Origin of the sequence: Nocardioides sp. (assembly GCF_041913365.1) — a bacterium.
Classification (GTDB): Bacteria; Actinomycetota; Actinomycetes; order Propionibacteriales; family Nocardioidaceae; genus Nocardioides.
On the sequence record NZ_JAYSFM010000001.1, the window covers coordinates 278744 to 332676 of the forward strand.

A 53933-nucleotide genomic window follows, 5' to 3' on the forward strand; every position below is an offset into this window, starting at 1 on the left:
AGGTCCGCTTCGGCATCCACCCCGTCGCCGGCCGCCTGCCCGGCCACATGAACGTGCTGCTGGCCGAGGCGAAGGTGCCCTACGACATCGTGCTCGAGATGGACGAGATCAACGACGACCTCCCGGACACCGACGTCGTCCTCGTGATCGGCGCCAACGACACCGTCAACCCGGCGGCGCTCGAGGAGCCCGGCTCACCGATCGCCGGCATGCCGGTGCTCGAGGTCTGGAGGGCGAAGGAGGTCATCGTCTTCAAGCGCTCGATGGCCACCGGCTACGCCGGCGTGCAGAACCCGCTGTTCTTCAAGGACAACACCCAGATGCTCTTCGGTGACGCCAAGGACAAGGTCAACGAGATCGTCGCTGCCCTGGGCTGACCGCGTCGGTCGAGGGCGTCGGAGCACTCGCCGTCGAGCCGCGCACCACCAGCTCGGGCCGGTAGAGCACCTCGCCGACGTGGGGGGCGGTGCCGGCGATCTGCTCGGCGATCTCCTGGCTGGCCGCCTGCGCCAGCGCCTCGGCGGGCTGGCGCACGGTGGTCAGCGGGGGGTCGGCGAACTCCATCATCTGGCTGTCGTCGCTGCCGACCACCGACAGGTCCTCGGGGACCCGCAGGCCGCGCCCACGTGCGGCGCGGATGACGCCCAGCGCCATCACGTCGGACCCGCAGACGATGCCCGTGACGCCGCGGTCGATGAGCCGCTCGGCCGCCTGCTGCCCGCCCGGCACGCTGTACGTCGTCGTCTCGACGAGGTCGGCCGCGTCGAGGTCGTCGGGGACGAGCCCGCGCGCGGTGACGGCCTCGATGAAGGCCTGCCGCTTGCGCTGCGCGGGCAGGTAGCGCATCTGGCCGAGGGCGGCGCCGATGCGCCGGTGGCCCATGTGCTCGAGGTGCTGCACGGCGAGCTCGACCGCGGCGACGTCGTCGGTGGACACGCTCGGTGCGTCGAGGCCGGCCAGCGCGCCGTTGACCAGCACGATCGGCAGGCCGAGGTCCATCAGCCGCTGGTAGCGGGCCGGGTCGCTGTCGACGAGGGCGTGGACGCCGGAGACGAAGATGATCCCGGTGACCGAGTGCTCGAGCAGGATCGCGACGTAGTCGTCCTCGTGGACGCCGCCGAGGGTCTGGCTGCAGAGGACCGGCGAGAGTCCGAGCCGCGAGAGGCTGAGCTCGAGGTGGTGCGCCAGCCGGGGGAAGAAGGGGTTCTCCAGCTCCGGCAGCACCAGGCCCACCAGTCCGCCGGCGCGGGGACGCAGCCGCACGGGCCGGTCGTAGCCCAGCACGTCGATGGCGGTGAGCACCTGGCGACGTGCCTGGGGGCTGACGCCGGGACGTTCGTTCAGCACGCGACTCACCGTGCTGATGCTCACCCCCGAGCGCTCAGCGATCTCGCTCAGCCTGACCCTCACGGTGGACAGACTAGTGATGTGAGTCGCTCGCGCTAGGGCCAAATGAAAAAAGTTGCAGCACCTTTTCAACGCTGCAAAGCCGCTGCTACGGTGTGGCGTCCCTCACACCGGCCTACCTCTTGGGGAGGACCCTCAGATGCGCAGATTCGCCCGCACCCTCGGCCCGATGGCGGTGATGGTGCTCGCCCTGACCACCGCCTGCGGTGGCGGGGACTCAGGCTCGGAGAGCAGCGGCTCCTCCGACGACAGCAGCACGTCCCCCAGCGCCGAGTCCGGCGGCGGCGGCGGCGACGCCGACCTGCTCGTCTGGACCGACTCGCTCAAGATCGACGCCGTGAAGGAGGTCGCCGACTCCTTCGGCGAGGACAACGGCATCACGGTCAAGGTCCAGGCGATCTCCGAGGACCTCCAGGGCAACTTCGTCACCGCGGACGCGGCCGGCAACGGCCCCGACGTGGTGGTCGGCGCCCACGACTGGATCGGCAACCTCGTGCAGAACGGCGCGATCGAGCCGCTCAACCTGACCCCCGACGAGCTCTCGGGCTACTCCGAGAAGGCCGTCCAGGCCACGACGTACGACGGCAAGCTCTACGGCGTGCCCTACGGCATCGAGGCGCTCGCGCTCTACCGCAACACCGAGGTGGCGCCCGACGAGCCGGCCAGCATGGACGACGCGATCGCCGCCGGCCAGGCCGCGGTGAAGTCGGGCAAGGTCGACTCGGCCCTCAACCTGCCGGTCGGCGAGCTCGGCGACGCCTACCACATGGAGCCGATCCTCACGTCCTACGGCGGCTACATCTTCGCCTACGACGACGCCACCGGCTACGACGCGCAGGACGTCGGCATCGGCAAGGAGGGCTCGATCAAGGCCGCCCAGGAGATCTCCAAGCTCGCCAAGGACAAGGTGCTGCGCACCTCGATCAGCGGTGACAACTCGATCGCCCTGTTCACCAGCGGCAAGGCGGCCTTCCTGGTCTCCGGTCCCTGGGCGCTCGCTGACGTGAAGGAGGCCGGCTTCGACTACGCCATCCAGCCCGTGCCCGGCTTCTCCGGCCAGGAGGACGCGGCCCCGTTCATGGGCGCGCAGGCGTTCATGGTCGCCGCCAACGGCAAGAACCAGGACATCGCACAGGAGTTCGTCAACAACGGCGTCAACAGCGAAGAGGCCATGACGACGCTCTTCGAGGGCACCCAGCTGCCGCCCGCGATGACCGCCGTGCAGGACCAGGTCGACGACCCCGACCTGTCGGTGTTCACCGAGGCTGCCAATGCCGCCGCCCCGATGCCCGCCATCCCCGCCATGGCCTCTGTGTGGGAGCCGCTGGGCAAGGCGTACTCCGCCATCGTCAGCGGCAAGGACCCGGTCGCCACGATCAAGTCCGCCGGCAACACCATCAACAAGGCGATCGCCGACGCCGGCTGATCGCGCGCGACGCACGTCCGGTGGGCGGCCCAGCCGCCCACCGGACGCTGCTCGACCCGGACGACCCGCTCCACCCCTGCCCCCGCTCGGACCCTGAAGGGGAACTGACATGGCGGACCCGCATGACACCCGCACCACCACGGAGCCCGCGCCCGGAGGCCGGCGGGGCCTGACCCGGCCCGGACGCGACGACATCCCTGCGCTGCTCGTGAAGGTGCTCTTCCTCGGCGTCGTCATCGGCACCGCGATAGCCATCACGCCGGCGCTCGTCGGCGAGGAGTCGTGGTTCTTCCTCGCCGGGATCTGGGTGATCACCGCGATCCTCGTGGCGACGTACGCCACCGGCCGGGCGCTGCCCGCCAAGTACCTCGTGCCGGGCACGCTGATGCTCGCGCTCTTCGTGGTCTACCCGATCGCGCTCACCGCCAAGACCTCGTTCACCAACTACGGCGACGGCACCCGCAACGACAAGCAGACGACCGTCGACCAGATCGTCGGGGCGTCGGTCACCCGCGCCGACGACTCCCCGCAGTACAACCTGACGATCGCCACCGACGGCAGCACCTCGTCCGGTCCGTTCACCTACTTCCTGGTGCCGCAGGACGACCCCGAGACCGTCTACGAGGGCACCGCCGACGGGCTCGAGGAGGACCCCGGCGGGGTTACGCTCGACAACGGGCGGGTGAGCGCCGTCGACGGCTACACGATCCTCGACATCAAGCAGATCAGCGCGGCCTCCGACGCGCTCGACGAGATCGCGATCCCCACCGAGAGCGGCAGCTTCATCGTCCGCGACGGCACCAGCGAGGCCTTCGAGGGCGCACCCACCCTGGTCTACGACGAGGGCGACGACACGATCACCGACACGGCCAGCGACACCGTCTACCGCGTCGAGCAGCAGGGCGACCGCGAGTACTTCGTCGACGACGCGGGCAAGCGGATCTCGGACCAGTCCTGGACGGCCAACGTCGGCACCCGCAACTACGACAAGATCTTCACCGACAGCCGGATCAGCAGCAGCTTCCTCGGGATCTTCGCGTGGACCTTCGTCTTCGCCACCATCTCGGTCGTCGGCACCTTCCTGCTGGGACTGCTCTTCGCGATCACCCTGAACGACACGCGGGTGCGGGGGCAGAAGGTCTACCGGGCGCTGCTGATCCTCCCCTACGCGATCCCGGGCTTCATCTCGCTCCTGCTGTGGTCGAGCTTCTACAACCGCGACTTCGGCCTCATCAACGACCTCACCGGTCTCGACGTCAACTGGTTCGGCGGGGCCACGACCGCCAAGATCGCGGTGCTCATCACCAACCTCTGGATGGGCTTCCCCTACATGTTCCTGGTCGCCACCGGAGCGCTGCAGGCGATCCCGGAGGACCTCAAGGAGGCGGCCACCCTCGACGGTGCCGGCGGCTTCGCCGGGTTCCGCCGGATCACCTTCCCGCTCCTCCTGGTGACGGTGGCGCCCCTGCTGGTCGCGACGTTCGCCTTCAACTTCAACAACTTCGGTGCCATCTACCTGCTCACGGGCGGTGGCCCGTTCAGCCCGGACAACCCCACCGCGGGCGGCACCGACATCCTGATCAGCTACACCTACCGCCTGGCGTTCGGCGCCGGAGGCGTGCAGATCGGCTTCGCCTCCGCGGTCTCCGTCGTGCTCTTCGTCGTCACGGGCGTCATCGCCGCCCTGCAGTTCCGCGCCACCCGCTCGCTCGAGGATGTGAACTGACATGACCCAGGTCCAGGGCCCCCCGCCGGGCACCACCGTCGTCGACGAGCCACCCGCCACCAGCGGGTCGGGCCGGGGCCGCCGGCGCGACCCCGCCCCCAAGGTCAAGATGGGGCCGGGCCGCTGGTTCCGCGAGATCGGCTGGCGCCACCTGGTCGGCGTCATCGCCGTCGTGTGGGCCCTCTTCCCGGTGTCCTACCTCGTCTCGGCGTCGCTCAACCCGCTCGGCAACGTGGTGACCTCGACGCTGATCCCGCAGACCTTCAGCACGACCAACTTCAGCAAGCTGCTCGACGAGCAGCCGTTCGGCACGTGGGCACGCAACAGCATCATCGTGTGCATCTGCGTCGTCTTCGTGCAGCTGCTCTTCAGCGCGCTCGCGGCCTATGCCTTCAGCCGGTTCCGCTTCAAGGGGCGTCGCGGCGGCCTGCTGGCGCTGCTGCTGATCCAGATGTTCCCGCAGTTCCTCGCCGCGGTCGCGCTCTACCTGATGTTCACCGAGATCGGCGAGGTCATCCCGGCCATCGGCCTCGACTCGCTGGCGGGCTACATCCTGATGATGTGCGGAGGCTCCCTCGGCCAGGTGTGGCTGATCAAGGGCTTCTTCGACTCGATCCCGCTCTCGCTCGACGAGGCCGCGATGATCGACGGCGCGAGCCACGTGCAGGTGTTCTTCCGGATCATCCTGCCGCTGGTGCGACCGATCCTCGCCGTGTGCGGCCTGCTGGTGTTCGTGGGCACGATCGCGGAGTTCCTGATGGCGTCGATCTTCCTGCGCGACGAGGGCAACAAGACCCTGGCCACCGGCCTCTACGGCCTCATCGACGCCGACCGGTCCAACAACCTCGGCGTCTTCGCGGCCGGCTCGATCCTCACCGCGATCCCCGTGGTCCTCCTGTTCCTCTACCTCCAGAAGTTCATCGTCGGCGGCATCACCGCCGGCGGCGTGAAGGGCTGAGCCACGGATGGCACCAGCGCCACACCCGCTCGACCCGCACCACGACGGCTCGGCGACGTACGTCGACGGTGCCCCGGTCCTCGGCGAGGAGGTGACCCTCCGGGTCCGCGTGCCCCACCGCGAGGACGGCTCGCCCGGTGCCACCCGCGTCGTGCTGCGCGCCGTGCGCGACGGCGAGCCCGCGGTGAGCCAGGCCAGCCAGGCCTCCGGGGACGCCGCGGGCACGTGGTGGGAGGTGCGCCTGCGGCTGGTCAACCGGCTCACGTCGTACCGCTTCCTCGTCTCCCGCGGGCCGGACGACTTCCGCTGGCTCACCGCGACCGGGGTGCACGCCCGCGACGTCTTCGACGGCAGCGACTTCCGCATCAGCACCGACCACCGGCTGCCGGACTGGGTCGCCGACCAGGTCGGCTACCAGGTCTTCCCCGACCGCTTCGGGCGGACGGAGACGGGTGCGCCGGTGCCGGACTGGGCCATCCCCTGCGCGTGGGACCAGCCGGTGGTGCACAAGGGACCGGACGTGCCCTTCCAGTGGTACGGCGGCACCCTCGACGGCGTCGCGGACCACCTCGACCAGCTCCACGAGCTGGGCGCGACCCTGCTCTACCTCACCCCGGTGTTCGAGGCCTGGTCCACGCACCGCTACGACGCCGTCTCGTTCGACCGCGTCGACCCGCTGCTCGGCGGCGACGAGGCGCTGGAGCGACTGGCGAAGGCGGTGCACGAGGGCGGCCTCCGGCTCGTCGGCGACCTCACCACCAACCACACCGGCGAGCACCACGACTGGTTCCTGCGCGCGCTGGTCGACCCCGACTCGCCCGAGCGGGCGTTCTACCGCTTCGGGGAGCAGTACCCCGAGGGCTACGCCGCCTGGCTCGACATCCCCAGCCTCCCCAAGCTCGACCACTCCTCGACCGAGATGGCCCGCCGGCTCTACGCCGGTCCCGAGTCGGTCGTCGCGCACTGGCTGCGCCACGGCCTCGACGGCTGGCGCGTCGACGTGGCCAACATGACCGGGCGGATCGGCGGCGACGACCTCGCCCACGACGTGGCCCGGGCGATCCGCGACACCATCGACGAGGTGGCCCCCGACGCGTGGCTGCTCGCCGAGCACGGCCACGACGCGACGGCCGACCTCACCGGACCGGGCTGGCACGGCACCATGGACTACGCCGGATTCACGCGCCCGGTCTGGTGCTGGCTCAACGGTGGTGCTCCCGGCGGCGAGGGGCTGCCCCACGGGCTGGACTACCTCGGCCTCCCGGTGGACGTCCCGGTGCTGCCGGCGAGCGCCGCGGTCGCCACGATGCGCGAGGTCCACGGGGCGATGCCGTGGACGTCGTGGCAGGGCTCGACCATGCACCTCGACTCCCACGACACGCCGCGCTTCCGCACCGTCACCGGCGGCGGGACCGACGGCGGCGTCGACGGTGCCGGCCGGGGACGCGACCTGCACCTGGTCGGTCTGGGGCTGCAGATGACGATGCCGGGCGTGCCGGTGGTCTTCATGGGCGACGAGCTCGGACTGACGGCCGTCGACGGCGAGCACGCGCGCACGCCCTACCCCTGGGACGAGCCGGAGACCTGGGACCGGCCGACCTTCGAGGCCTACCGGGCGTGGATCGAGCTGCGTCGGGAGCATGTCGCGCTGCGTCGTGGCGGGCTGCGCTGGCTCGACGCGGGCGTCGACTCGATGACCTTCCTCCGCGAGCACCCTGACGAGACGGTGCTCGTCCACGCCGTACGCCGCCCTGCCGCGCCGCTCGAGCTGCCGCTGCACGCGCTCGGCCCCGGTCCCGTCCTGGCCACCCTCGTCGGGGCCGCCGCCGAGGTCACCGACGGCGTGCTGACGCTGCCCGGCGCGGCCGGCGTATCGGTCCACGTCGTCCGGTGAGCGTCGACCAGCTCGCCCGGCTGCGGGCGGCCGGCCTGCCGGTCACGCACGAGGTCGGCCGCGGCATGGAGGGTGTCGTCGCCGCGCTCGACGACCATCGCGTGGTCAAGGTCTGGGACCGTCGGCCGCGCGAGGAGGTCGACCGGCTCCGCACCTTCTACGACGCCGTGGAGGCCGGCCTCGACGCCGTCGGCGCACGACTCGCGGTGCCGCGCATCCTCGACGTCGACGAGGTCGACGGACTCGTGGTCACGGTCCACCGCCGGCTGCGCGGAAGCGAGACCGCACCGGCCACGCCCGGTCCGGTGCTGGAGGTGCTCGCGGTGCTGGCCGACGTGCCGGCCGTGCCCGACCTCGCCGTGCTGCCGGTGCCGGACGGCGAGGCCCCGTTCGACCCCGACGTGCCGTTCGGCGTCTCGCTGGGGGCGCTGTGCCGGCGCCGCGCGCCGCTCGTTGACCTGGCCGCCGGTGTCGCCGAGGAGCTCGCCGCCGCGCTGGAGGCACTGGCGCCGGTCCCGCCGCGCCTGGTCCACGGCGACCTCGGACCGGTCCACGTGCTGCTCGAGGACGACCGCCCGGTCGGGCTGCTCGACTTCGGCTACGTCTCGACCGTCGGCGACCCCGCCTTCGACGCCGCGGTGGCGGCGGCGCTGCAGGACATGTTCGGCCCGCGCGCGGCCGAGGCGATGGCCGCGCTGGACAGCCTGACCACCCGCCGGTTCGGCTACGACCCGGACGTGCTGGTCCTCTACCGGGCGGCGTACGGCCTGGTCACCGCGAGCTGCCTGGCGGGCCACCCCGGACGACACCTCGACTGGTGCCTGGAGCTGGTGGACACGTGGCGCTCCCGGCGGGGCTGACCCTGCTCAGAGCTGGGTACCCGCGAGCATGCCGATCAGGTAGGTGACCCCCATCGCGAGCAGGCCGCCGGACACGTTGCGGATCATCGCCGGGACCCGCGGGCTGTAGCCGATGCGCGCGCTCACGAACCCGGTCAGCGCCAGGGCGAGGGCCACGCTGAGCACGGTGACGAGCACCCGCACGCCGTCGGGCACGAAGGCCACGATCAGCAGCGGCAGCAGTGCGCCGACGGTGAAGGCGAGCATCGAGGCCCATGCCGCGTGCCACGGGTTGGTGAGGTTGTCGGGGTCGATGCCGAACTCGATGTCGGCGTGGGCCCGCAGCGCGTCGTGCTCGGTGAGCTCGCGGGCCACCAGCTTGGCGGTGGCGGGGGTGAGGCCCTTGTCCTCGTACATCTTCGCCAGCTCGCCCTCCTCCGTCTTGGGCATCCGCTCGAGCTCGACGGACTCGAGGTGGAGCAGCGACTTCTCCGAGTCGCGCTGCGTGCTGACCGAGACGTACTCGCCGGCGCCCATGCTGAGCGCTCCGGCGGTGAGGGCGGCGATGCCGGCGATCACGATCGCGCCGCTGTCGTCGGTCGCGCCGGCGACACCCATCACGACACCGGCCGTGGACACGATGCCGTCGTTGGCGCCGAGCACCGCCGCACGCAGCCAGTTCAGCCGGGTGCCGACGTGGTCGCCCAGGTCGTCGTGGAAGTGCTGCGGGTCCTCGTCCGTCCCGATCTCGATGCTCACGTAGTGATCCTTCTCCGCGCGACGGCGCCTCGCAACGAAGGCCAGCCTCTGCTCACCGGGCACTTCCTCCCCGTCACGCACGGTGACCGGGCACTTCGTTCCGCAGGACGGGGAGGAAGTGCCCGGTCGGTCATCAGGACGGGGAGGAAGTGCCCGGTCGGGTCAGGGGGTACGTCGCCACCAGCTCGTGGCGGGGACGGCGGCGCGGGCCCTCGCCGAGGTGGGAAGCCACGAGCGCGACCTCGTCGACCACCCACTCGGGCCCGCGGTAGGCGTCGAGCAGGCGGACCCACGACGTGACGTTGTCGGGGTGGCCGAGGCGGCCGAGGGTGAGGTGCGGGTGGAACCGCTGCCCGTCGACGCGCACGCCCGCGCGGGACAGCGCGGCGCGGCACCCCGTGGCCAGCCGGTCGAGCTCGGTGGTCGCCGTCTCGTCGGCCTCGAGGCGGCCGAAGAGCACCCGCGCCCGGTCGGGGTGCGGGAACGCGCCGCCGCCGGCGACCCGCAACGTGAAGGCGTGCCGTTTCGCGGCGGCGCGGGTGATCCGGTCGTCGAGGTCGTCGAGGCTGCGGTCCGGCACCTCGGCGGCGAAGGCCAGCGTCAGGTGCCACTGCGCGGGGTCGGACCAGCGGAAGGCCGCCGACTCCCGGCGGGGAGCGAGGAACTCCTCGAGGTCCTCGGCGGCCTCCGGCGGCAGCACCGCCGCCACGAACATCCGAGTCATGGCACCAGCCTCTCCCGGTGGCGGTCGCCTCACAGGCCCAGGTCGCGCCCGATCAGCATCTTCATGATCTCGTTGGAGCCGGCCCAGATCTTGGTGACGCGGGCGTCGCGCCAGGCGCGGGCCACGCGGTACTCGTTCATGTAGCCGTAGCCGCCGTGGACCTGGACGCAGTGGTCGAGGACGTCGTTCTGGACCTGCGAGGTCCACCACTTCGCCTTCGCGGCGTCGACCGGGGTGAGCTCCTTCTTCGTGTGCGCGACCACGCACTGGTCGACGAAGGCCTGGGTCACGTCGACGCGGGTGACGAGGTCGGCCAGCAGGAACTGGGTGTTCTGGAAGGTGCCGATGGGCTGACCGAACGCCTGGCGGTCCTTGGCGTACTGGACCGTCTCCTCGAGGATCTGCTTGGCGTGGGCCAGGTTGGTGATGGCCGAGCCGAGCCGCTCCTGCGGCAGGAACTGCATCATCGAGATGAAGCCGGTGTCGAGCGGGCCGACCAGGTCGTCGTTGCTGACGCGGACGTTCTCGAAGGCGAGCTCGGCGGTGTCGGACTCGTCCTGGCCGACCTTGTCGAGCACCCGGCCGACGCTGAAGCCCTCCAGCGAGGTGTCGACGGCGAAGAGGGAGATGCCCTTGGCCTTCTTCTCCGGGCTGGTGCGCGCCGCCACCAGCACGAGGTCGGCCGAGCCGCCGTTGGTGATGAAGGTCTTGGAGCCGTTGATGATCCAGTCGTCGCCGTCGCGCACCGCGGTGGTCTTGAGGTTGGCGAGGTCGGAGCCGCCGCCGGGCTCGGTCATGCCGATCGCGGTGACGATCTCGCCGGTCGCGCACTGGGGGAGCCAGCGGGCCTTCTGCTCGTCGTTGGTCAGGTGCACCAGGTAGGGCACCGTGATGTCGGCGTGGATCCCGACGCAGCTCGGCAGGGTCATGTTGACCTTGGCGAGCTCCTCGGTGAGGACGGCGTTGAAGCGGTAGTCGCCGGCCTCGGAGCCGCCGTGCTCCTCCGGGATCTCGAGGCCGAGGAAGCCCTGCTTGCCCGCGGCGACCCAGAAGTCGCGGTCGAGCCCGTGGCCGGCGGCGTACGTCTCGAGGTGCGGGGTGACCTCGCGGTCCAGGAACTGCTTCACCGAGGCGCGGAAGGCCTCGTGGTCCTCGTCGTAGATCTCACGCTTCATGCGGCTATGTTACCCGCGAGTCACCAAGCCGCGCGGACGGTTCCTCCGAAGTCCGTCCATGGTGACCACATCCCACGTAGCCTCGCCCGCACTGACTCGTTGCGGGGGCGGGAGCACAGTGGCAACTGACGATTCGACGTGGATGCGTCCACGAGGTGAGGCGTGGGGCAACGATGCCCAGCGCGCGGTCCTGCATGCCATCGCGGAGGAGGTGGCACGGCGCTCGGGCTACCGGGTCGCCGCCATCGAGGCGCTGCGCTCCGACGGCAACCTGGAGTTCGTCGCGATCGCCGGCAGCGCGGAGGCGCGCGCCCAGCTGCTCGGCAAGGCGGCCCCGCTCCGGCTGGAGAAGATCGTCGCCTTCGGCACCTCCATCGACGGCTGGATCCACGTCCCCGAGGAGCGGGTCGACGACGAGACGCGCGAGTGGATGGCGCAGTACGGCCACACCCCCGACCTGCCCGAGAGCGACCTGGCGGACGGCTGGCACGCCGAGGACCGGCTGGTCCGGCTGCTGGAGAGCTCCGACGGCGAGCTCCGCGCGACCCTCTACCTCGACGAGCCGCTGTCGGGTCGCCGTCCCACGCTCGAGTCGGTCAAGGCGATGAACGCCGAGATCGAGGTCATGTTCGACGCCGTGGTGAGCCTGGTCGAGCGCGAGCTCTACGGCGAGCAGGTCCGGATGGTCACCCAGGCCCGCACCGCGCTGCAGAGCGTGCGTCCCGGTCTGGGCGTCGGCGACTTCCTCCGCGAGATGTCCGACGCGATGGTCGACGCGATGGAGGTCGACTACGTCGACGTGCTCCTCGCGGGAGGTCGCGAGCCGGCCCTCGACCCGTACCTGCCGTTCCTCGAGGCGCGGATGAGGAAGGTCTGGCTCCGGCGCGGCCACCTCGTCGTGGAGCCGACCCAGACGTGGGGCGTGACCGAGACCTCGGTGCCGACCCCTGAGGTGATGACCGCCATCATGGAGCGGCGCGACCTGGGGTCGTGGCTCCTCGTGCCGATCGGGATGGGGGAGGAGTACCTCGGGACGATGGGCCTCGGCCGCAAGCGCGGCGGCCCGCGCTGGATCGACTCCGAGATCAACGCCGCCATCGCCGTCGCCGGTGACGTGGCGGGCACGGTCTTCGACGCGCGCCTGATGGAGCGCGAGCGCCGGCTCAACGCCGAGCTCCGCGACATCAACGACTACCGGCGCGACATGGTCAACACGCTCGCCCACGAGCTGCGCAACCCGGTGAGCGTGCTGTGGACCAACCTCGAGCTGCTGGGCCTGGAGGACCTCACCGCCCCGGTCGCCGAGTCCGTCGAGGCGATGGACCGGGCCACCCGGCGCATCGAGGACATGGTCGAGGACCTGATGGCCCTGGCCACGGCGAGCGACCCGACGCGCGCCACCACGCTCACGGATGTCGAGTTCTCCGCGAGCGTGCGCGAGTGTGCGGAGTTCCTCACGCCGCTGGCCGACGCCGAGCAGATCGACATCGCCCTGCGGGTCACCGACGGGCTGGTCATCCAGGGCGAGCGGGCCGGCCTGCACCGGATGGTGACCAACCTGGTCTCCAACGCGATCAAGTACACCCCCACCGGGGGCAGCATCACCCTGACGCTCGTGCCGGAGACCGTCGACGGGCGGCCCGGCGTGCGCCTCGAGTGCACCGACACCGGCATCGGGATCGACGAGGCCGAGCTGGCGCACGTGTTCACGCCGTTCTTCCGCTCCGCCAGCCCCGATGCCCGCCGGCGTCCGGGCACCGGCCTGGGGCTGGCGATCGTCCAGCAGGTGGCCAGGCTCCACCACGGCGTGGTGGAGGTGGACTCCGTGCTCGGCACGGGCACCACCTTCACGGTCAGGCTCCCGCTGGCCCCGCCCGCCGACGTACGTTGAGGGGATGACGGTCGACGACCTGCTCGTCGCGCTGGTGCACCTGCTGCTGACGATCAGCGCGACCCCGGTGCCGCCGGCGCCGGCGGAGCGCGTCGCGGTGGTGAGCACGGACGGGACCCAGGCCACCGCCGCGACCGGCCCGGGCAGCGCGCCGCCGCCCTGGCTCGGCACCCGTGCGCTGCCGGACGACCCGTCGACCGGTTACGGGCAGGTCCGGCCGACGCCGCCCGCGCTGCGCCACCGGCGCTGGACCCTGCCCGACTCCGTGCGCATGCTCCCGGGCGATGGCTACGCCAGCCGGGTCGTGTCCCCGGCCCCGCGCCACGTGATCCGCCGCTCGAGCTGGCGGCCGGGCTGCCCGGTGGCCGCCACCGACCTGGCGTGGGTGCGACTGGCGTTCTGGGGGTTCGACGCCCGCCGCCACACCGGCGAGCTGCTGGTGCACCGCGACGTCGCGGGCGACCTCGTCCGGGTCTTCGGCGTGCTCTACCGCGAGCGGTTCCCGCAGGAGCAGGTCGGCATCGTGCGACGCTGGGACCCTGACGCGCCGAGCACCGGTGACGGCAACGGGACCGGCGCCTTCGTGTGCCGGCCCTCGACCGGGTCGACGTACTTCTCCCAGCACGCCTACGGGCTGGCCATCGACGTCAACAGCTTCCAGAACCCGTACGCCAAGGGGCCGGTCGTGCTGCCCGAGCTCGCCTCGTCCTACCTGGACCGGGGACGGGTGCGGGCCGGGATGGTCACCGCCGACGGCCCCGTGGTGCGTGCGTTCGCCCGGATCGGGTGGGAGTGGGGCGGTGCCTGGCGGCAGTCCCGCGACTACATGCACTTCAGCCGCAACGGGCTGTAGCAGCGGGTGGCCCACCACGTGGTCCACCGCGTGGCCCGTCCGGGTGGTTCGCCCGGAAACCCCCACCTCCGTGTGGATCCTGTGCCTACGATCCACGTGGCGGATGGGGAGGCACGACGCCATGGGGCAGCAACGGAGTGGGGATCGCCGCACGCGGGACCTGAGCTGGGGTGACGCGAAGGCCCGCGCCCTCATGCAGGCCCTCGCGAAGGACGCCGCCGCCCGCGCCGGCTTCGGCGTCAGCGCGATCGAGGTCGTCCGCCCGCAGGGCCTGCTCGAGTTCGTGGCGATCCACGGCGACGAGACCAGCGCCGAGGAGCGGCTCGGCACGGCGTCGCGGCTCGGCGACATGCTGCGGGCCTTCGCCGACGGGGAGACCCACGGCTGCTTCGTCTGGATCCCCGAGGAGAAGTTCTCCGAGCCCGCCCTGCAGCAGCTCGAGGGCTACGTCGTGGTGCCCGACGTGCCCGAGACCGACGACCCCGCTGCCTGGCACGCGATGGACATGCTGGTCGCGCAGATCTCCGACGAGCGGGGCGACCTGCGGGCGCTGCTCTACCTCGACGTCCCCGACGACCTGCGCCGCCCCGACGGCGCCCGCCTGCGAGAGCTGACCGACGAGCTCTCCATGACGCTGCGCTCGATCGTCACCGTGGTCGAGCGGGAGGAGTACGTCGAGCACATGCGCGTCATCCGGGCCACCCGCCGCCTGGCGCGGTCCAACCCGGCCCGGCACGACGTCGCCCACCTGCTGCGCGAGGCGCGCAGCACCCTGCTCGGCGCGCTGTCGGTCGACGAGCTGGAGATCCACGTCTTCCGCGACGAGGACGACCGGCGCCCCGACGCCCTGGGACTCGGCATGGCACCGGAGGTGCGGGCGGCGCTGGACGAGGCGGCGGCCCGCGCGTGGGCCGAGCAGCGGGTGCTGATCATCGAGCCGGAGGCCGTCTGGGGCGACGTCGAGCTCGCTGCGGCGTACGCCGACTGGTTCTCGACCGCGCTGGCCAAGGCCGACCTCGAGGCGGTCGTGGTGGCGCCGGTGGGCGTCGACGACGAGGTCCTCGGCATGATGCTCGTCGCCCGGCGCACCGGCTCCCGGCGCTGGACGGACGGCGAGGGCGTGGCCGCCCTCGAGCTCGGCCACGACCTCGGCCGTGCCATCGCGAACGCCCACGCCACCCAGCGCGAGCGGCGGCTGCTCGACGAGCTGCGCGAGCTGGAGGAGGCGCGCCACAAGTTCCTGCAGGTCCTCACCCACGAGATCAACAACCCGATGACGGTGATCGCCGCCAACGCCGAGCTGCTGACGATGGCCGAGTCGATCGACGAGCGTGACCGGGGCCGGGCGGAGGCGATCCTGCGCGGCACCGAGCGCCTCGGCGGCCTGCTCGAACGACTGGTGATGCTGTCGCGGATCAGCGACCCGCAGCACCCACCCGCGACCACGCGGCTCGACCTGGCCCAGGCCGTGCGGGAGACGCTGGGCTCCATGGCTGCGGTGGCCGAGCAGGCCGGCGTGACCCTGCACCTCGTCGGCGAGCCCGGCGGTGGGATCGGCGCGGACGAGGAGGCGTGGGTGCTCGGCGACCCGCGCGAGATCGCCGGAGCGGTGACCAACCTGGTCGACAACGCGGTGAAGTACTCCGACGACGGCGACGAGATCTGGCTCAGCGTGGCGCGCTCGGCTGACGGCGGCGTCACCTTCACCTGCCGCGACGAGGGCATCGGCATCTCGGAGGAGGACCAGGACCGCCTGTTCACCCCGCTGTTCCGCTCGACCAACGACGACGCGCTGCGCCGGCCCGGCACCGGCCTCGGGCTCGGCATCGTCCGCGAGATCATGCAGCGCCACGGCGGCACCGTCGAGGTCGAGTCGACCCTCGGGGTCGGCACCCGGGTGCGGCTGGACTTCCCGCCGCCGCCACCGGACTGAGCCGTCCTACGGTCGGAAGACGTCCTTGCGGCTCGGCACCTCGACCCGGACGTCCCGGTTGAACTCCGACAGGGCCAGCGCGCCGCCGTCGCGCGAGGACGCGGACTCCACGCGGACGACGTAGTGCGGTGCCTCGCTCAGCACCCACACCACCTCGCCCGTGTCGGCGCTGAGCTTCACGACCCGGTCGCCGTCGACGGACTCCTCCTCGACGGTCACGTCGCTGGCCTGGGCGACGTCGGCGCCGCGGGCCTTCCCGGCCTTGCCGTCGGGGCGGTCGACCAGGCTGACGACGCGGAACGGCTCGAGGTAGGCGTCGAGCTCGCAGAGGTCGAGGATCCGCCGGTCGTCGGCCGGGATCCACGAGGTGCTGAGCCGGGTCAGCGCCTGCGGAGGCAGCGCCCCGCCGGACACGCTGTTGTAGATGCCCTCGTCGCCCTTGATCCAGGCGCGGTCGCCGACGCGCCGGATGGCGATGTGGCTGCCGCCTGTGCGGAGCGTCCCGGTGCAGCGGCCGTCGGGCCCCATGCTCAGGTCGAGGAGGACCTGGGTGCCCTTGGCCACGACCTGGCCGGTGAGCCGCATGCTCGTCACCTCGCGCATCGCCGCGGTGGCGGCCGACGCGATGGTCTGGCCGTCCTCCTTGGCGAAGTCGCTCATCCGGAAGCTCTCCCAGGCGCCGCACCCGCTCAGCAGGGTCGACAGGGCCAGGAGCGCTGCGGCGGTCCGGATCGTGCGCATGGCGGCCCCCTCCCTGTGATCGGCCCGATCGATCCCACCACTGATGCGCGCGCGGCGTGGGCGAACGGCGGAACTCGGACGCGCGAGGCCGCCTCCCGGTGGGGCCGCGTGGCCCGGACGGGCCATGCGTGTGGCCCGGGATGACCAGGCGCCATGGCCAGTTCGACGCGATCCGCCCCGATTGCTCAGGTGCTCCGCCGCGGAGCCGATGTGGGCATCGTCAGGACGCGATCAGAGATGGAGACGCGCGTGGATGCCATGGACGGCTTGGACGAGATCATCGGGGAGTTCCTGGTCGAGAGTCACGAGAACCTCGACCAGCTCGACAGCGACCTCGTCGCGTTGGAGCAGGACCCCGGCTCGACGGCGCTGCTGGCCAGCGTTTTCCGCACGATCCACACGATCAAGGGCACGAGCGGCTTCCTCGCCTTCTCCGTCCTGGAGTCGGTGACCCACGTCGGCGAGAGCCTGCTGGCCCGCCTGCGCGACGGTGACCTGACCCTGACGCCCGAGCTCACCAGCCTGCTGCTGGAGGTCGTCGACGCCGTCCGCGCCCTGCTGACCGACATCGAGCGCACCGGCGCCGAGGGCGACCGGTCCTACGACGACCTCGTCGCACGGCTCAACGTCGCGCTCGAGGGCGGTACGCCGGCAGCACCCGCGGTCGAGGCGCCCGCCGAGGTCGCCGTCGAGGAGAGCGTCGAGACCCCCGCCGAGCCGGTGCTGGAGGTCGTCCCGGACGAGCCCGCCGCCCCTGTGCGGGCCCTCGCGGTCGCCGAGCCCGAGGTCCACGTCGAGCCCGAGCCTGCCGCCGAGGCCGGCGAGGCAGCGGAGGGTCGCCGGTCGGTCGCCGACAGCACCATCCGCGTCGACGTCACCCTGCTCGACTCGCTGATGAACCTCGTCGGCGAGCTGGTGCTCACGCGCAACCAGATGCTGCAGAACGCCGCCGCCCGCGAGGACGTCGACCTGGCCCGGACCACGCACCGCCTCAACCTCGTGGCCGGTGAGCTGCAGGAGGGCGTGATGCGCACGCGCCTGCAGCAGATCGACACGCTGTGGAGCAAGCTCCCGCGCGTCGTGCGCGACCTGTCGGTGCAGCTCGGCAAGACCGTCCAGCTCGACATGGTCGGACGCGAGACCGAGCTCGACAAGACCATCCTCGAGGCGGTCCGCGACCCCCTCACCCACCTGGTGCGCAACAGCATCGACCACGGCATCGAGTCGCCCGCCGACCGCGTCGCCGCCGGCAAGCCGGCCGAGGGCACCCTCGTGCTGCGGGCCTTCCACGAGGGCGGCCAGGTCAGCATCGAGATCACCGACGACGGTGCCGGCATCGACCCGGTGAAGCTGCGCGACAAGGCGGTCTCAAAGGGCCTGATCAGCCGCGAGGCCGCCGACCGGCTCAGCGACCACGAGGCCACCGCGCTGATCTTCACCCCGGGCTTCTCGACCGCGTCCGCCCTGACCAACGTGTCCGGTCGCGGCGTCGGGATGGACGTCGTGAAGACGAACATCGAGCGCATCGGCGGGTCGATCGACCTGTCCAGCGACCCCGGCCGCGGCACCACCGTCCGGATCCGGATCCCCCTGACCCTGGCGATCATCCCGGCCCTGGTCGTGACCGCGGCCGAGAACCGGTTCGCCATCCCGCAGGTCAACCTGCTGGAGCTGGTCCGGCTCGACGCCGCTCAGGCCGCGTCGGCGATCGAGAACGTGCACGGCGCCCCGGTCTACCGGCTGCGAGGCCGGCTGCTGCCGCTCGTCGACCTGCGCGAGCAGCTCGGCCTCGACGCCGTGGAGCGCGAGACGACGTACGTCGTGGTGCTCCAGGCCGACAACCAGCAGTACGGCCTCGTCGTCGACGACATCCTCGACACCGAGGAGATCGTCGTGAAGCCCCTGGGCAACCAGCTGCGGCACCTGCCGCTCTACGCCGGTGCCACGATCATGGGCGACGGTGCCGTGGCGCTGATCCTCGACGCGACTGCGATCGCGCGCCAGGTCGGGATGGCGCTGGAGTCGGAGCTCAACGCGGCTGCCGACGCCGGTGCCGCCGACGCCGACGGTGTCGCCTCGGTGCTGGTCGTCGAGCTCGGGGGCGGCCGTCGCGCCGGCATCCCGGTCGCCGCGGTGGACCGCCTCGAGGAGATCAACCTCGACGTCGTCGAGCGGGCCGGGCACCACGAGGTGGTGCAGTACCGCGAGCAGATCCTGCCGCTGGTGCGCCTCGACCACGTCCTGCACGGCGACGCCGGCTACGGCAGCGACGCCCCGCTCCAGGTGGTCGTGTGCCGCCGTGGCGAGCAGCGCGCCGGTGTCGTGGTGTCCGGGATCCTCGACATCGTCGAGACCAACCTGTCCATCCGCACCGCGCTCGACTCGAGTGGTGGTGACGGCTCCGCGGTGATCGCGGGCCACGTCACCGAGCTCGTCGACATCGACCAGGTCTTCGCCGGCCTGCCCGGCGAGGACCGCCTCGCCCGGACGGCCTGAAGGAGCCCGCCATGTCCCAGTACTGCACCTTCGTCCTCGACGGCCACGTCTTCGGCGTGCCGGTCGCCTCCGTCCAGGAGGTGCTGCGCGCCCAGGCGCTCACCAGCGTCCCGCTGGCGCCCCGAGAGGTCGCCGGCCTGCTCAACCTGCGCGGCCAGATCGTCACCTCGCTCGAGCTGCGCGAGCGGCTCGGCCTCCCGCCGCGACCCGCCGGAGCACCGTCGGTCAACGTGGTCGTCAAGACCGCCGACGGCAGTGCCGTCAGCCTCGTCGTCGACGAGATCGGCGACGTCATCGAGCCTCCGCGCGAGGCGTTCGAGGCGCCGCCGGAGACCGTGCCGGCATCGGTCCGCGCGCTCGTCAGCCGCGTCTGCAAGCTCGACCGCCAGCTGATGCTGCTCCTCGACACCGAGCGAGCCGCCCAGGTGCACGCACCCGCCTGACCGATCCACCTGCTCCACCCCGCGATCCGTTTCGGGCGGACTCGCTCCCACCCATCACACCGACCAGCACCACCCGCCCGGAGGACCGTCATGACCACTCTCGCCCCGCCGCCGCACGACTACGCGCAGCCCGTCGTCGCCCCGCCCGTGCCGACCGCCGCGACGCCCCAGGCGCCGGCGCCGTCCCAGCCCCGCAAGCCGCTGTCCCGCGTCCTCGCCAACCTGAGCACCGGTCGCAAGCTCCTCGTCCTCGCGGTCGCCTGCCTCCTGCCGACCGTGGTGCTGACGTTCACCGTCCTCAACGGCCTCTCGACGCTGAGCGCGGAGAAGGAGGACGTCGACGTCCTCGAGACCACCTCGGCGAAGCTCTACCACCTCGACAACCGCAACAGCGAGATCAAGGCCGACGGCTTCCGGGCCCTGATCGGCGCCGACGGCGAGCAGGTCGTGACCGACACCGCGGACGACATCGCCAGCGCGAACGAGATCTTCGACGAGGTCCTCGCCCTCGACCTGCCGGCCGACCTGCTCGACGACATCCAGATGGCCCGCGTGACCGCCGACTCCTTCTACACCTACGTCGAGGCGTTCGTGGAGAACCCCAACGCCGCCGGTCGCACGGACGCCGAGGGCGAGACCGCACTGGTCGACAAGAACCACGAGATCGACAACCGGCTCGAGGCGCTCCGCGAGAAGATCGACGAGGACGTCGCGACCGCCGACGCCGAGTACGAGCACACCGAGTCCGTGCAGCGCACGACGCTGTTCGTCGTCCTGGCCGTCGCCCTCGCCGTGGCGACCCTCCTCTCGGTGCTGATCACCCGCCTGATCACCGGTCCGCTGCGCCGCGCCGTGGCCGCCCTCGGGCAGGTGGCCGAGGGCCGCCTCGACGAGCGCCTCGACGTGTCCTCGCGTGACGAGGTGGGCCAGATGGGCACCGCCCTCAACCACGCCCTGGAGCGCCTCGGCGACGCCATGGGCCAGATGGACCAGAACGCCCAGTCCCTGGCCACGGCGTCCGAGGAGCTGTCGGCAGTGTCCGGCCAGATGAGCGGCTCGGCCTCCGAGTCGTCCTCGCAGGCCGGGCTGGTCTCCGCAGCCGCCGAGCAGGTGTCCCGCAACGTGATGACCGTGGCCACCGGCACCGAGGAGATGTCGGCCTCGATCCGGGAGATCGCGCAGAACGCCTCCAGCGCCGCGGGCGTCGCCGCCCAGGCGGTCGTCGTGGCCGAGTCCACCAACGCCACGGTCGCCAAGCTCGGCGCCTCCTCGGCCGAGGTCGGCAACGTGATCAAGGTGATCAACTCCATCGCCGAGCAGACCAACCTGCTCGCCCTCAACGCGACCATCGAGGCCGCTCGTGCCGGCGAGGCCGGCAAGGGCTTCGCCGTCGTGGCCAACGAGGTCAAGGAGCTGGCTCAGGAGACCGGCAAGGCGACCGAGGACATCGGGCGTCGCATCGAGGCCATCCAGGCCGACACCGAGGCGGCTGTGACCGCGATCGGCGAGATCGCGGAGATCATCGGCCAGATCAACGACACCCAGGCCACCATTGCCTCCGCCGTCGAGGAGCAGACCGCCACGACGAACGAGATGAGCCGCAACGTCGCCGAGGCCGCCACGGGCTCGACCGACATCGCCCAGAACGTCACGGGCGTGGCGCGGACCGCGTCCGACACCCAGGCGGCGGCCAACAGCACCAGCCAGGCGGCCGACGAGCTCGCCCGGATGGCTGCTGACATGCGCACCCTCGTCGGCCGGTTCCGGTACTGAGCCGGATCGAGGAGGAGTAGTCCGATGTCGAGGAGGATCAGGGTGCTGGTGGTCGACGACTCCGTCGTCGTCCGCCGCCTGGTCAGCGACGTGCTGTCCGCCGACCCGACGATCGAGGTCGTCGGGACGGCGGCCAACGGCAAGGTCGCGCTGGCCAAGATCGACCAGGTCAACCCCGACCTGGTGACCCTCGACGTCGAGATGCCGGTGATGGACGGGCTGGAGACCCTGCGCAACCTGCGCAAGGACCACCCCCGGCTGCCCGTGGTGATGTTCTCGACGCTGACCGAGCGGGGCGCGTCCGCGACCCTGGACGCGCTCGAGCTCGGTGCCAGCGACTACGTCACCAAGCCGGCCAACGTCGGCAGCGTGCAGGCCTCGATGGAGGCGGTCCGCGAGCAGCTGGTCCCGCGGATCCGCGGCCTGTGCCGGCACGTCGTACGCCCTGCCGTCGGTGCCCCCGCACCGTCGGTGCCGACGGTTCCCGCCGTCGCGGGCAGCGCCACGCCACCCCAGCGGACCGGCCGGGTCGACGTCGTCGCCATCGGTGCGTCCACCGGAGGCCCGGACGCCCTCTCGACCGTGCTGGCGGCGCTGCCCGGTGACCTCCCGGTCCCCGTCGTGATCGTGCAGCACATGCCGCCGGTGTTCACCCGCCAGTTCGCCGACCGGCTCAACGGCAAGGTGGCCCTCGAGGTCGCCGAGGCGACGGCGGGCATGCCCGTGCGGCCCGGTCGCGCGGTCGTCGCGCCCGGCGACTTCCACCTCCGCTTCCGCGGCGCGGCCGCCACCGGGCAGGTCGTCAGCACGCTCGACCAGGGCACCCCGGAGAACTACTGCCGCCCGGCCGTCGACGTGATGATGCGCTCGGTGGTCGACACGTGGGGTGGCAACGTCCTCGCGGTCGTGCTCACCGGCATGGGCTCCGACGGCGCCCGGGGCTGCGCCGAGGTCGCGGCCGCCGGCGGCTCGCTCCTCGTGCAGGACGAGGCCTCGTCCGTCGTGTGGGGGATGCCCGGCGCCGTCGTGTCCGCCGGCCTCTCCCCGTCCGTCCTCCCGCTCCCCCAGATCGGGCCCGCCATCGTCGAGCGGGTCCGTGCCGGCCGAGGCGTCGTCCTCCCGGCTAGAGAGGTGTCCCTGTCGTGACGCTGTCACCCGCATCCTTCGGCTACGTCGCCGACCTGGTCCGCCGCGAGGCGGCGATCGTCCTCGAGCCGGGCAAGGAGTACCTCGTCGAGGCGCGCCTGCACCCGCTCGCCCGCGCGGCCGGCCTGCCCGACGTGGCGTCGTACGTCGCCCACCTGATGACGCCGGTCGGCCGGGTCCACCACGCCGCCGTCGTCGAGGCGCTGACCACCAACGAGACGTCGTGGTTCCGCGACCGCGAGCCGTTCGACGTCCTGGTCTCGCACGTGATCCCGGACCTGCTGGCCCGCACCGCGTCGCGCCGCAAGATCACCATCTGGTCGGCCGCCTGCTCCAGCGGGCAGGAGGCCTACACGATCGCGATGCTGATGGCCGAGCACGTCGTGCCCAAGGGCTGGCAGGTCGAGATCGTCGCGACCGACATCGCGCCCGGCATGGTGCAGCGGACCCAGGAGGGTCGCTACAGCCAGCTCGAGGTCGGCCGCGGCCTGCCGGCGCCGCTCATGGTCAAGCACTTCCAGCGCGCGGGCACGCAGTGGCAGGTCTCCGACCAGCTGCGCTCGATGGTCCGGGCGCAGACCCTCAACCTCGCCGCGCCGTTCCCGCTGATGCCGGTCTTCGACCTGGTCTTCCTACGCAACGTGCTCATCTACTTCGACCAGCCGACCAAGCAGTCGGTCCTCTCGCGGGTGCGCCGGGTGATGTCACCCGACGGCTACCTCTTCCTGGGCGGCGCCGAGACGACCCTCGGCGTCGACGAGACCTGGCACCGCACGGCGGTCGGCCGGCTCACCCTCAACCGGCCGCGGGCGCAGGTCGACGACCCGTTCCCCCCGGTGCTCCCGAACCGAACCCCGCGGACGCTCACTGGCGCCCCGCTCACCTCGACGTTGCTGTCCACACAGAGAGCGAACTGACATGCAAGCACTGGTCATCGACGATTCCCGCACCATGCGCATCGTCCTCCGGCGACAGCTGGAACAGCTGGGCTACGACGTGGTCGAGGCCGCGGACGGCCAGCAGGCCCTCGAGGTCCTCGAGTCCCTGCGGGGCGACCTCCCGGTCCTGGCGACCGTCGACTGGAACATGCCGGTCATGAACGGGCTCGAGTTCGTCAAGGCGACCCGGACCGAGCCGGCGTTCCGCGACGTCACCCTCATGATGGTCACCACCGAGGCCGAGCACGGACAGATCGTGCGCGCCCTCGCCGCGGGGGCCCACGAGTACCTCATCAAGCCCTTCACCGCCGACGCGCTGGTCGACAAGCTCGACTACCTCGGCCTCAACCCGGCGAGGAGCGTCGCATGACCATCACGGCCCCCGAGTCCCCGGTCACCCCGCACGACCTGCAGGTCTTCGGCGAGGAGGTGCTCACCGCGTTCCTGCTCGAGCAGGGGCAGCCGGCCGCACCGCAGCACGACGACGCCCCGAGCCGGGTCCGCGCCTCGATCGCGGTGACCGGCGGGTGGTCGGGGCACGTCACCCTCGACGTCTCCCGTGCCGGCGCCGGTGACCTCGCGCGCCGGATGCTGATGGCAGACGAGGTGTCCGACGACGACGTCGTCGACGCGATCGGCGAGCTGGTCAACGTCCTCGGCGGCAACGTCAAGGGCCTCCTCCTCGAGGAGAGCGCCCTCGGCCTCCCCGAGGTCAGCACCGACCCCTCCGTCCAGACCGGCACCCCCCGGGCCGGCACCGAGGTCTGCCACGCCGAGCTGGTGTGGGCAGGCCACCCCGTCGACGTCCGCGTCTGGCACGACGGGCAGCACCACACCACCTCAGGAGACCCCGCATGAAGATCCTCATCGCCGACGACAGCCGCGTCATGCGGCAGATCGTCATCCGCACCTTGCGCCAGGCCGGCTACGACGGCCACGACCTGATCGAGGCCGGCAACGGCGCCGAGGCGCTCGACCTCGTCGGGAGCCAGGCGCCCGACCTGGTCCTCTCCGACTGGAACATGCCCGAGATGACCGGCATCGAGCTGCTGCGGGCGCTCCGCGCGGCGAACCACCAGGTCCCGTTCGGGTTCGTCACCTCGGAGGGCACCCCCGAGATGCGCACGATCGCCGAGGAGTCCGGAGCCCTGTTCCTGCTCGCCAAGCCGTTCACGCCGGACTCCCTGCGCGACCACCTGGACGCGGTGGTCGCATGAGCACCGCCTCCGAGTGGGTGCTGACCCCGATCCCCACCGCGCTCGACGCGCGCGAGCTGCTCTCCGGCCTGCTCGGCCGCGAGGTCACCGTCCAGATGACCGACGCCTTCGTCGGCGACGTGGGCGCCGGCACGACGTACGCCGTCTACCAGGACGACCAGGCCCGCACCCGCGCGGTCGCCGTGATGGACCTGGCCCTGTCGGCGTACGCCGGTGCGGCCATCGGCCTGATGCCGGTGGGCGCCGCCGAGGTCGCGATCGAGGAGAAGGACCTCTCGCCGGTCGTCCAGGAGAACCTTTACGAGGTGCTCAACGTGCTGGCCGCACTCCTCAACGCGCCGGACTGCCCACACGTGAAGCTGACCTCGGTGACCCACGTCGGCGCCACGCCGGACGGCGAGGTCGCTGCCCACGCGACGACCGTCGGACGTCGCCTCGACCTCGCGGTCACCGTGCCGCAGTTCGGGGTCGGGCGGCTCTCGATCGTCGGCCTGAAGTAGCCGGGACCCACCACCCGTAGGGGTGCGAGCACTGGAGGCATCGGCGACGCTCGGGTAGACAGGCGCCCATGACGGACGTGGGAGGGACGTCGGACGCGGTCGCGTTCGTGGGTGAGTGGACCGGCCCGGTCGTGGCCACGTCGGTCCATGCCGGTCACGAGCTCCGCCCGGAGATCGCCGAGGCGATGGTGCTCGACGAGGCCGAGCGGTTCCGCGAGGAGGACCCCTGGACTGACCGCATCGCCGCGGTCGTGCCGGACCACGTCCTGACGGCACGCTCGCGCTTCGAGGCCGACCTCAACCGGCCCCGGCGCGAGGCGGTCTACCGCAAGCCCGACGACTGCTGGGGACTCGAGGTCTGGCGCGACGGCGTGCTGTCCGACGAGCTCTTCGAGGGCAGCCTGGCGACGTACGACGCCTTCTACGACGCCCTCGCGCCGCGCCTCGACGCGCTGGCGGAGCGGGGCCCGTTCGTGCTGCTCGACGTGCACTCCTACAACCACCGCCGCGACGGCGCCGACGCGCCGCCCGCCCCGGTGTCGGAGAACCCCGAGGTCAACGTCGGCACGGGCAGCCTCGACCACGACCTGTTCGGCCCGCTCGTCGAGCGCTTCATGGGCGACCTGCGCGACGCCTCGCTCGGCTGCGGCCCGCTCGACGCGCGGGAGAACGTCGCCTTCGAGGGCCGCAACCTCGCGTGGTTCGTCCACGACCGCTACCCGCGCGTGGGCTGCGTGCTCGCCCTGGAGTTCAAGAAGACCTTCATGGACGAGTGGTCCGGCGAGCTCGACGAGCACCGCCTCCGGTGCGCGCAGGAAGGGCTCGCTGCGGCGCTGCCCGGGCTGCACGACGAGCTGCAGCGGCTGGGGTGAGCACGCGATGAGCGAGGAGGGCGAGCATCCGGAGCTGTCCGCGGCCGACCTGGCCGTGGACCACCGCCTCTCGCTGCTGGCCCAGAGCTTCCGCTTCCTGCTCGACATCACGCCGGTCGACGCCGACGACCTGCGCGACGACTTCCTCGAGGGACACGACCCGGCGCCCGACTTCACCTACCGCGAGCTCGAGGCGGACCCCGCCGTCGTCCGTGCCGAGCTCGATGACATCGACCCCGGCGAGGTCGAGGACCCCGTCCTCGGGCAGCTGCTGCGCGCCAAGCACCGGGAGATGGAGCTGCAGCTCGACATGCTCGAGGCGCGGGACACCGACGACTTCCTGCCGCTGAGCGTGGAGCTGTACGGCGGCGTCTCCCCGTCGCTGCGCAGCCAGGCCGAGGCCCTGCTGGCCGGCATCACCCGCACCGAGCCGACCGACGAGGCGCTGGACGCCGAGGAGTTCCTCGCCCTCGCGGAGGCGGAGATCGCCCACTACCGCGACGAGGACCCCGACCTCGACATGCACGTCGAGATCCGGGCCGACGTCAACGGCGTGATGGTCTCCGGTGACGTGCTGCTGATCGGGCCCGAGACCAAGGTGCAGCAGGCGCGCGCCCAGGCGCTCCTCCACCACGAGGTCGGCACCCACCTGGTCACCCAGGCCAACGGCACGCACCAGCCGATCAAGGTGCTCGGCGTCGGCCTCGCGGGCTACGACGAGACGCAGGAGGGCCTCGCCGTGCTCGCCGAGATCGCCTGCGGCGGCCTCACCGCCTTCCGGCTGCGACAGCTCGCCAGCCGCGTGCTCACCGTGCATAGGATGATCGGCGGCGCGACCTTCGCCGAGGCCCACGAGGCCCTGGTCGCCGACGACTTCCCCGCCGGCAGCGCCTGGACCACGGTCATGCGCGTCTACCGCTCGGGCGGGATGACCAAGGACGCGATCTACCTGCGCGGCCTCGTCGAGCTGCTCGAGCACCTCGGCGCCGACGGCTCGCTCGACCAGCTGTGGCTGGGCAAGTTCTCGCTGCGCGACCTGCCCCTGATCGGTGACCTGGAGTCCCGCGGCCTGCTGCGGCCGCCGCGGGTCCTCCCTCGCTACCTGCACGACCCGGCATCCCACGCCAACCTGGCCCGCGCGGCCGGGACCGACGATCTCGGGACACTCCTGGAGGGACATGCATGAAGATCGGATTCGTCGTCAACGACATCGAGACGGAGAAGGCGGAGTACACCACCAACCGGCTCGCCATGGCGGCCAAGGAGATGGGCCACGAGGCCTGGTACATGGGCATCGGCGACTTCGCCTACGAGCCCGACGGCTCCCTGAGCACCAAGGCCCGCGCTGGCCACGCCAAGACGTACCGCTCCCTCGACCGGCACATGGCCGACGTCAAGAAGCCCGACGTCGAGCAGCTCATCGGGATGGACGAGTTCGACGTGGTGATGCTGCGCAACGACCCGGCCGATGACGCCGAGACCGACCCGTGGCGCAACAACGCCGGCGTGGCCTTCGGCCAGCTGATCGCCTCGTCGGGCGTGCTCGTGGTCAACGACCCGACGAGCCTGGCCAACGCCCTGTCCAAGGCGTACTTCCAGCACTTCCCCGAGGTGGTGCGTCCCCGCACCCTCATCTCGCGCGACGAGGCGATGATCGAGTCCTTCATCACGGACCTCGGCGGCAAGGCCGTGCTCAAGCCCCTGCAGGGATCCGGCGGCACCGGGGTGTTCCTCGTCGACAGGAAAGAGGCGCCCAACCTCAAGCAGATCATCGAGGCCATCTCCCGCGACGGCTACGTCGTGGCGCAGGAGTACCTCCCCGAGGCGGTCAAGGGTGACGTCCGGATGTTCGTGATGAACGGCGAGCCGCTCGTGGTGGACGGGCATTACGCCGCCTTCCGGCGGACGAACTCGACGAAGGACATCCGCTCGAACATGTCCGCCGGCGGCAAGGCGACCAAGGTCGCCGTCACCGACGCGATGCTCGAGCTCGTCGAGGTGGTGCGGCCCAAGCTGGTCAGCGACGGGATGTTCCTCGTCGGGCTCGACATGGTGGGCGACAAGCTGATGGAGATCAACGTCTTCAGCCCCGGCGGCCTCGGCAGCGCGCAGGCGCTCTACGAGGTGAACTTCGCGCCCGCGATCATCGGCGAGCTCGAGCGCAAGGTGAACATCCGCAAGCACTACCCCGAGATCGACAACTGCCTGCTCGCGACCAGCTGAGGCGCTCGGTCAGGTGGCACGTCGGCGGACCGACACCGGCACGAGCGCGACGGTCGTGGCGCCGGCGATGTCGGAGGCGCTGATCCGCAACGCCTCGGCGTAGGGGCCGGGGACCATCCGGACGGCGAAGCCGCCGTCCGGATCCGCCGGCTGGCATGCTGCCAGCGCCTGGAAGGAGTCAGTGCTCACGCAGACCTGCGCGACCGGCGTCCCGGTGACCGGGTTGGCGCGCACGGTGCCGCGGACGGTGACGGCCGGACCGTCGAGCCGCTGGTCGCGCTCCAGCGCCACCTCGAGGAGCGGGCCGCCACCGACGACGACCGTACGTCCCGATCCCGGCACCTCGACCTGTGCGTCCACGAAGCCCTCGTGGGCCATCAGCCGGACCTCGCGCACGGGCTCGCCGGGGCCGAAGTCGGCCAGGCACCCGCCGCCGTACTCCTCGTCCTCGCACTCCACGCTGTCCGGTGTCGGTCCCAGCAGGTCGAGTGCACGCGCGACGAACGCCTCCGGGTCTTCGGCGCGCACGTCGTCCTCGCGGATGATCGGCGGGCCGTCGTCAGGCCAGCGGTCCACCGGGACAGCGAGGCCCTGGCCCTGCCGCTGCACCGTGCACACGGTGGCGGACCGCACCTCGGGCTGGTGGCCACAGTCCGTGACCTCCGCGGGCCCGAGCGGCCAGTCCCGCAGCCAGTCGTCCACCTTCGCCCGCGCCTCGGCGACGGGCACGGGTGGCGGGCCACTGTCGTCGACGTCGGAGTGGCAGCCGCCGGGATCGGTGGTCAGCAGCACCAGGGTCGCGAGCAGGAGGCGACCACTGATCATGCGTATTGGTAGCACCTGCCGCACCGTGCGGTGGTCACATCGGCGTCACGAACCGGTGACGCTTCGTAGCAGCGGCGGGTGCAGGTGCGTCAGCGAGCCCACCCGGTAGAGCCGGGCGGGCCGTCCGCCGTCGCGGGTCGTGGTGGCGCCGGTCGGCTCCAGGAAGCCCTCGGTCCGGGTGACCTTGCGGTGGAAGTTGCGCGGGTCGACCTCGACGCCCCAGACCACCTCGTAGACGCGGCGCAGCTCGCTGACGGTGAACTCCGGCGGGCAGAAGGCGGCCGCGAGCGGGGTGTACTCCAGCTTGGCCCGCGCGCGCTCGACGCCGTCGCGGAGGATCGTCGCGTGGTCGAACGCCAGCGACCCGGTGGCGATGTCGCCGACCGGTTGCCAGCGAGCCTCGGCCGCGTCGCTGCCCGCGGTCGGGGTGGGCAGGTCGGCGGCGAGCGCGACGTAGGCGACCGTCACGGTGCGCATGCGCGGGTCGCGGTGGGGGTCGCCGTACGACGCGAGCTGCTCGAGGTGGAAGCGGTCCGAGGAGAGGCCGGTCTCCTCCAGCAGCTCGCGGGACGCGGCCGTCACCAGGTCCTCGTCCGGCTGGAGGAACCCGCCCGGCAATGCCCACTGGCCGGCGAAGGGCTCCTCGCCGCGGCGGACGGTCAGGGCGTGGAGCCGGTCGTCGCGAATCGTGAGGACGACGAGGTCCACGGTGACGGCGACGGGGGGATGGGCCATGGGCCGACCCTACTCTCTTCGCGTCAACTTGACGATTAGTCCTCGGCGCAGTTATCGTCATACTGACATTAACTACCGAGGAGGACGTCATGGCCCACATCTCCCGCTACCCGCTGGTCCGCCACCTGCGCGGGTCCGGCACGTCGTACGTCGAGCAGATCCGCAACGGCCGGACGATCCGCGGAGGTGTGGGCGCGGCCTTCTGGTTCCGGCCGCTCAGCGCCGTCCTCAACGAGGTGCCGGTCGACGACCGCGAGCTCCCGCTGCTGTTCCACGCCCGCACCAGCGACTTCCAGGACGTCACCGTCCAGGCGACCGTCACCTACCGGGTCACCGACCCGTCCGTCGCCGCCGACCGCATCGACTTCTCGCTCGACCCGGAGCACGGCACCTGGCGGGCGACGCCGCTCGAGCAGGTCGCCGGGCTGCTGGTCGAGTCCGCGCAGCAGTACGCCATCGACCTCCTGGCCACGGTCGACCTCACCGCCGCGATGGCCGGGGGCGTCGGGCCGGTGCGTGCGGTGATCGCCGAGGGCCTGCGGGGCGACGAGCGCCTCGCCGAGACCGGCATCGCGGTCGTCGGCGTGCGAGTGGTGGCGCTGCGGCCCGAGCCCGAGGTCGAGAAGGCCCTGCGCACGCCGACCCGCGAGCAGGTGCAGCAGGAGGCGGACCGGGCGACGTTCGAGCGACGCGCGGTGGCCGTCGAGCGCGAGCGTGCCATCGGAGAGAACGAGCTCCAGACCCGGATCGAGCTCGCCCGTCGCGAGGAGCAGCTGGTCAGCCAGCGCGGCGCCAACGCCCGTCGCGAGGCCGAGGAGAGCGCCGCCGCCGGGGCCATCGCCGCCGAGTCGGAGGCCCAGCGCACGGTGACCCTCGCCGAGGCCCGCGCCCAGGGCACCCGCCTCGCCGGCGCGGCGCAGGGCGAGGCCGAGGCGGCGCGTGTGGCGGCGTACGCCGACGTGTCGGAGGCGGTGCTGATGGCCCTGGCCGTCAAGGAGCTGGCCGCCAACCTGCCGAAGATCGAGTCGCTCGTGCTGAGCCCCGACCTGGTCACCCGGGCGCTGGCGCAGCTCGGCAGCGCAAAGGCGGGATCGGGGGCGGAGTCGTGAGCCTCACGCCCCGGGTGGTCGTCGTGCACCGGCGCACGGAGTACGACGAGCTGCTCGCCACGCACGGCACCCGGGGACAGGCGGCGTTCTTCCTCGGCACCCGGGGCCGCGACATCGCGGAGCTCGAGGAGCGCCACCGGCTGACGCAGCGCGCCCTCGAGGCAGCCACGGCGGCGGTGCCGGTCGACTGGCGCCGCGGCAGCGTGGAGCGGGCCGACGTGTCCCGCTTCCTGTTCTCGCCCGACGACGTCGTGGTCGTCGTCGGGCAGGACGGGCTGGTCGCCAACGTGGCGAAGTACCTCGACGGCCAGCCCGTCATCGGCATCGACCCCGAGCCCGGCCGCAACGCCGGCGTGCTGGTCACGCACGCGGCCGCCGACCTCGGCGACCTGCTCCGCGCGACCGACCGGGTCACCGAGCGGACGATGGTGGCCGCCGAGCTCGACGACGGGCAGCGGCTGCTGGCCCTCAACGAGGTCTTCGTCGGCCACCCCAGCCACCAGACCGCGCGCTACGAGCTCCACGCCGCGGGTGGCGCGTCGGAGGCCCAGGCGTCCTCGGGCCTCATCGTCGCCAGCGGCACGGGCGCGACGGGCTGGTGCCGCTCCATCTGGCGCGAGCGGGGGAGCAGCCTGGCGCTGCCCGCGCCGAGCGACCCGCGGCTGGTGTGGTTCGTCCGGGAGGCCTGGCCCTCGCCGGCGACCGGCGTGACCTTGACCGAGGGCGAGCTGGTCGGCGACGAGCTGGCCCTCACCGTCCAGTCCGACCGGCTCGTCGCCTTCGGCGACGGCATCGAGGCCGACGCGCTCACCCTGACCTGGGGCCAGACGGTCCGCCTGCGCCGCGCCGAGCGCGCGCTACGGCTGGTGGTGTGACCCTCACAGGCGCGGGTCTACCGGCTCGGACTCCAGGGCCAGTACGGCGAACACGGCCTGGTGCACCTTCCACAGCGGGTCGCCGGCGACGAAGCCGGTCAGCGCGTCCAGGCCGAGGCCGTGCTCGCGCAGCGCGAGCTGGCGCTTCTTGCCCAGGTGGCGCTGGCGCAGCACGTCGAGCGACCCGGTGTAGTCGGGACCGTAGATGATCCGGAGGTACTCGCGGCCGCGCACCTTGATGCCCGGCTGCACCCGGCCCTCGGTGAGGTGGGCGGGCTTGACCACCATGCCCTCGCCACCGCCCGCGGTGAGGTCGAGCCACCACTGCGTGGCCGCGTCGCGCTCCTCACGCGACGACAGGTCGACGTATCGGTGCCGGGTCGGGGTGATCACCTCTCCCTCGAGCCGTGCCAGCTGGTCCAGGTGCCACGCGTGCGGCTCCGTGACGGCGAGCGCCCGGCCCTCGGCGGCGAGCACCTGGAACGGCGCCAGGGTGACGCCGTCGAGCCCGTCGGTGGGCCGGACGTACGCCGCGTAGGCGTCGCGGAACGCGCGGGCGTTGGCCAGCCGCTCCCCGGTCCGCGCCGCCAGCTCACCCACGTCGAGGCCGCGGGAGGCCGCCGCGTCGAGCAGCGCCCGCGCCTCGGGCAGCGCGTGGCGCGCGGCCGCGCCGACCGAGGCGTACTGCGCCTTGATCAGCTCGAGCGCCTTGGCCGACCATGGGAGCAGCTCGCAGTCGAGCGCTAGCCAGTCGGTGTCGAGCGACTCGAACAGCGGCCGTGCGGCGGTGCGCAGCCGGTCGACGAGCTCAGCGGTGTCGGGGAAGAACGGCCGCCCGGTGCGCGTGAAGACCACACCCGACGTGCCGTCGGCGATGCCGAAGCGCCGGGCGGCCACCTCGGCGTCGCGCGCGACGACCGCGATGGCCCGCGACCCCATGTGCTTCTCCTCGCACACCACGCGCGTGACGCCCCAGCCGGCGTACTCGTCGAACGCCTCCTCGGGATGCTCGAGGAAGCCCTCGAGCGTCGAGGTGGCGACCGGCGACATCGTCGGTGGGAGGTAGACGAGCCAGCGCGGGTCGACCGCGAACCGGCTCATCACCTCCAGTGCCGCGGCGGCGTTCTCCTCCGGCACCTTGACCTTGCCGGCGTGCGGCGACTGGAGCCAGCGGGTGCCGGCGACGTCGTCGATCGACAGCACGGAGGGCTCGCGCTCGGTGACCTCGGGCACGAGCGGGCGCACCGGCTCGTACCACTGCTGCTCGGCGGGGACCGAGACGATCTCGCGCTCCGGGTAGCGCAGCGCGGTGAGGGCGCCGCCGAAGACCACTCCGGTGTCGAGGCAGATCGTGTTGTTGACCCACTCGGCCGTCGGGACCGGGGTGTGGCCGTAGACGACCATCGCCTCGCCGCGGTACTCCTGCGCCCACGGGTAGCGGACCGGGAGGCCGTACTCGTCGGTCTCGCCGGTGGTGTCGCCGTAGAGCGCGAACGCGCGCACCCGGCCCGACGACCGGCCGTGGTAGGCCTCCTTGAGCCCGGCGTGCGCGACGACGAGCCGGCCGTCGTCGAGGACGAAGTGGCTGATCAGCCCGTCCATGAAGCGCAGCGCGTCGGCGCGGAAGTCCTCCGGCTCGGCCTCGAGCTGCGCGAGCGACTCGGCCAGGCCGTGCGAGACGGTCACCTTGGCGCCGCGCAGCGCGCGGACCAGCTTGGCCTCGTGGTTGCCCGAGACGCTGATCGCCGTGCCGGCCGCGACCATCCCCATGGCCAGCCGGAGCACGCCGGGGGTGTCGGGTCCGCGATCGACGAGGTCGCCGACGAAGACTGCCTGCCGGCCCTCGGGGTGCTCGGCGCCGACGGCGACGTCGCCGTCGTGGTGGATCGTCCAGCCGAGCTCGGTGAGGAGCGTGCGCAGCTCGGAGGCGCAACCGTGCACGTCGCCGATGATGTCGAACGGGCCGTGCAGCTCGCGGCGGTCGTTCCACGGCTTCTCGCGGACCACCTCGACCGCGTCGACCTCGTCGATGCCGCGGAGCACGTGCACCCGGCGGAAGCCCTCCTTGGCCAGCTTGCCGAGCGACCTGCGCAGGTCGCGATGCTGGCGCGCCACGACGTGCGAGCCGAAGTCCCGGTCGGGACGATCCGCGTTGCGCCCGTGCGCCACCGACTCGGGTACGTCGATCACGATGGCGTCGACGAGCACGTTGTGCTCCCGCGCGAGCTTCACCAGCGACGCGCGGGCCGGGCGCTGCACGTTGGTCGCGTCGACGACCGTGAGCAGACCGCGCCGCAGTCGGGTGCCGACGATGTAGTGCAGGACGTCGAAGGCGTCGGGGGTCGCGGACTGGTCGGTCTCGTCGTCGGCGACCAGGCCCCGGCAGAAGTCGCTGGAGACGACCTCCGTGGGCTTGAAGTGTCGCCGCCCGAAGGTCGACTTGCCGCTGCCGGACACGCCGACCAGGACGACCAGACCCATGGCGGGCACCATCAGCTGGCGGTGCTCACTCCGGTGCTCAGTCATCGTCGCCCTCCTTCTCGTCGGCCTGCTCGTCGGTGAGGCGGGTGAAGACCGCCATCTGGGTGGGTGTCCCGAGGGACTCGTCGTGGTCGCCGATGCCGTGCACCTCGACGCGGTAGCCATAGGTCCGGCAGACCCGCTCGGCCCACTCGCCGAGCTCGGCCCGCGTCCACTCGAAGCGGTGGTCGGGGTGCCGCATCCCGACCAGCGACTCGTAGAGCGCGTTGTACTCGCTGTTGGGCGTGGTCACCACGACCGCGCCCGGGCGGGCCGCGCCGAACACCACGCGTTCCAGCGCCTCGAGCCGCGGCGGGTCGACGTGCTCGACGACCTCCATCAGCACCGCGGCGTCGAAGCCGGCGTAGCGGGCGTCCTCGTAGGTCAGCGCGCCCTGGAACAGCTCGATCCGCTCGGCCTGGCGCTCGCTCATCCGCTCCAGGCGGAGCCGGCGGGCGGCGTGCTGCAGCGACCGCGTGGAGACGTCGCTGCCGGCGACGCGCGTGAACGCGGGCGTGCGCACCAGGCGCTGCAGGAACTGGCCGGGTCCGCACCCGAGGTCGATCACCGAGCGCGCGCCGAGGTCGAGCAGCATCTGGAGGACCGCGTCGTGCCGCTGGGTGTTGAGGGGTACGCGCGCCTGCTCCGGCTGCTGTGCCTCCTCGTCCTCGGCGGGCTCGACGGCGTCCTCGAGGTCGTCGCCCAGCTCGGCCAGCCGGGCGAGCGCGGTGCGGGTGAGCCCGCTGCGCCGGCCGAGGTAGCGCTGGGTGATCAGGCGCGACGCCGGGTGCGAGGCCAGCCAGCCCTCGCCCGAGCGCATCAGCTTGTCGACCTCGTCGGGGCCCTGCCAGTAGTGCTTGGACTCGTCGAGGACGGGCAGCAGCACGTGCAGCTGGTTGAGTGCATCGGCGAGCCGGACGGTGCCGGTCAGCCGGAGGCGGACGTAGCGCGAGGCGCCCCACCCCTCGATCGCCTCGTCCAGGGCGATCGGCTCGGCCTCGACGGTCCAGCCGAGCGGCTCGAAGAGGCGGTGCGCGACGTCAGGGCCGCCGCGGCAGGGGAGCACGGGGATCGTGACCTCCAGCGGGATCGCGGAGTCGGCCAGCTCCTGCCGGGACCTGCAGCGCCCGCTGCGCGCGGTGCTGAAGACGTCGGCCATCGCGACGCCGAGCAGCGACGAGGCGGCGTACGACCGGTCGTTGACGTACTGGGCGAGGCTGAAGTCGGGCGCGTTGCGGGCGCGCGAGCGGGCCAGGCGCACCGGGTCGACGTCGAGCATCAACGCGACGGTGCAGCGCTCCTCGGTCGCCTCGGGGTAGAAGACGGTGGCGGTCCCGAAGGACTGCGCGAACTCCTGCACCCGGTCGGGGTGCTTGTGGAGCAGGAAGCCCAGGTCGGTCGCCGGGGCGTGGGTGGTGGTCACGGTGAGCAGCACGGCGGCAGTGTGCCCGAGTCCGGGCAGTCCCTTCAGTCGTTCGGTCGGGTTTGGTGGGCCCTGGCGGTCAGCGTTGTCGGCGTACGACGAGCGCGATCAGCTCGCGGCTGCAGCCGACGGCCTGCGCGAGGGTCGTGTAGCTCCACCGCCGCGGGTCCTCGGCGCGCAGCTGGAGGAGCAGCCGGTCGCGTTCGGCCCGGCTCTGAGCCGCCAGCTGGTCGGCCTCGAGCGCCTTGCGATGGAGCTCGCGGGCCCGGGCCGCCCGGGCATCGGCGGTTGCCGAGCCGGGGCGGGACGCGGAGCGACGCCGGGAGCCGACCCCCTTCAGGGGATCGGTCCCGGCGCCGCCACTGCGGCCCTCAGAGTCCACGAGCGAACTCGGTGATCAGCGAGGGCACCGCCGCGTCGAACCCGACGACGTCCAGCATCCCGGCGTCAGTGGGATCGGCGATCGAGAACTCCGTGGCCGTCATGCCGACGACCACGAGCTTCGCGTCGATCCCGGACGCCTGCCGGTAGGCCGCGAGCGCCTGGTGCGGGTGGACCCTGCCCGCCCAGGTCTCGTTGTCCGTGTAGACCACGAACGTGTCGACCTCAAGGCGACGCTCGGTCGCGTGCACCATCGGCAGCGCACAGTCGGTCCCCGACATCGGCATCGCGTCGACCACGCGCAGGGCGTCGTCGAGGCGTTGCCGGGGCGAGATCCGCAGCGGGCGCAGTGCCGAGTCGTGCCAGTCGCGGCCGTTCCGGGTCGTGAAGCCGACGGCCGAGGCGTGCGGCTCCGTCGCCAGCTGCACCAGGGCCAGGGCGGCCGAGGCCTCCCGGGCCGTGACCGGCATGCCGGAGACGGGAACCCCCATCGAACCCGACACGTCGACCGCGAGCAGCGTGCGCTTCCCGGACGGCTGCACCGCACCGAACGCCGTGTAGAACGCGTCGTCCAGCGCGTCGGCGACCTGCCGGGTCGGCGACCAGGTGCCAGCGCCGCGTGCGGACCGCCCCGAGGCGTAGGTCCGCTGCGCCACCAGCACGCTGACCGGGTGCACCCGTGCCTTCCGCAGCCGCACCGCATCGGTCAGCTGGGCGGTGACCTCGGCCGTCCGCCCACCCATCTCGGGCAGGAGGCCGAGCCGCGTCAGCCGCGGCAGCTGCCGCATCAGCGCCGTCTGGGGCACGCCCACGTCGAGCAGCGCGTCCCAGACCGCCGACTCGCCGAGCGCGGCATCGGGCAGCATCTCCCACGACAGGCCGTGGTCCCGGACCACCCGGGTCCAGTCCGCCACCTGCGTGGCGGCCTGCGCCTCGACGAAGCCCTCGACCAGGGCCGGGACCTCGTCGCCGAGCGAGCCGTTGACGATCCACGCGAGCGTGTCGCGCAGACCCGGCCCGGTCGCGACCGGGTGCGCGAGCCGGAGCAGGTCGCGGTGCGTCCAGCCGTCCCGCTGGCGGTACTTCACCGCCTGGTAGGCCAGGGCACCCGGCTCCTTCTCGGTGTACCAGGCGGCGACCGCACGACGCAGGCCACGGCCCCAGCCGCGGAACTGCTCGACGTACGTCGCGAACTGGAACAGGTGTGTCCCGGTCCGCGCGACGCGGGGCAGCGCGGCCAGCGCGAGCGCCGAGGACTCCGGCACCGAGGCGGCGTAGGCCAGCGCGAAGAGTGCCGGGTTCTGCTTCGGCGCCACGCCACGGGTCGAGACCTCGACGATGGTCGACACGAGGGTCTCCGGGTCGGACTCCGCCATCCGCACCAGCACCTCGAGGTTCTCGACCGCGAGCTGGTGGGGCGCGGAGTAGTAGGTCCCGCCATCCACGCCGAGCACGAGGAACCGACGCAGACGCGCGGTGTCGTCCAGGGTGAAGGCATAGCCGCCGGCAGCGTTCTTCCGCTGGCGCCGGTCCGCCCGGGAGGTCTGCTCGGTGCGGCGCAGGTTGAAGGCGCGCAGCACGTCCATCGTCGTGTCCTTTCTCGTGATTGGGGGGTGGCGGGCGAGTCGTGCGGACCGACCAGGCCCCGGTCGCCCGGGGGTGCCCTCCTCCGAGGGCTTCCTTTTTGCAGAGGGAGAGATAACCGATCCGCTCCGGCCCGCCACCCGCGTGGCAGCCGAACGAGGTGAGGCGGGCGAGTGTCGACCGCCGGGATTCCTGCTCTACCCATTGAGCTACGCAGACGTGCTGCGACGGGACTCGAACCCGCAACCCGGCCATTGACAGTGGTAACCGACGGTCTCCGGCCCACCTGCACCTGTGTTCTGTTGTCCCGAGGAGTGTAGGGGCCTACACACCTCGCGCTGCAACAGGTTTTCCGGTGGAGCTGAAGGCCCGGGCGGGCGAGTGTGTGACCACCGGATCACCTGCTGCTCTGCCGACTGAGCTACCGGCGCGTGCGCCGAGAGGGACTCGAACCCCCGCCCCGCAGGTCCGGAGATAACCGATGGTCGCCGGCCCGCCCGGGCACCGCGAGTGGCCGAGTCTCCACGCCGTCGGGGCGCGGGTCAACGGAGTTGTGGCGCGCTCAGTCGCCCCGGCTGGCCCAGTACGCCAGGTGCGTCCGGTGCAGCCAGGCGTCGACCCACTCGCGGTCCGGCTGATCGGGCACCGATGCAGAGCCGCTGAGCTCGACCAGCCTCGTCTCGGCCGCCTCGACGGCGGCCACGACCTCGGCGAGCTCCACCTCGCCCCGCCGAACGGCTCGCAGGCGGGACAGGTCGGGCTCCGGAATCGGGAGGGTGATCCGTCCGGTGCTGAGCAGCTCGACGCCCTGGACGCCGAGGCGGAGCGCGTGCATCGCGAACTTGGTGTCGTACCCGTGCAGGGCGACCAGCTCGGGCCGGTTGGTGTGCGCCCCGACCTCGCCCGTCATCGCCGCCTTCTGCGAGCGGAGGTATCCGATGAAGCGGTCGGCGGCCAGCTTGGAGACGAACCGGTGCGCGTTGTCGACCAGCTCCGCGCCCACCTCCGTGCGGTGCACGACCTCCTCGTCGGGGACGTAGAGGACCAGGAGCACGGTGGGGTTGCCGGCGAGCGCCAGCCTCGCCCACTTGCGCGCCGAGTAGACGATCACGTCGAGGTCGCCTGCGCCGGACCGGTTGGCCAGCCCGCCGGGCTGGTCCCAGACCGTGTGCCGCTCGTACTGCTCGAACGCCACGGGCGCGGCCTCGCCCCGGGTCCCGCTCGGCACCCGCGCCAGCCCAGTGACGTACCTCGCCGGCTCGAGGCAGATGCCCATCTCGTCACGGTCGTCCTGCCCCTCGACCGCCGTGCCGTGCACGCCCGACCCGACCTGGACGCGCAGCACCATCCCCTCCTCGGCGATGTGCCGCGCCTCCTCCGACGCGTGCGGGTGGTCGAAGCCCGCGGGCAGGGAGATGTCGCCCTCGATGACGCTCGTACGTCGGTCCACGCTGGGGTCGGTCATCGGGCAGACGCTAGCGGCGCGGCGCCGGGCGCGCCTCCGTTTTCCCGGCCGGCTGCACGTGCGCTCGCCTGACGGCGCGCGCGTGGCGCTCAGTAGTACCAGGGGAAGCGCGGCACGCTCAGCGGGTGTTGGTGGTCGATGACGGCACTATGCGGTTGACCTGCGGAAACGTGATTGTGGGCGTTGGTCGTCGAGGGGCTCCGATGACTCTGCTGCCACGTTTTTGCCACGCACGCGGGTGGCTGATCGGGCGTCACTACCCTGTTCGTCATGCCCGTGCCGAAGGTCGTCGACTCCCTCCGCGGGTGGCTGGGTTTCAAGAGGCTCCAGACGCGCTGGGCGATCAAGAGCCGCTGGCGGCGAGTACGGGGGCGCCACGGCGCGTTCAAGCACGGCGAGCTCAGCGCCCGCGCCGCGCACCTCACCGATCTGTGGGATCGGACCTGGCCCCTGGCCAATCCCCTCGGTTACGAACTGCGAGTCGCGTACAGCGACCAATGGGTCCGGTTCCACAGCCTCCCCGAGTCGAAGCGATATGCCGAGAACGAGGTGGAGTACGACGAGATCCTCCGGCGTCATCGCACCGTCCTTCGAGAGCTCCACGGCTCCGCCGATCTGGCCGACCTATGGGTGATCGCGGCGGACTGGGGCTCGGATGACCTCGCCGCCGGGTGGTCGAAAGGCCGCCTGCCATCTGCCTGGCCCTGGCAGAAGCGCCAGGCCGAAGGCGACCCCGACGCCGGCTTCCACTACTTCTGGGCCGCGTGCGGATTGGCGGACGCCACCGTCGATGGGCTGCTGCTCGCAGCCGCCGACGACGAGGGCCGCTTCCTCATCGGCGCGCCCGATCTCGCCTGGCTCTACTGCCCATACGACGGCGGGGTCGACGTCCTCCTACCAGGTCGGGTCGAGCGCGATGCCCTCAAGTCGCGACACGAGGACTGGCTGTCGGCATACCCCGGCGGTCTTTGAACCGCGTCAGGCGAGCTCGATGACCTTGACGAACTCAGCAAGCGCCGTCGGGTTGCGGGTCATGTCGTACTCGCCGAGTAGCCGGATATACGCCTTGCGGTCGACATCCCAGTCATACCCCATCAGCGGCTCGTCGTCCTGGGCCGCGATGTAGGCCAGGTCGGCGACTAGGCGGGTCACGCGACCGTTGCCGTCAACGAAGGGTGGATGTGCACGAGGGCCGCGTGCGCAGCGATGCCGAGCCACCTCGGCGTCACGCCGGTCCCGTGCTCCCACCGCCACCGAAGGTTGTCGAGCGAGTTACGCATCTCGACTGCGATCCGCTCGGGCGCGATGCCGATGTTCGTTTCGCGCGCTCGCTGACGGCCACCCCACTCCCAGACGAGCCCGTAAAGCCGACTGTGGAGGTCGCGGACGAAGTGGTCGGTCAGGATCTCCGAGACCTCAAGATCGCCGTCACCGACCTTGGCGAGAAGCTCGTCTGTGACTTCGGTCTGGATCCGCTGTTCAAGATCGAAGAGATCCGCCTTGCGGATCGGCTCATCCAGCAGGTCACGCGCGACGTCAGTCAATGCGTCGCGTTCTTCCTCGGTGACGAGGGTTTCGCCGTAGTCCGGCTCGAAGGCCATCAGGCCTTGGCACGGAGCGAGGCCACGAACTGCTCGACCTTCTCAGAACTGACGTGGCCGGCAGGCACCACGCGCTTCTCGAGGCGGGATGACGCCTTGGTCGAGCGCTCGGCGAAACGACGACGAGCCTCCGCGGTCATCGTGCGCTTGGTCATCGCTTCCTCCGTTCTCGATCGGTGGCGGGGGAAGTCCCCGCCTAAAGGCTGGACCAGGGCCTCACGGCCAGCCCACTGACTCAATGGTACCTGTGAGGCGACCCGACGACCGAGCTCACTTCTCCCGCGCAGCGTCGCGTGCGGCGCGGTCAGCAGCGAGCTTGGCCCGAACCTCGTCGTGCGGAATTGTCCGGACCTTGCCGCTGAGGATGTCATCGACGCGCGACCCGATCTCATCGGTCCACGCATCATGGATCGACTCATCAGCGGACTCGACCGGGTGCCGATGCCTACGCAACTGCTCAAAGTGCTCGATTGCGTCGTCGACCTCAGCCTCGGACAGCGGCAACACTGCGTCGAACTTCGCCCCCGCCGCCCGGAGGTCGAATGCCGCCTCGCCACGGTCTTCGGCTGGGCCACCATCTTCGTCGTCTGCTTGCGCGCGCAAGTAGAAGGCCTGATTGAACTCCCACCCCTTCGCGGCGTCAGCGCGCGACCGCCACGAACGGAAATGAGCTGACCAGCCACCGCCCAAGACGTCGCCTGCGTCGACGTGGCAGCGATACTCCTCGCCAGGTTCGTCAGTCGCCAGAACCCACGGCCGCAGTAAGTAAAGCCCGACAACCTCGCGTCCAGGCCCGTACTCCCACGGAGTCGACACGACCGCCGCGAGATCGGGCGCGCTAACGGTTAGCTCCTCGGTGGCGCCGAGCGGCACAACCAGCATCGCAATCACATCGGGGTGGGCGCGCTTGGCCACGCCCACCGCGGCCTGAAGCACCTGCAGCCCAGCCTCGACGGGGTCCGCGGGCTCGAAGAACTCGTCGATATCGGCCTGCGCGAATCCGTTCGCAGCAATCTCGGCCATCGCTCGGGACGCCATCCACCGCCTCGCGACAACTTCGAGATCGTCAGTCATCCGCGCGTACCTCCGTGATCGGCTCTTCGACGCCCAGTGCATCCATCAACTCAGCCCTCAGGGCGGCGATCGCGCTCAGGTGTTCCTCGTTCGTCATGTCGGAATCGCTCGGCATCGCGTTGACGCGAACGCCGAGCGCGTCGGCTTTGACGTACTGGTGCCACGCGAGCGGGGTGCGCCGCCCCAACCGCTTCTCGCAGCGCGCCTGCATCAGGCCGTTGATCGACTCCCCGCGGCCCCACTCGAATCCTTCAATCCAGGCCACAGCGAGTCCAAACCGAATCTGTCCCGTCCACATCCCGATGCGGGGCAGCACGATGAGACAGACCCACTCCCAAGTCTTCTGCTCGGGCATCCAGACCGTACGTCGGGCAGTTTCCCCGTCGCCCAGCCACCATGTGGAGCTCTGCATCTCGGGTGGAGCGTCGTCCGGCTCGATGCCGAGGGCGTCAAGACGGTCGAACCACTCGTCACGTCGGCTCGGCCGAAGGCGACCCCCGCAGAACGGGCAGTGATGGATCTCGACCCACGACGATGCCGATCCTCCCGGCCCGTCGTGCACCCACAGCCCGTACTCGTCGAACTTCGCGCTGTAGCCGATCAGGTAGTCGCCGCACTCGCCGACCGCGGGGTGCTGATCGCAGCGAAACTCGATCGACTCGCGCATGCGCGCGCAACAGTGATGGACCGTCATCCGTCGCGCCACCTGTCGAACTCGACGTACTGCCCAGAGCCGTACACGTGAAGCTCACCGGTGACCTTGTCGACGACGAGCGGGCACGATCCGACCGCCTGATCGCGCAGATCACGTGTCCTCACCCAGCGTAGGCGCCGGCCAACCGCATCGCCGGCGAACCCACGCATGGCCGTCGCGCCCGCGCCGCCAACTTCCGGACCATCGGCCAACTGGCGTCGTCGAGCCACACCTGGTCAGACGCCGTTGGACCCTGCCGCTCCGAGACCGCCACCACTGCACGGACGACTGACCGGACTGCTGCCGCCTCGTGTTCATCGATAAGTAGCGCCGCGATGTCCTCCTTGGGGTCGCGTACGTCCCAGAAGGTGTCATCCACGAGCCAATGAACCGCTTCGGTCAGGGTGGGCCACTCCGCCGATGGGTTCGGACTGGCCAAGATGTCGAGTGCGTTCAGCACGTCCTCACGACGGTCCGGCCACTCGACTCCCATGCCCAGATGGTGTCACTTACGTCGTCGTACCGCCTCGCGCTTTCCGCGGCCAGCCGCGACAACGCGGCATCTCGACCGCGATTCTTGCCACGCATCTGCCACGCATGAGGCCCTAATGGGTCTCTGACCTGCGCAAACGCGTCAGATCAGTAGTACCAGGGGTACGGCGACCAGTCGGGGTCGCGCTTCTCGAGGAACTGGTCGCGGCCCTCCTGGGCCTCGTCGGTCATGTAGGCCAGGCGGGTGGTCTCGCCGGCGAAGAGCTGCTGGCCGACCAGGCCGTCGTCGAGGAGGTTGAAGGAGTACTTCAGCATCCGCTGGGCGGTGGGGGACTTGCCGTTGATCTTGCGGCCCCACTCCAGCGCGACCTTCTCCAGGTCCGCGTGCTCGACGACCCGGTTGACCGCGCCCATCCGGTGCATGGTCTCGGCGTCGTACTCCTCGGCGAGGAAGAAGATCTCGCGGGCGAACTTCTGCCCGACCTGGCGGGCGAGGTACGCCGACCCGTAGCCGCCGTCGAACGAGCCGACGTCGGCGTCGGTCTGCTTGAAGCGCGCGTGCTCGCGGCTGGCGAGCGTCAGGTCGCAGACCACGTGCAGGCTGTGCCCGCCGCCGGCGGCCCAGCCGGGCACCACGCAGATGACGACCTTGGGCATGAAGCGGATCAGCCGCTGGCACTCGAGGATGTGCAGCCGGGCCAGCCTGGCCTTGTCGATGACCGAGGCCTGCTCGGCACCGGTCTCGTCGGCGCCGATCGTCTTGTCCTCGTACTGGTAGCCGGCCTTGCCGCGGATGCGCTGGTCGCCGCCGGTGCAGAAGGCCCACTTGCCGTGCTTGGCGCTCGGGCCGTTGCCGGTGAGGATCACGCAGCCCACGTCGGCCGACGTCCGGGCGTGCTCGAGCGTGCGCAACAGCTCGTCGACGGTGTGCGGGCGGAACGCGTTGAGCACGTCGGGGCGGTCGAAGGCGATCCGCACCGTGCCGTGCGCGCGCGCCCGGTGGTACGTCAGGTCGGTGAGGTCCTCGAAGCCGGGCACGACGTCCCACGCCTCGGGGTCGAAGATCTCGCTCACGCCGTCGATCGCACTCATGCACGTACTCGCTTCGCTCCGTGCGCGCATGAGGCACCTTGCACACTGTGTTGGATGACTCGCTCGCTGCGCTCACTCATGGCCGCGAGGCTATCCGCAGGGGTGGGGGAAGACGGCCGCCGCCCGTGGTGTTGTGGGGGACATGGCACTGACTGGCACCTACGTCCCGAGCGCGGCCGGATGGGTCCGCGACCAAGTCGCCGAGTACGAGGCCTCTGACGGCGAGAAGGCTGGCACCCTGCGGGGCAGCAAGTATCCCGTCGTCGTGATCACCTCGGTGGGCTCGAAGTCGGGCAACCTCCGCAAGAACCCGGTGATGCGGGTCGAGCGCGACGGCGCCTACCTCGCGGTCGCCTCCAAGGGCGGCGCGGACGACGACCCGGCGTGGGCCGACAACTTCCGCAAGCACCCCGAGGTCGACCTCCAGGACAAGGCGGAGAAGCACACCTACACGGTGCGCGAGCTGAGCGGCGAGGAGCGCCAGGACTGGTGGCAGCACGCCGTCGCCACCTGGTCGACGTACGCCTCCTACCAGGAGAAGACCGACCGCCTCATCCCGCTCTTCCTGCTCGAGCGCAAGCCCGAGGCCTAGCTCGGCTGGGGCGGCGCCGGGTCGGCTCCGTCGACGGTCGCCTCCTCGTCGTCGTCGCGGTGCGCGGCGGTCTCGGGGTCCGGGTCCTCGTGGGACGGGGCCTCGGGCTCGAAGGGGTCGGCCGGCTGGGGCGACCCCGCCTCCTCGGGCATGTCGGGCTGGACGTCGTCCTGGCTCATCACGGCTCCTCTCTTCAGGGGTGACCCGGCAGTACCCGCCCGTCGGTCGCGCATACGCGTGAGGCCCGGGGGTACGGCGAGGGGCATGGTCGTCCTCGTCACCGGAGCCTCCGGGAACATCGGCAGCGCCACCCTCCGCGAGCTCGCGACCGGGGGTGCCCACCGGGTCCGCGCGCTGGCGCGGCGCCGGCCGCCCGGTCCCACGAGCGAGGGCTCGATCGAGTGGGTGGCCGCGGACGTCGGCACCGACGACCTGCTCCCGCACGTGGCGGGGGCCGATGCGGTCGTCCACCTCGCGTGGCGGTTCCAGCCGACGCACCGGCCGGAGATGACCTGGCACAGCAACGTCGTCGGCACCCGCCGCCTGCTCGAGGCCTGCGCACGCGCCGGCACCCAGACGGTCGTCTGCGCGTCGTCGGTGGCGGCGTACTCGCCGGTCGACCACGACGTCCCGGTCGACGAGAGCTGGGAGACCGACGGCAGCAGCGGGGCGGCGTACTGCCGGGAGAAGGCGTACGTCGAGCGGCTGCTCGACGACTTCGAGGCGGCCCACCCGAGCGTGCGGGTCGTCCGTTTGCGCCCCGCCTTCGTCTTCCAGCGCTCGGCCGCGAGCGAGCAGCGGCGCATCTTCGGTGGTGTGCTGGCCCGACCGTCGATGTTCGACGTGCGCCGCATCCCGCTGCTGCCCGTGCCCGTTGGGCTGCGGATGCAGGCCGTGCACTCGGGCGACGTCGGGCGCGCCGTCCGGGCCGTCGTCGAGCGGCCGGTCTCGGGCGCCTTCAACCTCGCCGGCGAGGGCGTGCTCGGCCGTGAGGAGCTGGGCGAGCTGGTCGGCGCCCGCACCGTGACCGTGCCCCCAGGGGCGGTGCGCACGGCGATGGACCTGGGCTGGCGGGCACGCGCCGTGCCGGTGCCCGGCAGCCTGTTCGAGGCGCTCCAGCACGTCCCGTTGCTGTCGACCGAGCGGGCCGCCGCGGAGCTCGACTGGCACCCGGAGCACGACGCGGCGCAGGCCGTGGGGCAGCTGCTCGACGGGGCGCGCCTTCGCGGGGGCAGCGGCATGCCCCCGCTGCACCGGTGACCAGACCGGTTGCCGCGTCCGCCCCTCGGCCGATTCGGGGGTTCGTCCGCGGCGGGTCGGGCGTCGACCTAGGGTGGAGACTCCCGCAAAGTAAAGGATCCGCGACCCATGACGACGGCCCCATGACGGCTGCACCGCCCATCCGCATCTACCTGCTCGACGACCACGCGGTGGTGAGGCGCGGGCTGCGAGCGGTCCTCGAGCTCGAGGACGACTTCGAGGTCGTCGGTGAGTCCGGCACCGTCGCCGAGGCGATCCCCGACATCCTGCGGGTCGCGCCCGACGTGGCGGTGCTCGACGGCCGGCTGCCCGACGGCAACGGCATCGAGGTCTGCCGGCAGGTGCGCTCGGTCAACCCGCAGATCCGCGCGCTGATCCTCACCAGCTACGACGACGACGAGGCGCTCTTCAACGCGATCCTGGCCGGGTCGGGGGGCTACGTCCTCAAGCAGGTCGACGAGGGTGCGCTGGTCAACAGCATCCGCGCGGTGCACCAGGGCCAGTCCCTCATCGACCCCGCCGTCGCGGTCCGTGTCATCGAGCGGATGCGGTCGGACAGCGAGACCCCGGACGGGCTGTCCGCCCTCACCGACGTCGAGTCGCAGATCCTCGACCTGATCACCGAGGGCCGCACCAACAAGCAGATCGGCGAGCAGCTCTACCTCGCCGAGAAGACGGTCAAGAACCACGTCACCAGCCTGCTCGCCAAGCTCGGCGTGCAGCGTCGTACGCAGGCGGCGGTGCTGGCCTCCCAGCTCGGCCGCAAGAAGCAGGGCTGACCCGAGGTCTGACCGGGCTCAGGCGTCCTTCGAGCGGTCCTGGATCCCCTTCAGCAGGGAGTCGACGGCGCCCTCGGGAGGCGACGCGGCCTCCTGGTTGGACTGCGCCAGCTGCGCCAGCAGCTCCTGGCGGTGCACCGCGACCGAGCGCGGCGCGTCGATGCCGATGCGGACGACGTCGCCCCGCACCTCGAGGACCGAGACGGTCACGTTGTCGCCGATGACGACGCTCTCTCCCGCACGACGGCTCACGACCAGCATGCGTGAACGGTACCCGAGGGTGGGTGCGGTCAGGTCACGCGATCAGCGGCGTGGCCACCGAGAGGTCCGGGTCGTCGAGCACGACCTGCACCGCACGGTGGGTCGCGAGGTCGAGCACCACGGGCGCCGCGAGGTTGGCCGTGGTGCTGGCCAGCGACTCGCCGGCGGTGAGCACGCACAGCAGCATCAGGTCGTCCACGGAGCTCGAGCCCAGGTCGGTGAGGATCGTGTCCTCCACCTCGGGGGAGTAGTCGGGGAAGAACGTGGCCGGGGGGACCACCAGGAACCTGAGACCCGGCTGCTCCAGCGAGGTCAGGCTGCAGAGGGCGCCGGTGTCGTCGACCCGGACCAGCGCGAAGCGCGCCAGGTCGGGAAAGCCGGGCATCGGCTGCACCAGCTCGATCACGGGGATCTCGGGGGCACCGGTCATGGTCGTGGACTCCATCGTGGCGATCATCGCAGAAACTCCAGAAGGCTCGGTTGCAGCACGCGTGAGGTCGCGGCGAGGGCGGCCTGGTAGGCCACCTCCTGCATCTTCAGCTGGACGGTGGCGAGGGGCAGGTCGGTGTTCTCGATCTCGCTCAGCGCGTTGGTCAGCGACAGCTCGGTGTCACCTGCCCGGATCCCGGCCTGCTCCACGCGGTCGGCCCGGGCACCGACGTCGGTGCGGGCCACCACCAGGCGGCTGCCGTCACCCTCGAGGGCACTGACACCCGCCTGGATCGCACTGGTGCTGCCGGTGCGCACGGCCGCGGCGAGGGCGGTGAGGTGGTCGAAGACGTTGTCACCGTCGGGACCGAACGCGGCGGGTCCGGCGACCGCCACGTCGACGACCACGCCCTCGGCGACCGCCCGTTTCACCGGGTTCGCGTCACCGGCGTACGTCACCACGCCACCGGCCTCGCTGAAGGCCGCGGCGCCGGCCGTCGTGCCGCCGAGCACGGGGCGGTCGAGGTAGGTGGTGTTGGCGGTGCCGAGCAGCGAGCTGCGCAGCTGCTCGATCTCGACGGCCAGCGCCTCGCGGGTGTCCTGGTTGACGGCACCGCTGACGGCCTGCTGACCGACTTCGCGGGCACGGCGCACCAGGTCGTTGGCCGTGCCGAGCGTGCTGTCCAGGGTGTCGAGCCAGCCGATGCCGTCCTGCGCGTTGCGGGCGTACTGCTGCTGGGCGCCGACCGACGAGCGCAGCCGCATCGCGGACGCAGCGTCGGCGGGGTTGTCGGAGGGCCGGTTGAGGACCCGGCCGGTGGAGAGGTGCTCCTGGAGCTCCGAGAGCCGCGTGAGGCTGGACTGGAGCCGGTCCAGCGACCGGTTGGTCAGCATCGACTGGGTGACACGTCCGATGGTCATCAGCGCACCAGCCCGGTCCGGTTGATGAGGGTGTCGAGCACCGAGTCGAGGGTCGTCATCACCCGAGCCGCCGCCTCGTAGGCGCGCTGCGCCTGCATCATCGTCACCGTCTCCTCGTCGAGGTTCACGCCCGACAGCTGCTCACGGGCGCCGTCGACCTGGCTCGTCAGGGTCAGCTGGGTGTCCGCGAGCCGTCGGACCGACGCCACGTCGGTGCCGAAGACGGTCACGAACCGCTGGTAGGACCGCTCGGGAGAGGCCAGGGCGCCGGCGATGGCGGTGGCGTTGCCACCGTCCCGGTTCGCGCCGCCGCCGATGCCGGACGCCGCGAGCTCGGTGGCGTCGTCGACCAGGAGGACCAGCGGGCCGCCCTCGGCGGCCGGGTCGACCGCGAAGAACGGCTGGCCGGCGGCGCCGGTGGCGTCGTAGCCGGACTGGTGAGCAGCGTTGACCGTGTCGGCCAGCTGCTGGGCGATGGCCGTGATCTGGTCGCGGAGCCCGGGCAGCGTGGTGCCGAGCAGGTCGACGGCGCCGCCGATCTCGCCGCGCAGGTTGCCGACCGCGGTGGCCGTGCCGCCGGGCGGGGTCACGGCGAGGGCCAGGGGCTGGCCGTCGGACGTGCCGTCGGGGTTGATGCCGGCGGTGACGGCGAGCGTGCCCGCCTTGCTGCCGGACACCAGCGCGACGCCGCCGACGGTGATGTCGAGGCCACCCTTGCCGTTCTCGGTGGCGGTGCCACCGGTCAGCTCGGCGAGCCGCATCGCCATGAGGTCGCGCTTGTCGAGCAGGCTCGACGGGTCGTTGCCGCCGAGCTTCGCCGCGGCGATCGCCTCGTTGGCCGCGGCGAGGTCGGCCGCGAGCGTGTTGGTCTCGCCCAGGTCGGCGAGCAGCGACATGCGCTGGTCGGCCTCCTCCGACTCGACGTTGCGCCGCTGGGCGGCGACCGCGTCGACGAGCGTCCGCGACGTCGAGATGACGGTCGCGCGCACCGCGGGGGAGTCGGGGCTGTTGCCGAGGTCGTGCCAGGCGTCGCGCACGTCCGCCAGGGCCTTCGAGATGCCGTCGCCGGCGGGCTCGCCCAGGGAGGCCTCCACCCGGGCCAGAGCGGCCGCACGGGTGTCGAGGAAGGACTGGGCGCCGTGCTCGCGCCGGGCCCTCGAGTCCAGGAGCGGGTCCACGAGACGGTCGACCGAGCCGATCCGGACGCCCTCGCCCTGGCCGTCGTACCGGCTCCACATCGCGGGCTGCGCGGGCGCGCCGACTGCCTCGCCCACCACGCGGCGCCGTGCGTAGCCATCCGTGGAGACGTTGGCGATGTTGCCGCTGGCGACCTCCATCACCGACTGGTGGTAGCGCAGGGCGCTGGCCGCGGTGCCGATGGAGCCGAAGGTCCCGCTCATGTCACAGGCTCCGGTCCACGAGGCTCGCGCGGAGCGGCTCGGCAGTGGCGCTGCCGTCGGCGGCGTACCCGTCGACGGAGTCGCTCATCGACATCAGCGTCTCGCGCGCGGAGCGGTAGCCGGCGGAGATGAGGTGCCGGTTGGAGTCGGCGAGCGTGCCGATGTCGTTGGTGAGGCTCACGAAGGCCTCACGGTGCTCGGTGAGGATGGTCGTCCACGGCTCGCCCGCGGCCTCGGCCAGGGAGGCCAGGCTCGGGTTGGAGCTCATGCCCGATGCGGCGGCGGCCTCGTCGGCAGCGACGGCGCGCAGCATCTCCGTCTCGCGGATCGTGGTGAGCAGGGCGTCGATGTCGCGCGTCGCGTGCGCCAGCCACCGGCTGCGGCCGCTGGCCAGGACCAGCTGCTCGACCTCGAGCCGGTAGTGGAGCTCCTCGAGCAGCTCGCGCTCGCGCCACAGGACCAGGGAGAGCTTCTCCATGGCTGCAGTGCGGATGTCGTCGGTGAGGTTCACGAACGTCCCCATCGGCGCGACCTCGCCGGACCTGAGGGATTGACTGGACCAGTGCTCGGGCGGTGGCGCGGCCGGGACTACCCGACGGACGACGGGTGGGGTGGCGCGGCCATGGCCCGATCGGGCCATCGGTCCTCGGGACCACGGTCCCCGATCCACGTCCCTGTGGATCAGCAACCCCGATTCGGTAACAACTCGCCCACAAAACATTCAACTATCAACCCGTGCTCAGCAACGCGACCCTCACTTCCCCCACTGCTTCCCCAGCGGCGACCCCCTCGACCGACGAGCTCGTCACCGCCCACATCCCCCTCGTCGGACACCTGGTCCGCGAGGTCCTGGCCCGGGTCCCGGGCCACGTGGACCGGGACGACCTGACCTCGGCCGGCCTCACCGCGCTCGTCCAGGCGGCGCAGGGCTTCGACGCCGAGCGCGGCGTGCCGTTCGCCCGCTACGCCTCGACCCGCATCCGCGGCGCCCTGCTCGACGAGCTGCGCGGCGTCGACTGGGCCTCGCGCTCGGTCCGCCGGACGGCGCGCGACCTCGACGAGACCCGCACCCGGCTGACCCACAGCCTGGGCCGGGTGCCGACCGACGCCGAGCTGGCCGCCGCCCAGGGCATCCCCGTCGAGCAGGTGCTCGCCAACCGCGAGGACCTCGCCCGCGCCCAGGTGCTGTCGCTCGAGGCTGACGACGCCCGCGGCTCGTACGCCGCCGAGCTGCCGTCCGGTGGCCCGACGCCCGAGCAGGCGGCCGAGCACAGCGAGCTGCTGACCTACCTCTCCGAGGCGGTCGCCGAGCTGCCCGAGCGGCTGCGCCGCGTCGTCGAGGGCTACTTCCTGGCCGAGCAGCCGATGGCCGAGCTCGCGGCCGAGCTCGGCGTCACCGAGTCCCGCATCTCCCAGCTGCGCGCCGAGGCCATGGTGCTGCTGCGGGACGCGCTCAACTCCCAGCTGGACCCCACTCTGGTCAAGGCCCACGAGCGCCCGGACGGCGTCGCCGCCCGCCGCCGCGAGGCGTACTTCGCTGCCGTGGCCGAGCGCCACGCCGCGGCGTCCGCACGGCCGTTCGTGCCCCGCGTGGCCACCAGCGCCTGACCGTCCGATCCGGCCGCCGACAACTTCTGCCCGAAAACCTCAGGTGGACCCCGCGTCTGCCGAACACGATCTCGACGGAGTCCACGGACGGACTCCAGCAGTGATCCCAGGAACCACGGAAGGAATCCATCATGGGTCTTCGCATCAACCAGAACATCGACGCCGTCAACTCGTACCGCAACCTGTCGGTCACGCAGGGCCAGATGTCCAAGTCGCTCGAGAAGCTGTCCTCGGGCTTCCGGATCAACCGGGCTGCCGACGACGCGGCCGGCCTGGCCATCTCCGAGGGCCTGCGCTCGCAGGTCGGTGGTCTCAAGGTGGGCGCGCGCAACGCCCAGGACGGCGTCAGCCTCGTCCAGACCGCTGAAGGTGCCCTCACCGAGGTCCACTCCATGCTGCAGCGGATGAACGACCTCTCGGTGCAGTACAACTCCGGCACGCAGAACACCGACTCGAAGACGGCCCTCAAGGCCGAGTTCGACCAGCTCTCGACCGAGATCGGCCGCATCCAGACCAACACGAAGTTCAACGGCGCCGACCTCTTCAGCGGCACCGGGGTCGCCGGCGTGGGCGACAAGACCTTCCAGGTCGGCTACTCCAGCACGGACACGATCAAGGTCGCCGGTGACAGCGCCCTGAAGAAGTTCTACACCGCTGGCGCGACGGCCGCCGACCCGGGCACCGTCGGGGGTCAGGTCCTGAACATCGCATCGGCCACGGCGTCGGACGACGTGCAGAAGGCGATCACCGCCGTCTCCAAGCAGCGTGCGGAGCTCGGTGCGACGCAGAACCGTTTCGAGCACACCATCAACAACATCAACGTCGCGGTCGAGAACCTCTCGGCCTCGGAGTCGCGGATCCGTGACACCGACATGGCCCAGGAGATGATGAGCTTCACCCGCTCGCAGATCCTCTCCCAGGCCGGCACGGCGATGCTGGCGCAGGCCAACCAGGCCTCGCAGGGTGTCCTGTCCCTCCTCCGCTGAGCACGGCTGAGGAACTGCACACCCACCGGACGCCGGGTGGGTCGCGGTCACCGCGACCCACCCGGAACCAGTCCGGGACGAACAGCCCCATGGTGGGGACGACCTAGGAGGGAGGGACCCCGATGGCCACGGCCAGCATCAGTGGACTCGGCAGCGGGCTCGACACCGCGTCGATCATCGAGCAGTTCATGCAGCTCGAGGCGGCGTCCCAGAACCGGTTGCGGTCGCGCCAGACCACGGAGAAGTCCGTGCTGTCGGCCCTGCAGTCCCTCAACACGAAGGTCGCAGCCCTCGCCACACGCGCGGGCGACCTGCTCAAGCCCGCGGCGTTCAACGCGGTCACCGCCACCAGCTCCGAGGCGAAGGTCGCGGTCAGCGCCACCACCTCGGCGGCACCCGGGTCCTTCTCGGTCCGGGTCGACCAGACCGCGGCCAGCCACCGGCTGGAGCACGCCACGGCCGTCGGCACCACGACGGCCGGCACCGTCCCCACCACGGTCCGCCTGGACCGCCTGGACGGGACCACACCGGTCGCACTCGCCACCGACGGCACCCTCGGGGGCCTGGTGGCCGCCATCAACGACCCGGCGAACGCCACCGGCCTGCGGGCCACGGCGGTGAAGGTGGGCACCGACCAGTTCCGGCTGGTCGTGGAGTCCGCAACCACGGGGGCTGCGGGCGACTTCACGCTCACCGACGCGACCGACGGCTCGGCTCTCCTCGGGGGCGCGACCGTCCGTCAGGGCCGGGACGCGCGGGTGACCATCGGCGACTCGATCGTCGCCACCTCCACGTCCAACACCTTCGCCGACCTCGTGCCCGGGGTGACGGTCACGCTCGCGGCCGGCGCCACGACCGGCACCACGTCGGACGTGGTCCTGGCTCGTGACCCGGCGGCCACGACCACCGCAGTCAAGGGCCTCGTGGACGCCATGAACTCCCTGCTCGCCGACATCGACACCCAGACGAAGACGAGCTCGACCGCGAAGGGGGTCCTGGCCGGCGACGCCGGGGTCCGCAGCGTGCGCGAGTCGCTGCTCGCGAGCGTCTTCCCCGGTGACGGCACCAGCCTGGCCGACCTGGGCATCCAGACCGACCGCTACGGCAAGCTGGTGCTCGACGAGGCCGCCTTCAAGAAGGCGTACGACTCGGACCCGACCGCCGTGCAGGCCCGGCTCACCGCCACCGACACGGGCTTCGTCGCGCGCGTCAAGGCTGCCGCCGACGTCGCGAGCAACCGCGAGACGGGCACCCTCACCACCGCCATCACCGGTAGCAACGCTGCGATCTCGCGCCTCGACGACAACATCGCGGACTGGGACCTCCGGCTGGAGCTGCGACGGACCGCGCTCACCCGGCAGTTCACCGCCCTCGAGACGGCGCTCAACCAGATGAACAGCCAGTCCTCCTGGCTGGCCGGACAACTCTCCTCACTCTCGACGGGAAGCTAAGGACAGCACCCTCATGACCTACACCTCGCACTTCTCCAGCCCCTACGGGTCGTCGTCGGCGTCCTCCACGCCCCTCGCCTACCTGCAGTCCTCGGTCGAGACCGCCAGTCCGAGCAAGCTGCTCGTGATGCTCTACGAGCGCCTCGTGCTCGACTGCCGTCGTGCGGTCGCCGCCCAGGAGGCCGGCGACCACGCGGTCGCCCACAACAACCTGCTGCACGCCCAGGACATCGTCGTGGAGCTGCAGTCGTCGCTCCGCCCGGGTGTCTGGGACGGCAGCGAGGGCCTCAACAGCATCTACACCCACCTGATGGTGCAGCTCGTGCAGGCCAACGTGAAGCGCGACGTCACCATCACCTCGCACTGCCTCGACCTGGTCGTCGGGCTGGCGGACGCGTGGCGGGAGGCGGCCGCCGAGGCCGCCCGCCCCACGGACACCGCC

56 protein-coding genes (2 of these 56 running past the window's edge) are annotated in these 53933 nt (G+C 71.6%); 31 read left to right on the forward strand and 25 right to left on the reverse strand.

Translation table 11 applies throughout. The annotated features are described in order from the left end of the window. Positions 1 to 377, forward strand: the 3' portion of a protein-coding gene (gene pntB, locus ACE3QY_RS01410; RefSeq protein WP_374454216.1) for a Re/Si-specific NAD(P)(+) transhydrogenase subunit beta. It extends 1045 nt beyond the left edge of the window; the window shows 377 of its 1422 coding nt (coding positions 1046-1422); its start codon lies beyond the left edge, outside the window; its stop codon occupies positions 375 to 377. Here the strand turns inward: pntB and ACE3QY_RS01415 are convergent. After that, the gene (locus ACE3QY_RS01415; protein ID WP_374454217.1) at positions 349 to 1410 is read right to left on the reverse strand and encodes a LacI family DNA-binding transcriptional regulator; all 1062 of its coding nucleotides are present in this window, start codon (positions 1408 to 1410) and stop codon (positions 349 to 351) included. The two genes, pntB and ACE3QY_RS01415, sit on opposite strands and share 29 nt — an antisense overlap. 136 nt (positions 1411 to 1546) lie before the next feature. Between ACE3QY_RS01415 and ACE3QY_RS01420 the strand changes: the two genes are divergently transcribed. The 5 genes from ACE3QY_RS01420 (at position 1547) to ACE3QY_RS01440 (ending at position 8271) form a co-directional block, all read left to right on the forward strand. Next, positions 1547 to 2833 (forward strand): extracellular solute-binding protein, encoded by a 1287-nt coding sequence (locus tag ACE3QY_RS01420; protein WP_374454218.1) that lies wholly within the window; start codon positions 1547 to 1549, stop codon positions 2831 to 2833. A gap of 109 nt (positions 2834 to 2942) precedes the next feature. Continuing rightward, positions 2943 to 4559: an ABC transporter permease subunit gene (locus tag ACE3QY_RS01425; RefSeq protein ID WP_374454219.1), complete on the forward strand. Its 1617-nt coding sequence runs from the start codon at positions 2943 to 2945 to the stop codon at positions 4557 to 4559. 1 nt (position 4560) lies between these two features. Beyond that, positions 4561 to 5517 carry a sugar ABC transporter permease gene (locus ACE3QY_RS01430; RefSeq protein WP_374454220.1) on the forward strand — a complete coding sequence of 319 codons (957 nt, stop codon included), beginning with the start codon at positions 4561 to 4563 and terminating at the stop codon, positions 5515 to 5517. A gap of 7 nt (positions 5518 to 5524) precedes the next feature. Beyond that, on the forward strand, positions 5525 to 7411 hold the full coding sequence (locus ACE3QY_RS01435) for a glycoside hydrolase family 13 protein (RefSeq protein ID WP_374454221.1): 1887 nt from the start codon (positions 5525 to 5527) through the stop codon (positions 7409 to 7411). Then, positions 7408 to 8271, forward strand: coding sequence for a phosphotransferase (locus ACE3QY_RS01440; RefSeq protein WP_374454222.1), 864 nt, complete (start codon positions 7408 to 7410; stop codon positions 8269 to 8271). Before ACE3QY_RS01435 ends, ACE3QY_RS01440 begins: the two co-directional genes overlap by 4 nt. A gap of 6 nt (positions 8272 to 8277) precedes the next feature. Here ACE3QY_RS01440 and ACE3QY_RS01445 read toward each other — a convergent pair whose 3' ends face one another. The 3 genes from ACE3QY_RS01445 to ACE3QY_RS01455 all read right to left on the reverse strand — a co-directional run bounded on the left by ACE3QY_RS01445 (position 8278) and on the right by ACE3QY_RS01455 (position 10908). Then, entirely contained in the window at positions 8278 to 9009 is a 732-nt protein-coding gene (locus ACE3QY_RS01445) for a VIT family protein (protein WP_374454223.1), read from the reverse strand. A 133-nt stretch (positions 9010 to 9142) separates the two neighbouring features. Next, on the reverse strand, positions 9143 to 9733 hold the full coding sequence (gene thpR / locus ACE3QY_RS01450) for an RNA 2',3'-cyclic phosphodiesterase (RefSeq protein WP_374454224.1): 591 nt from the start codon (positions 9731 to 9733) through the stop codon (positions 9143 to 9145). 29 nt (positions 9734 to 9762) lie between these two features. Next, positions 9763 to 10908 carry an acyl-CoA dehydrogenase family protein gene (locus tag ACE3QY_RS01455; protein WP_374454225.1) on the reverse strand — a complete coding sequence of 382 codons (1146 nt, stop codon included), beginning with the start codon at positions 10906 to 10908 and terminating at the stop codon, positions 9763 to 9765. 142 nt (positions 10909 to 11050) lie between these two features. On the opposite strand from ACE3QY_RS01455, the gene ACE3QY_RS01460 reads away from it, so the two are divergent. From ACE3QY_RS01460 to ACE3QY_RS01470, 3 genes are all read left to right on the forward strand, one after another. Next, positions 11051 to 12799, forward strand: a complete 1749-nt coding sequence (locus ACE3QY_RS01460) for a sensor histidine kinase (protein ID WP_374454226.1) — start codon at positions 11051 to 11053, stop codon at positions 12797 to 12799. 4 nt (positions 12800 to 12803) lie between these two features. Beyond that, positions 12804 to 13652 (forward strand): M15 family metallopeptidase, encoded by an 849-nt coding sequence (locus ACE3QY_RS01465; protein ID WP_374454227.1) that lies wholly within the window; start codon positions 12804 to 12806, stop codon positions 13650 to 13652. A 121-nt stretch (positions 13653 to 13773) separates the two neighbouring features. Continuing rightward, positions 13774 to 15585 carry a sensor histidine kinase gene (locus ACE3QY_RS01470; protein WP_374454228.1) on the forward strand — a complete coding sequence of 604 codons (1812 nt, stop codon included), beginning with the start codon at positions 13774 to 13776 and terminating at the stop codon, positions 15583 to 15585. Between the two features lie 6 nt (positions 15586 to 15591). Here ACE3QY_RS01470 and ACE3QY_RS01475 read toward each other — a convergent pair whose 3' ends face one another. Beyond that, the gene (locus ACE3QY_RS01475) at positions 15592 to 16326 is read right to left on the reverse strand and encodes a hypothetical protein (protein WP_374454229.1); all 735 of its coding nucleotides are present in this window, start codon (positions 16324 to 16326) and stop codon (positions 15592 to 15594) included. A 258-nt stretch (positions 16327 to 16584) separates the two neighbouring features. Between ACE3QY_RS01475 and ACE3QY_RS01480 the strand changes: the two genes are divergently transcribed. From ACE3QY_RS01480 to ACE3QY_RS01535, 12 genes are all read left to right on the forward strand, one after another. Beyond that, a complete protein-coding gene (locus ACE3QY_RS01480; protein ID WP_374454910.1) occupies positions 16585 to 18822 on the forward strand; it encodes a chemotaxis protein CheA in 2238 nt (745 codons plus the stop codon). A gap of 11 nt (positions 18823 to 18833) precedes the next feature. Further along, entirely contained in the window at positions 18834 to 19265 is a 432-nt protein-coding gene (locus tag ACE3QY_RS01485; protein ID WP_374454230.1) for a chemotaxis protein CheW, read from the forward strand. Positions 19266 to 19355: 90 nt separating this feature from the next. Then, the gene (locus ACE3QY_RS01490) at positions 19356 to 21038 is read left to right on the forward strand and encodes a methyl-accepting chemotaxis protein (RefSeq protein ID WP_374454231.1); all 1683 of its coding nucleotides are present in this window, start codon (positions 19356 to 19358) and stop codon (positions 21036 to 21038) included. A 24-nt stretch (positions 21039 to 21062) separates the two neighbouring features. Next, the gene (locus ACE3QY_RS01495; RefSeq protein WP_374454232.1) at positions 21063 to 22184 is read left to right on the forward strand and encodes a chemotaxis response regulator protein-glutamate methylesterase; all 1122 of its coding nucleotides are present in this window, start codon (positions 21063 to 21065) and stop codon (positions 22182 to 22184) included. Then, on the forward strand, positions 22181 to 23101 hold the full coding sequence (locus ACE3QY_RS01500) for a protein-glutamate O-methyltransferase CheR (protein WP_374454233.1): 921 nt from the start codon (positions 22181 to 22183) through the stop codon (positions 23099 to 23101). Before ACE3QY_RS01495 ends, ACE3QY_RS01500 begins: the two co-directional genes overlap by 4 nt. A 1-nt stretch (position 23102) precedes the next feature. After that, complete coding sequence (locus ACE3QY_RS01505; RefSeq protein ID WP_374454234.1) at positions 23103 to 23492, forward strand: response regulator; 390 nt, start codon at positions 23103 to 23105, stop codon at positions 23490 to 23492. Further along, positions 23489 to 23980, forward strand: coding sequence for a chemotaxis protein CheX (locus ACE3QY_RS01510; RefSeq protein ID WP_374454235.1), 492 nt, complete (start codon positions 23489 to 23491; stop codon positions 23978 to 23980). Before ACE3QY_RS01505 ends, ACE3QY_RS01510 begins: the two co-directional genes overlap by 4 nt. Beyond that, positions 23977 to 24339: a response regulator gene (locus tag ACE3QY_RS01515; RefSeq protein WP_374454236.1), complete on the forward strand. Its 363-nt coding sequence runs from the start codon at positions 23977 to 23979 to the stop codon at positions 24337 to 24339. The genes ACE3QY_RS01510 and ACE3QY_RS01515 overlap by 4 nt, the downstream gene beginning before the upstream one ends. After that, positions 24336 to 24839 carry a hypothetical protein gene (locus tag ACE3QY_RS01520; protein WP_374454237.1) on the forward strand — a complete coding sequence of 168 codons (504 nt, stop codon included), beginning with the start codon at positions 24336 to 24338 and terminating at the stop codon, positions 24837 to 24839. Before ACE3QY_RS01515 ends, ACE3QY_RS01520 begins: the two co-directional genes overlap by 4 nt. A gap of 68 nt (positions 24840 to 24907) precedes the next feature. Next, positions 24908 to 25711 (forward strand): N-formylglutamate amidohydrolase, encoded by an 804-nt coding sequence (locus ACE3QY_RS01525; RefSeq protein WP_374454238.1) that lies wholly within the window; start codon positions 24908 to 24910, stop codon positions 25709 to 25711. Positions 25712 to 25718: 7 nt separating this feature from the next. Then, positions 25719 to 26897 carry a flavohemoglobin expression-modulating QEGLA motif protein gene (locus ACE3QY_RS01530; protein WP_374454239.1) on the forward strand — a complete coding sequence of 393 codons (1179 nt, stop codon included), beginning with the start codon at positions 25719 to 25721 and terminating at the stop codon, positions 26895 to 26897. Continuing rightward, positions 26894 to 27934 (forward strand): glutathione synthetase, encoded by a 1041-nt coding sequence (locus ACE3QY_RS01535; protein WP_374454240.1) that lies wholly within the window; start codon positions 26894 to 26896, stop codon positions 27932 to 27934. The genes ACE3QY_RS01530 and ACE3QY_RS01535 overlap by 4 nt, the downstream gene beginning before the upstream one ends. 9 nt (positions 27935 to 27943) lie before the next feature. Here ACE3QY_RS01535 and ACE3QY_RS01540 read toward each other — a convergent pair whose 3' ends face one another. Further along, positions 27944 to 28759, reverse strand: a complete 816-nt coding sequence (locus ACE3QY_RS01540; RefSeq protein ID WP_374454241.1) for a hypothetical protein — start codon at positions 28757 to 28759, stop codon at positions 27944 to 27946. 45 nt (positions 28760 to 28804) lie between these two features. Continuing rightward, complete coding sequence (locus tag ACE3QY_RS01545; RefSeq protein WP_374454242.1) at positions 28805 to 29494, reverse strand: NUDIX domain-containing protein; 690 nt, start codon at positions 29492 to 29494, stop codon at positions 28805 to 28807. Between the two features lie 89 nt (positions 29495 to 29583). On the opposite strand from ACE3QY_RS01545, the gene ACE3QY_RS01550 reads away from it, so the two are divergent. Both ACE3QY_RS01550 and ACE3QY_RS01555 read left to right on the forward strand, forming a co-directional pair. Then, the gene (locus ACE3QY_RS01550) at positions 29584 to 30603 is read left to right on the forward strand and encodes an SPFH domain-containing protein (RefSeq protein ID WP_374454243.1); all 1020 of its coding nucleotides are present in this window, start codon (positions 29584 to 29586) and stop codon (positions 30601 to 30603) included. Beyond that, positions 30600 to 31478: a hypothetical protein gene (locus ACE3QY_RS01555; RefSeq protein ID WP_374454244.1), complete on the forward strand. Its 879-nt coding sequence runs from the start codon at positions 30600 to 30602 to the stop codon at positions 31476 to 31478. Before ACE3QY_RS01550 ends, ACE3QY_RS01555 begins: the two co-directional genes overlap by 4 nt. Before the next feature lie 3 nt (positions 31479 to 31481). Here ACE3QY_RS01555 and ACE3QY_RS01560 read toward each other — a convergent pair whose 3' ends face one another. From ACE3QY_RS01560 to ACE3QY_RS01580, 5 genes are all read right to left on the reverse strand, one after another. Beyond that, complete coding sequence (locus tag ACE3QY_RS01560; RefSeq protein WP_374454245.1) at positions 31482 to 34004, reverse strand: polynucleotide kinase-phosphatase; 2523 nt, start codon at positions 34002 to 34004, stop codon at positions 31482 to 31484. Beyond that, positions 33997 to 35433, reverse strand: a complete 1437-nt coding sequence (locus ACE3QY_RS01565) for a 3' terminal RNA ribose 2'-O-methyltransferase Hen1 (protein WP_374454246.1) — start codon at positions 35431 to 35433, stop codon at positions 33997 to 33999. Before ACE3QY_RS01565 ends, ACE3QY_RS01560 begins: the two co-directional genes overlap by 8 nt. 67 nt (positions 35434 to 35500) lie before the next feature. Next, entirely contained in the window at positions 35501 to 35803 is a 303-nt protein-coding gene (locus ACE3QY_RS01570; RefSeq protein ID WP_374454247.1) for a hypothetical protein, read from the reverse strand. Continuing rightward, a complete protein-coding gene (locus tag ACE3QY_RS01575; RefSeq protein WP_374454248.1) occupies positions 35793 to 37388 on the reverse strand; it encodes a TROVE domain-containing protein in 1596 nt (531 codons plus the stop codon). The genes ACE3QY_RS01570 and ACE3QY_RS01575 overlap by 11 nt, the downstream gene beginning before the upstream one ends. A 560-nt stretch (positions 37389 to 37948) precedes the next feature. Then, the gene (locus ACE3QY_RS01580; protein ID WP_374454249.1) at positions 37949 to 38851 is read right to left on the reverse strand and encodes a DNA polymerase beta superfamily protein; all 903 of its coding nucleotides are present in this window, start codon (positions 38849 to 38851) and stop codon (positions 37949 to 37951) included. Positions 38852 to 39121: 270 nt separating this feature from the next. Here ACE3QY_RS01580 and ACE3QY_RS01585 point away from each other — a divergent pair, with 270 nt between their 5' ends. Next, positions 39122 to 39823, forward strand: coding sequence for a hypothetical protein (locus ACE3QY_RS01585; protein WP_374454250.1), 702 nt, complete (start codon positions 39122 to 39124; stop codon positions 39821 to 39823). 6 nt (positions 39824 to 39829) lie between these two features. Here the strand turns inward: ACE3QY_RS01585 and ACE3QY_RS01590 are convergent, their stop codons facing one another. The 7 genes from ACE3QY_RS01590 to ACE3QY_RS01620 all read right to left on the reverse strand — a co-directional run bounded on the left by ACE3QY_RS01590 (position 39830) and on the right by ACE3QY_RS01620 (position 43804). Beyond that, complete coding sequence (locus ACE3QY_RS01590; protein ID WP_374454251.1) at positions 39830 to 40003, reverse strand: hypothetical protein; 174 nt, start codon at positions 40001 to 40003, stop codon at positions 39830 to 39832. After that, a complete protein-coding gene (locus ACE3QY_RS01595; protein WP_374454252.1) occupies positions 40000 to 40452 on the reverse strand; it encodes a hypothetical protein in 453 nt (150 codons plus the stop codon). The genes ACE3QY_RS01590 and ACE3QY_RS01595 overlap by 4 nt, the downstream gene beginning before the upstream one ends. Then, the gene (locus ACE3QY_RS01600) at positions 40452 to 40607 is read right to left on the reverse strand and encodes a hypothetical protein (RefSeq protein ID WP_374454253.1); all 156 of its coding nucleotides are present in this window, start codon (positions 40605 to 40607) and stop codon (positions 40452 to 40454) included. Before ACE3QY_RS01600 ends, ACE3QY_RS01595 begins: the two co-directional genes overlap by 1 nt. Before the next feature lie 115 nt (positions 40608 to 40722). After that, complete coding sequence (locus tag ACE3QY_RS01605; RefSeq protein WP_374454254.1) at positions 40723 to 41526, reverse strand: addiction module protein; 804 nt, start codon at positions 41524 to 41526, stop codon at positions 40723 to 40725. Further along, on the reverse strand, positions 41519 to 42220 hold the full coding sequence (locus tag ACE3QY_RS01610) for a hypothetical protein (protein WP_374454911.1): 702 nt from the start codon (positions 42218 to 42220) through the stop codon (positions 41519 to 41521). The genes ACE3QY_RS01605 and ACE3QY_RS01610 overlap by 8 nt, the downstream gene beginning before the upstream one ends. A 121-nt stretch (positions 42221 to 42341) precedes the next feature. Beyond that, a complete protein-coding gene (locus ACE3QY_RS01615) occupies positions 42342 to 42713 on the reverse strand; it encodes a hypothetical protein (RefSeq protein WP_374454255.1) in 372 nt (123 codons plus the stop codon). A 146-nt stretch (positions 42714 to 42859) separates the two neighbouring features. Continuing rightward, complete coding sequence (locus ACE3QY_RS01620) at positions 42860 to 43804, reverse strand: 1,4-dihydroxy-2-naphthoyl-CoA synthase (protein ID WP_374454256.1); 945 nt, start codon at positions 43802 to 43804, stop codon at positions 42860 to 42862. A gap of 142 nt (positions 43805 to 43946) precedes the next feature. Here ACE3QY_RS01620 and ACE3QY_RS01625 point away from each other — a divergent pair, with 142 nt between their 5' ends. Next, on the forward strand, positions 43947 to 44396 hold the full coding sequence (locus tag ACE3QY_RS01625; protein ID WP_374454257.1) for a nitroreductase family deazaflavin-dependent oxidoreductase: 450 nt from the start codon (positions 43947 to 43949) through the stop codon (positions 44394 to 44396). Here ACE3QY_RS01625 and ACE3QY_RS01630 read toward each other — a convergent pair. Further along, positions 44393 to 44575, reverse strand: coding sequence for a hypothetical protein (locus ACE3QY_RS01630; protein ID WP_374454258.1), 183 nt, complete (start codon positions 44573 to 44575; stop codon positions 44393 to 44395). The two genes, ACE3QY_RS01625 and ACE3QY_RS01630, sit on opposite strands and share 4 nt — an antisense overlap. A gap of 85 nt (positions 44576 to 44660) precedes the next feature. Between ACE3QY_RS01630 and ACE3QY_RS01635 the strand changes: the two genes are divergently transcribed. Then, positions 44661 to 45656, forward strand: a complete 996-nt coding sequence (locus ACE3QY_RS01635) for an NAD-dependent epimerase/dehydratase family protein (RefSeq protein WP_374454259.1) — start codon at positions 44661 to 44663, stop codon at positions 45654 to 45656. 122 nt (positions 45657 to 45778) lie between these two features. Then, entirely contained in the window at positions 45779 to 46435 is a 657-nt protein-coding gene (locus ACE3QY_RS01640) for a response regulator (protein ID WP_374454260.1), read from the forward strand. Positions 46436 to 46453: 18 nt separating this feature from the next. Here the strand turns inward: ACE3QY_RS01640 and csrA are convergent, their stop codons facing one another. Genes csrA through flgN form a run of 5 tightly spaced genes read right to left on the reverse strand, consistent with a single transcriptional unit; the run spans position 46454 to position 49969 of the window. Next, on the reverse strand, positions 46454 to 46696 hold the full coding sequence (gene csrA / locus ACE3QY_RS01645) for a carbon storage regulator CsrA (RefSeq protein WP_374454261.1): 243 nt from the start codon (positions 46694 to 46696) through the stop codon (positions 46454 to 46456). A 34-nt stretch (positions 46697 to 46730) separates the two neighbouring features. Then, positions 46731 to 47141: a flagellar assembly protein FliW gene (gene fliW, locus ACE3QY_RS01650; protein ID WP_374454262.1), complete on the reverse strand. Its 411-nt coding sequence runs from the start codon at positions 47139 to 47141 to the stop codon at positions 46731 to 46733. Between the two features lie 8 nt (positions 47142 to 47149). Beyond that, positions 47150 to 48046, reverse strand: coding sequence for a flagellar hook-associated protein FlgL (flgL, locus tag ACE3QY_RS01655; RefSeq protein WP_374454263.1), 897 nt, complete (start codon positions 48044 to 48046; stop codon positions 47150 to 47152). Then, positions 48046 to 49446: a flagellar hook-associated protein FlgK gene (gene flgK / locus ACE3QY_RS01660; RefSeq protein WP_374454264.1), complete on the reverse strand. Its 1401-nt coding sequence runs from the start codon at positions 49444 to 49446 to the stop codon at positions 48046 to 48048. Before flgK ends, flgL begins: the two co-directional genes overlap by 1 nt. Before the next feature lies 1 nt (position 49447). Continuing rightward, positions 49448 to 49969 carry a flagellar export chaperone FlgN gene (gene flgN / locus ACE3QY_RS01665; protein WP_374454265.1) on the reverse strand — a complete coding sequence of 174 codons (522 nt, stop codon included), beginning with the start codon at positions 49967 to 49969 and terminating at the stop codon, positions 49448 to 49450. A 212-nt stretch (positions 49970 to 50181) separates the two neighbouring features. On the opposite strand from flgN, the gene ACE3QY_RS01670 reads away from it, so the two are divergent. From ACE3QY_RS01670 to fliS, 4 genes are all read left to right on the forward strand, one after another. Next, the gene (locus ACE3QY_RS01670; protein ID WP_374454266.1) at positions 50182 to 51054 is read left to right on the forward strand and encodes a sigma-70 family RNA polymerase sigma factor; all 873 of its coding nucleotides are present in this window, start codon (positions 50182 to 50184) and stop codon (positions 51052 to 51054) included. Positions 51055 to 51185: 131 nt separating this feature from the next. Further along, entirely contained in the window at positions 51186 to 52040 is an 855-nt protein-coding gene (locus tag ACE3QY_RS01675) for a flagellin (protein ID WP_374454267.1), read from the forward strand. A 122-nt stretch (positions 52041 to 52162) separates the two neighbouring features. After that, positions 52163 to 53491: a flagellar filament capping protein FliD gene (gene fliD / locus ACE3QY_RS01680; RefSeq protein WP_374454268.1), complete on the forward strand. Its 1329-nt coding sequence runs from the start codon at positions 52163 to 52165 to the stop codon at positions 53489 to 53491. A gap of 13 nt (positions 53492 to 53504) precedes the next feature. Beyond that, on the forward strand, positions 53505 to 53933 hold the 5' portion of the coding sequence (fliS, locus tag ACE3QY_RS01685; protein ID WP_374454269.1) for a flagellar export chaperone FliS. It continues 12 nt past the right edge of the window; 429 of the gene's 441 nt are visible here — the first part of the coding sequence; the start codon lies at positions 53505 to 53507; its stop codon lies beyond the right edge, outside the window.

What these genes read in the sequence shown, in the direction of transcription:
- ACE3QY_RS01420 (WP_374454218.1), top strand. Translation starts at nt 1,547, where the DNA reads ATGCGCAGATTCGCCCGCACCCTCGGCCCGATGGCGGTGATGGTGCTC.
- ACE3QY_RS01425 (WP_374454219.1), top strand. Translation starts at nt 2,943, where the DNA reads ATGGCGGACCCGCATGACACCCGCACCACCACGGAGCCCGCGCCCGGA.
- ACE3QY_RS01430 (WP_374454220.1), top strand. Translation starts at nt 4,561, where the DNA reads ATGACCCAGGTCCAGGGCCCCCCGCCGGGCACCACCGTCGTCGACGAG.
- ACE3QY_RS01435 (WP_374454221.1), top strand. Translation starts at nt 5,525, where the DNA reads ATGGCACCAGCGCCACACCCGCTCGACCCGCACCACGACGGCTCGGCG.
- thpR (WP_374454224.1), bottom strand. Translation starts at nt 9,733, where the DNA reads ATGACTCGGATGTTCGTGGCGGCGGTGCTGCCGCCGGAGGCCGCCGAG.
- ACE3QY_RS01455 (WP_374454225.1), bottom strand. Translation starts at nt 10,908, where the DNA reads ATGAAGCGTGAGATCTACGACGAGGACCACGAGGCCTTCCGCGCCTCG.
- ACE3QY_RS01460 (WP_374454226.1), top strand. Translation starts at nt 11,051, where the DNA reads ATGCGTCCACGAGGTGAGGCGTGGGGCAACGATGCCCAGCGCGCGGTC.
- ACE3QY_RS01465 (WP_374454227.1), top strand. Translation starts at nt 12,804, where the DNA reads ATGACGGTCGACGACCTGCTCGTCGCGCTGGTGCACCTGCTGCTGACG.
- ACE3QY_RS01470 (WP_374454228.1), top strand. Translation starts at nt 13,774, where the DNA reads ATGGGGCAGCAACGGAGTGGGGATCGCCGCACGCGGGACCTGAGCTGG.
- ACE3QY_RS01475 (WP_374454229.1), bottom strand. Translation starts at nt 16,326, where the DNA reads ATGCGCACGATCCGGACCGCCGCAGCGCTCCTGGCCCTGTCGACCCTG.
- ACE3QY_RS01480 (WP_374454910.1), top strand. Translation starts at nt 16,585, where the DNA reads ATGGACGGCTTGGACGAGATCATCGGGGAGTTCCTGGTCGAGAGTCAC.
- ACE3QY_RS01485 (WP_374454230.1), top strand. Translation starts at nt 18,834, where the DNA reads ATGTCCCAGTACTGCACCTTCGTCCTCGACGGCCACGTCTTCGGCGTG.
- ACE3QY_RS01490 (WP_374454231.1), top strand. Translation starts at nt 19,356, where the DNA reads ATGACCACTCTCGCCCCGCCGCCGCACGACTACGCGCAGCCCGTCGTC.
- ACE3QY_RS01495 (WP_374454232.1), top strand. Translation starts at nt 21,063, where the DNA reads ATGTCGAGGAGGATCAGGGTGCTGGTGGTCGACGACTCCGTCGTCGTC.
- ACE3QY_RS01505 (WP_374454234.1), top strand. Translation starts at nt 23,103, where the DNA reads ATGCAAGCACTGGTCATCGACGATTCCCGCACCATGCGCATCGTCCTC.
- ACE3QY_RS01510 (WP_374454235.1), top strand. Translation starts at nt 23,489, where the DNA reads ATGACCATCACGGCCCCCGAGTCCCCGGTCACCCCGCACGACCTGCAG.
- ACE3QY_RS01515 (WP_374454236.1), top strand. Translation starts at nt 23,977, where the DNA reads ATGAAGATCCTCATCGCCGACGACAGCCGCGTCATGCGGCAGATCGTC.
- ACE3QY_RS01520 (WP_374454237.1), top strand. Translation starts at nt 24,336, where the DNA reads ATGAGCACCGCCTCCGAGTGGGTGCTGACCCCGATCCCCACCGCGCTC.
- ACE3QY_RS01525 (WP_374454238.1), top strand. Translation starts at nt 24,908, where the DNA reads ATGACGGACGTGGGAGGGACGTCGGACGCGGTCGCGTTCGTGGGTGAG.
- ACE3QY_RS01530 (WP_374454239.1), top strand. Translation starts at nt 25,719, where the DNA reads ATGAGCGAGGAGGGCGAGCATCCGGAGCTGTCCGCGGCCGACCTGGCC.
- ACE3QY_RS01535 (WP_374454240.1), top strand. Translation starts at nt 26,894, where the DNA reads ATGAAGATCGGATTCGTCGTCAACGACATCGAGACGGAGAAGGCGGAG.
- ACE3QY_RS01540 (WP_374454241.1), bottom strand. Translation starts at nt 28,759, where the DNA reads ATGATCAGTGGTCGCCTCCTGCTCGCGACCCTGGTGCTGCTGACCACC.
- ACE3QY_RS01545 (WP_374454242.1), bottom strand. Translation starts at nt 29,494, where the DNA reads ATGGCCCATCCCCCCGTCGCCGTCACCGTGGACCTCGTCGTCCTCACG.
- ACE3QY_RS01550 (WP_374454243.1), top strand. Translation starts at nt 29,584, where the DNA reads ATGGCCCACATCTCCCGCTACCCGCTGGTCCGCCACCTGCGCGGGTCC.
- ACE3QY_RS01560 (WP_374454245.1), bottom strand. Translation starts at nt 34,004, where the DNA reads ATGACTGAGCACCGGAGTGAGCACCGCCAGCTGATGGTGCCCGCCATG.
- ACE3QY_RS01575 (WP_374454248.1), bottom strand. Translation starts at nt 37,388, where the DNA reads ATGGACGTGCTGCGCGCCTTCAACCTGCGCCGCACCGAGCAGACCTCC.
- ACE3QY_RS01580 (WP_374454249.1), bottom strand. Translation starts at nt 38,851, where the DNA reads ATGACCGACCCCAGCGTGGACCGACGTACGAGCGTCATCGAGGGCGAC.
- ACE3QY_RS01585 (WP_374454250.1), top strand. Translation starts at nt 39,122, where the DNA reads ATGCCCGTGCCGAAGGTCGTCGACTCCCTCCGCGGGTGGCTGGGTTTC.
- ACE3QY_RS01595 (WP_374454252.1), bottom strand. Translation starts at nt 40,452, where the DNA reads ATGGCCTTCGAGCCGGACTACGGCGAAACCCTCGTCACCGAGGAAGAA.
- ACE3QY_RS01600 (WP_374454253.1), bottom strand. Translation starts at nt 40,607, where the DNA reads ATGACCAAGCGCACGATGACCGCGGAGGCTCGTCGTCGTTTCGCCGAG.
- ACE3QY_RS01605 (WP_374454254.1), bottom strand. Translation starts at nt 41,526, where the DNA reads ATGACTGACGATCTCGAAGTTGTCGCGAGGCGGTGGATGGCGTCCCGA.
- ACE3QY_RS01610 (WP_374454911.1), bottom strand. Translation starts at nt 42,220, where the DNA reads ATGACGGTCCATCACTGTTGCGCGCGCATGCGCGAGTCGATCGAGTTT.
- ACE3QY_RS01615 (WP_374454255.1), bottom strand. Translation starts at nt 42,713, where the DNA reads ATGGGAGTCGAGTGGCCGGACCGTCGTGAGGACGTGCTGAACGCACTC.
- ACE3QY_RS01620 (WP_374454256.1), bottom strand. Translation starts at nt 43,804, where the DNA reads ATGAGTGCGATCGACGGCGTGAGCGAGATCTTCGACCCCGAGGCGTGG.
- ACE3QY_RS01625 (WP_374454257.1), top strand. Translation starts at nt 43,947, where the DNA reads ATGGCACTGACTGGCACCTACGTCCCGAGCGCGGCCGGATGGGTCCGC.
- ACE3QY_RS01630 (WP_374454258.1), bottom strand. Translation starts at nt 44,575, where the DNA reads ATGAGCCAGGACGACGTCCAGCCCGACATGCCCGAGGAGGCGGGGTCG.
- ACE3QY_RS01635 (WP_374454259.1), top strand. Translation starts at nt 44,661, where the DNA reads ATGGTCGTCCTCGTCACCGGAGCCTCCGGGAACATCGGCAGCGCCACC.
- ACE3QY_RS01640 (WP_374454260.1), top strand. Translation starts at nt 45,779, where the DNA reads ATGACGGCTGCACCGCCCATCCGCATCTACCTGCTCGACGACCACGCG.
- csrA (WP_374454261.1), bottom strand. Translation starts at nt 46,696, where the DNA reads ATGCTGGTCGTGAGCCGTCGTGCGGGAGAGAGCGTCGTCATCGGCGAC.
- fliW (WP_374454262.1), bottom strand. Translation starts at nt 47,141, where the DNA reads ATGGAGTCCACGACCATGACCGGTGCCCCCGAGATCCCCGTGATCGAG.
- flgL (WP_374454263.1), bottom strand. Translation starts at nt 48,046, where the DNA reads ATGACCATCGGACGTGTCACCCAGTCGATGCTGACCAACCGGTCGCTG.
- flgK (WP_374454264.1), bottom strand. Translation starts at nt 49,446, where the DNA reads ATGAGCGGGACCTTCGGCTCCATCGGCACCGCGGCCAGCGCCCTGCGC.
- flgN (WP_374454265.1), bottom strand. Translation starts at nt 49,969, where the DNA reads ATGGGGACGTTCGTGAACCTCACCGACGACATCCGCACTGCAGCCATG.
- ACE3QY_RS01675 (WP_374454267.1), top strand. Translation starts at nt 51,186, where the DNA reads ATGGGTCTTCGCATCAACCAGAACATCGACGCCGTCAACTCGTACCGC.
- fliD (WP_374454268.1), top strand. Translation starts at nt 52,163, where the DNA reads ATGGCCACGGCCAGCATCAGTGGACTCGGCAGCGGGCTCGACACCGCG.